The organism is Streptomyces sp. NPDC014864, assembly GCF_043081525.1.
Lineage (GTDB): Bacteria > Actinomycetota > Actinomycetes > Streptomycetales > Streptomycetaceae > Streptomyces.
On sequence record NZ_JBIBWT010000003.1, the window covers coordinates 336,325 to 390,313 of the forward strand.

Genomic DNA, 53,989 nt, shown 5'->3' on the forward strand with positions numbered 1-53,989 from the left:
TCACCGCGTCGGGCTCGTAGCCCACCGACGCCTCCGGCCAGGGCTGGGTGGCGATGGTCTGCACGACCTTGTCACGGTGGGTGTCGATCACCGAGACGTCGTTGGTGGCGGTGTTGGTGACGAACAGCGCGCCCTTCCTGGCGTACAGGGCGGTCGGGTGCAGACCGACGTCGATGGCGCCGGGGGCGGCATCGGGGTGCGCCAGGTCGATGACGCTGACGGTGCCGGTGGTGGTGGCCGCGGTCTTCGGGTCGGCCGGCACCTGGGTGCCGTAGGAGTTGAGGGTGGTGTCGCCGGGCTCCGCCGGACGCCCGCCCTCGTTGCTGACGTAGAGCTTGGTGCCGACCTCGACCATGTCACGCGGGGCGTTGCCCACGGCCCAGCTCCGCTCGACGGCCCCGCTGGCGGCGTCGATGGCGACCACCCGGTTCTGGCCGTTGACCGCGGAGTACACGGTGGAACCGTCGGGGGAGAACACCGGCTCGCCCACCAGCGCGTGCCGGGGACCGTCGGCCGGGATCCGGATGAACGCCGGGTCGGTGACGCTGCCGTCGGCCTTCACGGCGAACCTGGTGTAGCCGTCGGTCTGGCCCAGCCACAGCTGCGAACCGTCGGGGGAGTACGTCGGGCCCTCCTGGCCCACGCTGTTGCCGCTGATGCGCGGGCTGGACGCCGCGGAGGAGCCGACGAGCTGCTGCACCTTCCAGTTCTTCAGGTCGACGACGGCCAGGGCGCTCCCGCCGTCGGTGAGCGAGGCGGCGAGATGGGTGCCGTCCGGGCTGACCGAGGACGACATGATCTTGCCGTTGTCGACGACGAGGCGGTCGCCGTACGGGGCGATGTACTGGTCGCTGGAGACGACCTGGCCCTGGTCGGTGATCTGGCCGACCTGGTCGGTGCCGAACTGGTGCGTCTGGGCGAAGGCGGCGCCGGCGGCGACGACGCCGAGAGCGGTGATGCCCGCCGTCACCAGGGGTATCCGGCGGCCGACGCGTCTGCCCAGGAAGCGGAGGTGGCCCTCCTCGGCACGTCGTCGGCGGCGTGTTACCTGCATGGAGTCATCCCTTCGGGGTGGGGAGCAGGTCGACGTTGCCGTCGAACTGCCAGAGCGGGTTCGGTGCGTCGCCCGCCGGGGTGCGCACCAGGAAGTAGCCGTTCACTTCCTTCGGCCCGTCGCCGTCGGCCACGAACCGCCCGTCTGCGGTGACGTCGAGCTGGTAGACGGCCGTCCCCACGGCCTCGACGCCGGGGAGATGCCAGGAGACGACGCAGCGCCAGTCGTTGCCGGGCCCGTCGGGGGAGATCCGGCCGACGCCCTTGGTGCAGGCCGCCGTCGCCCGCAGCCGCGCCTCGGTGACGTCGGGGCGGTTGAGCTGTTTCGTCTGCAGGCGGTAGAGGTGGGCGAACGCCGTGGCGACCGACCGCTGCACCTTGTCCTGGCCGATGCCGGAGCCCATGGACGGGGTCGCCAGGGCGATGACCGTGACCGTGAGGGCGAGCAGCACGGCCGGCGGGAGGAGCCCGAAGACGATTGCGCGGCGCCCCGCGCCGTCGTGGGCCGGGTTGGTGAAGTCGCGTCGCAGAAAGAGCAGATGAGCGAGGGCGGTCGCGAGCACGGCCCACACCAGGCTGACTACGATGCCGATGAGCAGCGGACCGGCCTGGACGGGGTCGGTGAAGAGGCCGTTCCAGGCGACGAAGGCGTAGTCGGGCAGGGAGAGGCGGACGGCGACGGGCAGCGGCAGCATCTGGGCGATCTGCATCGCGAGCGCGACCAGTGCGGGCAGCAGCAGTCCCATGGGGGACCGGCCCAGCGCGACCGATCCGAGTAGCCCGATCGCGGCGAGGGCCAGGGTCGGGGCGAGCACACAGACCCAGGCCGTCAGAACCTTCACGGCGGCGTCGCCCGGCGACAGCAGCTCGCCGTCGAGTCCGGCCAGCGGCCGGTCGCCGACCGTCAGGAGCCCGCCGACCGTGCTGGAACAGCCCAGCCCGGCCACGAGCAGCAGGACGACGGTGAGACCGGCCAGCGTCTTCGCCGCGAAGATCCGCCGCGGCGAGCGGACCGCCACCAGCAGGTGGCGCCAGGTGCCGAGCCGGTCCTCGGACGCGAACACGTCGCCGGCGACGATCGAGGTGATCAGCGGGAGCGCCCAGGTGCCGGAGAAACCGAGCAGCACCAGCGGTCCGGCCCACCCGGTGGCGTGCATCCAGCGGCCGAAGAGGGTGTCGGTGGGGAGCGTGCTCTGCCGGCTCACCGCGGCGACGAAGAGCCCCGGCGCGGTCCAGCCGGCAAGGACCAGCAGGCGGATCCGCCACTGCGAGACCAACTTGACCAGCTCGAAGCGGTAGGCGCGCGCCACCGGCACGCGAACGCGGGGTGCTTCGGCGGCAACAGCCCGGTCATCGAGGGTGGTCGTCGCGGTCATCGGTCGGCCTCCTGGGACTCGGTGAGGGCGAGGAACGCGGCCTCCAGCGGCGACACCACCGGGGCGAGCTCGCGCACCGCGATGCCCGCGTGCACGAGCCGCACCACCAGTTCGTCGAGAGCGGGCACCGGCGCGCGCACCACCAGCCCCTCGCCGTCGTGCCGCGGGGCGGCGTCCTCGACGACACGGATCCCGGCCGTGTCGAGAGCCGTCCACCGGGCGGCCCGCGCGTCGGAGGTGACCAGCCGGTAGTCGAGTTCGCGGTTCTCGGCGGCCAGCTTGCTCAGGGGGCCGGAGAAGACGACCCGGCCGGTGGCGATGACCGTGACCTCCGCGCACAGTGCCGCGAGGTCGTCCATGCGGTGACTCGAGAGCACCACGGCGGCCCCGTCTGCCGCGAGCCGGGTGAGGACACCGTGCACATGTCTCTTGCCCGCCGGATCAAGGCCGTTGGAAGGTTCGTCGAGCACGAGCAGCCGGGGCCTGGTGAGCAGGGCGGCGGCGAGCCCGAGCCGCTGCCGCATGCCGAGGGAGAAGCTGCGGACCCGGTCGTCGGCGACACCGGTGAGCCCGACCTCGCCGAGTACGTCGTCGATGTCCGCCGTCCGCGCACCGTGGCCGCGGAGAGCGGCCAGCGCGGCCAGGTTCTGCCGGGCGGTGAGCGAGGGGTACGGGCCGGGCCCGTCCACGAAGCCGGCGACCCCGTCGGGGGCGGCGAGGGCCCGCCCGACCGGGGTCCCCAGGATCTCCAAGTGACCGCCGTCGGCGACGGCCAGACCCAGCAGGAGGCCCAACAGCGTCGTCTTGCCGGCGCCGTTCGGTCCGACCAGGCCGTGGATCTGCCCCTGCGCCACCTCCAGATCGATGCCGTCGAGTGCGACGACCTCGCCGAAACACTTCGTGATCCCACGCGCCCGGAGTGCTGGGAGTGCGTCCATGAGCCCCTTCTTTCGCAACCTCAGCGACCTTAGGGACGGCACACGACGCGGCCGGGGACGGTTGGTTGAACACCCGTGAAACGACAGGCGACCGCATCCGCCGCGCCGCGAGACGAACCCGAAAAAGGCCGCGGCCTTTCCTCATCTGTACTCAACTGCGAGCAATAAGCCAGCAGTTGCGTGCACACCAGTGGAACCGTCACAGCTCCGCGGCGGAGGGGGCGCCGGATTTGCTGCGGCCCGATGCCGACGCGCGGCGGGCCCAGGGCTCTGCGGTGGGGAGAAGGAGGCGCCGTGTGGCCGGGCCAGGCCCTGATAGCGGCTCATGGCGACCGGGATGTGGAGCGACACGCTGGCGAGGAGCGGGTGAGGGTGTGTCAGGAGCTCCACCCATAGGGACTAATGGTATGTCAATCTGCCTAATACTCTTGGCCTTTGCCGTCCGCTTCGCCGTCGGTGAGACGGCCCATAGGTGCGATAAATAACCCGTTTGGCAGCCAGTGAGACGATTATCGGCTTTGCCTTAAATGACATGAGTGGCCGTGATGGTTACGTTCATCCTGTGCCGGCTGAGGAGTCGGCATTCCTGAGACAGGAGAAACGAGATGAAGACCTCCCGTTCCACTGTTGTCACCGCCGCTGTCGCGAGTGCCGCCGCTCTGGTCGCGTCGGGCATCACCTACGCGTCGGCTGCTTCGGTTCCGGCGGTCCAGGTCCAGGCGGCTCCGGCCGCTCCCGCGGCGGCTCCGCTCGACGGTGGCGCCCCGAACAGGGGCAACGACGACTACGACGAGGGCCGCATCCACATCAACGAGCGCTCGTACTCCTCCCACTCGGGTGACTGCATCACCGTGATCAGCGGCCTCGGTGCCAAGACCCTGAACATCTGGAACGACAGCCGCAAGACCGTCGAGGTCTTCCGCGGGGTGGTCTGCGACAACGGCGCTCCCGTCGCCACGGTCGGCCCGCACAGCTCCAGCGACGGTGTGCGCGTGTGGCGCACCAAGGGCGTCTGGGTCAAGAACGGCGTCGTCGGCAGCTTCCGCGTGGTCGACCACGACTGGAAGGACTGACCCCGCAGCGGTCAGGTGACGAGGAAGCCCCGGCCCGCCGGAATCGGGCCGGGGCTTCTTCCTGCACTATGGTCCCGCACTCCCCGTGCGCGGCCGCCGAGGGCGATCAGTCAGCGGTGAACATGGCGGCGTACGGGTCGGGTTCCCAGTGAGCGGATCCAGTCCGGCCACACGTCGACGGAGCTTGTGCGGACCGACACCGCTGATCCTCCTGATCGCGTCGCGCGGGAAGGGGTGCGCCCGCTGGTCACCGACCTGACCGGTCCTCTCCGTCGCGCTGATCGTCGAGGCGGGCAGTCAGATCCGGCCAGTGCTCGGACCACCGCGCCAGATCGTCCGCGGTCAACGACCACCGCGAACGCAGGGCTTCGTCCGGCAGGAAGTGGACGCAGGTCCCCGTGGTCCCGTCGGCCTCGACGGGCTGCAGATCGGACACCGGGACGCCGTGCTCGTAGCGCCGGCTCCAGGATCCGTTGAGACGGCGGTTGGTATGCGTCAGCCACTCGCTGAGCGCTGCGACGACGGACATGCCGCGACGCGGATGTCCGTCCGGAAGCCGCTCCGCCTCCGGGAGGTCGAAGAAGCGAAGATCCTTCGTGGCCATGACCGGCTTCTTCACCACCCGGCCATGCTCGTCGACCCGAGTGTCGGTGCCCCGTCCGTCATCCTTCACCGACACCGAGCCGTCGGTATGCAACGTGACCACACACCGTCCCCCGCCCCGGCTCGCTGCCTCGTCAGCGGCGTAGGCGACGATCTCAAGAACAAGGTGTTCCGGCCCGCCCGGAGCGAACTCTGCGGATCCCTGGCGGATCCGAGCGAGATGGCCCGCGTCCACGATGCCGGCCCAATCGTGCGTGGTGTTGACCCAGGAGGCCCTCGATCCATCCATCCCACAAGTATCCGCCGGGCTCTCGTCGATGAACCGCGCTGCGGTCAAGGACGGGCCGGCCGCCCCCTGGAGACCGTCGTCCGGCCGTCGCCCCGCCTGCACGCACGCGGGGCGACGGAGTCGCACCGACGCTACGGGGCAGGCGTCCTCCCCCGTTGCGCCTCGTCGATCAGAGCGGCGAAGGCGCTGAGGACGCAGCGCAGGCCGAAGGTGTAGGCGTGGTCGGGGTCGTAGGCACTGCCGTGTGCGGCGCCGGCCGCTGCGCCGACGCGGACGGCGGTGGGATAGGAGTCCGGGTCCAGGACGCGTGCCAGCAGGGGGGCGTTCAAGTCCCACCACTGCTGGTCGTTCATGACGCTGTCGTCCTGGGCGGCGCGGGCGCATGCCTGCACGAAGGTGAGCAGATGGGTCAGGCAGGCGTCCATCTCGACGTCGCTCAGGCCGAGGCCGTCGAGCGCGCGAAGTTCGTGCTCGTACTTCGCCATCTGCCCCGGCCCGAGCGGGGGCCTGGCGGTGGAGACGGTGGCGGCCCACGGGTGGCGTTCGAAGAGGGCCCTGTTCTCGTCGGCGACGGCGATGACGCGCTCGCGCCAGGGCCGGCCGCCGGTGTCGGTGCGGGGCATCCGGGCGTAGGCGGCGTCGAGCATGAGGTCGAGGAGTTCGGCCTTGCCGGGGACATAGGTGTACAGGGTCATCGGCACCACGCCGAGTTCCTTGGCGACCTGGCGCATGGTCAGCGCGTCCAGGCCCTCGGCGTCGGCGATGGCGCCGGCGGTTTCGACCACCGCGTCGATGCTCAGCGCGCGTCGCGGTCCGCGGCGGCGGTCGGGGGAGGAGCCGCGCCACAGCAGGTGCAGGGTCCGGGCCGGGTCGCCCGCGCTCGTTCGTTCGGTCGGCACGGGACAATTCTCTCGCACCCTATCTCTGTACTTTGTACAATGTACGCCGTACAGAGAAAAGGGAATCCATCGGTGCAGGGCAGAGGAGCCTCCGTGAAGATCACCAGCAGTGCCGTGTCACTGAACGTCGACGACGTCCCCGCGTCCTCCGCCTTCCTCGTCGAGCACTTCGGCTTCAGCGAGGTGATGGCCGCCGACGGCTTCGCGTCCCTGACGCGCGACGACGCCGGCATGAACGTCGTCTTCCTGCGGCGCGGGCTGGAGACACTCCCGGCGGACCAGCGCCAGGAGCACGCCGCGGGTCTGATCCTCGCCTTCGTGGTCGAGGACCTGGAAGGCGAGCTGGCCCGCCTGCGCTCCGAAGGCGTGGCGATCACCATGCCCCTGACCGACGAGGCCTGGGGCGAGCGGGCCTTCCAGGTGCGCGACCCCAACGGTGTGATCGTGCAACTGGTCGACTGGAACGCGCCCAGCAGCAGCTGAGACCCCCCGGCGCGCCGGTGCCGTCCCGCCCCCTCGGCTGCACACCGGTACTGCGCTTCGCAAACGCCCCCGACGGCGCCCTCAGCCGTCCCGCGCACCCTCCGCTGCGGCTGCGCGGCCTCGACCCGGCGGCCCGCTACCGGGACGACGACACCGGCGCCGAATGGTCCGGGGCCACCCTGACCGGCTACGGCCTGCCGGTTCCGCCCCTGCCGGACGGCGACTGCGCGAGCGCCCTGGTCGGACTGCGCCGGGTGGATTGACTCGGCTCCGCACGCGCACAACCTGGCCGCCATACGCATTGGTGCCTTCACCTCCGAGCACGCGTGTCGGCCGGAGTGCACCGGCCTTCCCGGGAGATCCTGAGAAGCATGAAGGCCATCACGCTCGACAAGTACGGTTCACCCGACGACCTGCGACTCACCGACGTGCCCCACCCGAAGGTTGCGCCCGCGGAGGTGCTGATCCGGGTGAAGGCGGCCGGGGTCAACCCGGTCGACTGGAAGCTCGCCGCCGGATATCTCGACCCGATCATGGAGGTCCGTTTCCCCCTGATCTCCGGCTGGGACGTCGCGGGCGTGGTCGAAGGCGTGGGACTCGACGCCGGCGAGTTCGCCGTGGGGGACGAGGTCTTCGGCTACGTACGCAAGGACTGGGCGCAGAACGGAACGTACGCGGAACTCGTCTCGGCTCCCGTCCGCACCCTGGCCAGGAAGCCCGCGGCCCTGACCTGGGAGCAGTCCGCCGGGGTACCGCTCGCCGGGCTCACCGCCTACCAGACCATCAAGAGGGTCGGCCTCCGCGCGGGGGAGACGCTCCTCGTGCACGCCGCCGCGGGCGGTGTCGGCTCCCAGGCCGTGCAGATCGCCGTCGCGCTCGGGGCCCGCGTGATCGGCACCGCGAGCGAACGCAACCACGCGTTCCTCCGCGAGCTCGGCGCTGAACCGGTCACCTACGGCGACGGCCTGGCCGACCGGGTCCGGCAACTGGCGCCCGAGGGTGTCGACGCGGCCCTCGACTTCGTCGGTGAAGGCGCGGTGGACGTGTCACAACAGCTGCTCAAGAACCGCGAGCGGGTCGCGTCGATCATCGAGGCGGAGGTCGAGGAGAAGGGAGGACACTACGTGTGGGTCCGGCCGAACGCGGCCGACCTCGCGGACCTCGCCGAGCTGGCCGACGCGCGGAAACTCACGGTGCATGTCGAACACGCCCTGCCGCTGGCGGAGGCGGCCGAGGCATGGCGTCTGAGCCAGGCGGGCCACACCCGCGGGAAGATCGTCCTGACGATCTGAGCCGCGAACGCCGCGCACCGGGGCGGAGCGGGCTGCGTCCGGCCGGCCGTGGGCAGCAGGACACGGCCCGCCGTACCGGCCTGGTAAGACCACCACTCGAGGTGCACCGGCTCCCCACTTCAGCCGAGGGTGGACCCGCAGCTCAGGCTGACCACGATCCCCGTGACGGCGGTCTTGTTCTCCAGCAGCATGCGTCAGCCTCCAGGCTCATGGTCGATCGCGATCACACGCGCGAGGGCACCCTACGAGCAGGCACTGACACCGAGGCATTCCTCGCCGTCCTCAAGTGGCCCAAGGGGCCACATGGTTAGAGTGGGGCCGTGCCCGAGCTGAAGCGGCTGCACGCCGGCCATGCCCCGGCGGTCCTGGCGTTCGAGCTGGCGAACCGTGCCTACTTCGCCGCCTCGGTGCCCGACCGCGGCGACGACTTCTTCGACCGGTTCACCGACCGGTACAGCGCCCTGCTGGCTGAGCAGGAGGCCGGCATCTGTGCCTTCCATGTGCTCGTTGACGACGACGGCTCGGTGCTGGGCAGGTTCAACCTGGTGAACATCGAGGAGGACACCGCGGAGCTCGGCTACCGGGTGGCGCAGCACGTCACCGGCCGCGGCGTGGCGAGCGCGACCGTCCGCGAGCTGTGCCGGCTGTCGGCGCAGCGGTACGGGCTGCGCACGCTCAAGGCGGCCGCCGCCCGCGAGAATGCCGCGTCCCAGAGGGTGCTGACCAAGGCCGGGTTCGTCCTGATCGGCCCGGCGGACCCTGCTGAACTCGGCGGCAAGCCCGGCGACTGGTATCGGCGCGATCTGGTGACCGGTCGCCGGCGTTCGAGCTGACGAGTCCACGCGCAACCCCGCACCGCACCGGGCCACTTCGGCGTCACGCTGCAACGTATCGGTGGCCGAACGGGGTTGATACCGGGGGATCACTCGGGTTTCCTGTTCCGATGCCTGATCTTCGTATCCAGCAGCCGGGCGACGACGCCGCGCTCAGGGACTGGCGACACGTCCACAACGTGATCATTTCCACCCACCCTCTTTCCCTGGACGAGGTGCGGGACCGCGCCGCGCGCAACCACCTCGAAGTCGCCTACCTCGGCGACGTGCTCGTGGGCTGCAGCACGGTGCGGCCGCCGGCTGACGACACGTTGACGGCCACAGTGATCGCCCGTGTGCTCCCGCCTCACCGTGGACGGGGCTTCGGTGAGGAGCTCTATGCACGAGGGCTGCACCGGGCGCGACAGCTCGGCGCCAAGGTGATCGAGACGGTGGTCCTGTCCTCCAACGACGACGGACTGCGATTCGCGCTGAAGCACGGATTCGTCGAATCCGAGAGATATCTGTTGCCCGGTGACACTGTCCCCTGGATCGACCTGCGGCTTTCCTGACGCAGGCCCACCCTCGGGCTCGGTGCCTACGCGGCCGACCAGCCACGCCGCCCACGGCGGCATCAAGGCCGGCCCGATGCCACGGCCGGTGCCTAGGCGCGACGCCTCTGGACGGCCGGGCGCCCCTGTGATCGTATTCCGGGCATGACTTCCTTGATCCGTCATCTCACCGTCGACTCCGACAATCCCTATGCGCTGGCGGGTTTTTGGGCCCAGGTCCTGGACGGCTCACTCGCCGATGACGACTTTCCGGGGGATCCGGAAGCCATGGTCACGGCCGCTGCGGCCGTCTTGCTGTTCGTGAAGGTGCCCGACCGCAAGACGGTGAAGAACCGCGTGCATTTCGACCTCCAGCCGCAGGACCGCACCCGGGACGAGGAGGTCGAGCGTCTGCTGTCGCTCGGTGCCACACTTCAGGGCGACCACCGAAGGCCTGACGGCACCGGGTGGGTCACGCTGCACGACCCCGAGGGCAACGAGTTCTGCGTGGAACGCAGCGCGGCGGAGCGGGCGAACACGTGATGCCCTGCCGCTCGGTCGTGCCGATCATCCATGGAGCACCTGGTACTCCAGCCAAAGACGTGAGCACATGGGCGTCAATGCGACGGTCGTGTCAGATCAGTGGCCTGACCCAGCGACTCCATTCCTCATCGACGTGGTAACCGGCAGCGCGCCAGGCATGCTGGCCGAGTTCGTTGTGGTCCAGGACCATCGCATCGGCCCGGCGGCCGCCGAGCGCCACGAAACGTTCGTGCGCGCCGGCGAGCAGGGCGGCCGCGATCCCCTGGCGGCGCTGGTCCGGGTCGACGGCCAGCCGGTACAGATGGCAGCGCCAGCCGTCGTAGCCGGCGATGACCGTACCGACGATCGCTCCGTCCCGTTCGGCTACCAGCACAGCCTCCGGGTCACGGTCGAGCAGTCGGGTGACGCCGTCCTCGTCGTCGGTGATGCTGGTGCCCTCGGCCGACCGGGCCCAGAAGGCGAGCAGGGCGGGAGCCTCGGCGCTGCTCGCGGTACGTATCTTGATCTGGCTCATCGCGACTGTCTACCAAGAGCGGCACCATCGGAGCGGGCAATTTCGGGTGCCGGACGCCGAGTCGGCACCTCCTCGCCCTCGTCCGCGCCGGATCCCGCTTCGAACGAGGACACCTCGTCGAACGCCCCGAAGCTCACGCGGCCTGACACACCTCAACCGTTCCTGTGTCCGTCCCGACGGTTGGTGTTCGGCAACATGCCGGAGTCCGGAGGGGCAGTCATGGCCGAGGACGCGGTCGACCTGATCCGCCTGGAGGGGGACGGCAATGACTGTGCGTGGTCTGACGACGCACACCAACGCCCGGACTTGGTCCGGGAGACCTGGCCCATGACCGAAGACTGAACCGTAGCCAATGATCAGGTTCGTCAGCGTCGTTGGGTCGGGGGCTCGCCACGAGCGATCATGCAGTAGTGGTGTCCAGAGCGGGTGGGGGCTGTGAGCGGCATATCGAAGGTTTCTGTACGGCGGCGCAGACGCGTCGGCATGGTGTGGCTGGTCGTCTCCGCCGCGCTGGTGGGCGTGGTCGCGACGCTGGGCGCGGTGGCCGGGAACACCGAGCGGGTCACCGGGATGTGGGTCAGCGCCGTGATCGACAAGGACGGCAGTGCCCGTATCACCGAGGTGATCGACTACGACTTCGGGGTCGGCGTCAACGCACGGCACGGTATCTACCGTGACATCCCCGGGCTCGGCTACGAGGACGAATCCAGGCCCCGCGTCACCATGGACGGCGGCACGGTGCCGTACGAGGTCACCATCCCCGACGACCGTGACCTGTGGACCGAGGACATCCTGAGCTTGCGCGTGGGCGACCCCCACGACACGGTCACCGGCGTCCACCGCTACTCCGTCCAGTACACGCTCCAGAACGTCGCCCGCGGTGGCAAGCTCGCCTGGGACGCTATCGGCACGGGCTGGAACGTCGATGTCGCCAACGTCCGGGTTCACGTAGTGACGCCGTACGATCTCGCCGGCGCGCGCTGTGTCCAGGGCACCAGGCGTTCCCGGCAGCGCTGCGCGCTCACGGAGCCCGAGCCGGGCCACCTCGTCGTCGACCTCGGCGAGCTCGAAGCGGGCAAGGGCGCCACCCTGTACGCGACCCGCACCGGCGGCACGCTCACCGACAAGGCGGCCACCCCCGTACCGCCCTCGGGCCCGGCGACCGGCAACGACGTGGGCGTCGGCACGCTGGTGCCCGGCCTGCTGGCCGCCGGAATCGCCCTGCTCGCCGCGTTGGTGACAGGACGGGTGATGCGCTTCATGGGGCGCGAACGGGGCACGGCGGACGGCGGGGACGGCAGGGGCAAGCGCGTCGACGTCGAGAAGCTCGGGCGGTCCCTGACGCCGGTCTCGGCCCCTCCGGCCGAACTCACCCCGGCGCAGGGCGGCATCCTGCTCGCCGAATCCGTCCTCCCCCAGCACCAGGTGGCCTGGCTGATGACCACCGCCCTCGACGGCCACCTCGACATCGACGACAATCAGCACCACCCGACGCTGACCCGCCGTACACCCGCCGACGGCGGGGAAGTCGACCCGACGGTCAAGGACGTACTCGACCACGTGTTCCCTGGCCGCGACAGCGTGACGCTGGGCTTGTACGACCCGTGGTTCCAGGAGGGCTGGAACACTCTTCGGAGTCGCTTGGAGGCCTGGCGGCGCGGATCCGGACTGTGGGATCCGGCCGGCACCGAGCGCTGCTTTTGGGCGCAAGTGGGCGGGTGCGTCGCCGCGCTGGTGGGTGTGATCGCCGTCGTCGTCGGGGCCGTACTGAGTGACAACGACGTCGGCCCCGCGTGGTGGATGGTCCTGGCGCCCGGCGCGGTCGCTGCGGGTGGCGGCCTGGCAGGTGCGATCCGCGGCTGGGAGCTGGAGATCCGCTCCCCTCGCGGTACGGCCCTGTGGACCCAGGTGGAGGCGTTCCGGCGCTACCTGTCCGACTCAGCTCCCCATCAGGTGGACGAGGTCGCCGCTGTCGGAAGGGTGGACCTGTACACGGCGTGGGCCGTGGCCCTCGGCGTGAACGACCGCTGGTCGCAGGCGATGTCCGACTCGACGGCCACCCCGACCGCCGGCCGCTCCGCCCGCCGCACGTCCCTCTTCGGCCCGGCCATCGCCGTCGCCCTGGTCAGCTCAGCGGCGGCGTCCGCGAGCTCCCCCTCCTCCGGCGGTGGCAGTTCCGGCGGCGGCAACTCCGGTGGCGGTGGAGTCGGCGGCGGCGCGGGAGGCGGTGGCGGCGGCTCGTGGTGAGCGCCGGGCCGCGGTCCGATGAGCGATGGGCCGGTCCGGGCCGACTCCGGCGTCCACGAACAGGCGAGCACGTCGGTGCTCAACGACGAGGAGCACGCGCGGCGCCACGCGGACCGCAAGATCAAGGATCGGCTCCGCCAAGGCTTCACCGAGGCCGACCCGCCCCGCCACCCGGCGGAAGACGACGGCGAGACACCGGTCCTGGACGTCCTCACCACGGCCAGAGGCCCCTGCGCCCCCGAACCCCGGTACTTGCCGGTCGAAGGCTTCGACCAGGCCTATCGCTGTGGTCTTTCGGTCCGCCGACCTCGAGGCGCTCATGGAGGCGCTGCCGCAGGCGTCCCCGCGGAGCTGGGTGGAGGTGCGGAACTTCCGGGGCGACGTCGAACGCCTCGAACCCGGCACGTCCCCCACCTTCGCCGAGGTGCTGTCCTTCCTGGTCGACTGACACACCAGAGGATCTCGCGTCGAACGACGCCGGGGGAGGGGCAACGCGTTGTCCGCGCGCTTTGCCGGTCCCTCCGGCGGCCGCCGGAAAACTCGGCTGCGGGTGACACGGGCGCGCTCGTAAGCTTTCCGTTCGCGGGGCCGGCGGGGCGCCCTGTGGCAGTGATCAGTCAGCTGATCGGAGATGCACAGGGACATGACTTCCCGACTTTTCGCACTGTGCTTCGATGCGAGTCAACCGCGGCGGCTCGCGCAGTTCTGGTCCGGGGTCCTGGGGTGGGAGACGGTCGACGATCCGCACGACGGCGTCACACTCCTGCCCAGCGACGACACCGGATTCCGCATCCGTTTTTCCCCGACCCGGGAACCGAAGGCCGGCCCGAACCGGATGCACTTCGATCTGACGAGTACGTCCCTGGAGGATCAGCAGCAGACCGTGGCCAGGGCGCTGCGGCTCGGCGCACGGCACATCGACATCGGCCAACGCCCTGAAGAGGGGCACGTGGTGCTCGCCGACCCCGAGGGCAACGAGTTCTGCGTCATCGAGCCGGGCAACAACTTCCTTGCCGACTGCGGCTTCCTCGGAGCCCTGGCCTGCGACGGTTCGCAGGAAGTCGGGTACTTCTGGAGCAAGGCGCTGGGGTGGCCCCTGGTCTGGGACCAGGACCAGGAGACCGCGATCCGCTCGCCGCACGGCGGTCCTAAGATCACATGGGGTGGTCCGCCGGTGGCGCCCAAGACGGGCAAGAACCGGCTGCACTTCGACCTCGTTCCGCCCGCCCCCGGTGAGCGGCAGGCAGAGATCGAGCGTCTGCTCTCCCTCGGAGCGACCCGAATCGACGCCGGGCAGGACAACGCCGGCCAGGACCCGGCCGGCCGGGTCGCGATGGCCGACCCCGACGGCAACGAGTTCTGTCTGCTGACGCCCGCGTAGCGCGGCGACAGGCCACCTGTGGTCGGCCGGGGGCCTGTCGCGGGACCAGCCGGTGGCTGGTCAGTGGCTCGCCGCCGGTTCGCCACTGAGTTTGCCGTGGAGCCGGGCGCTGGGGTCGAGGCCGGTGATCTCGACGGTCTTGCCGCGCTGGGCGTCGGCGAGTGACGACAACGCGGCAGATGTGCGTGCCAGACGCCGCGACCCCGGCAAGATCCGAAAGAGAGGGCTAGCCGCCGGGGCGGGTGGTGGACCGGTAGGAGTCCCAGTCGGCGCGGCCGCCGGCGCCCAGGACGGCGACGTCGGCCGCCAGTTCGCCGCGCGCGTGGGTTCTGAGTTCGCGTCGGGCCGTGTGGGCGACGAGGGTGGGGAAGAGGGGCCGCAGCGGCTGGCACCAGCGCAGCCAGGGGGGTGCGTAGATGTGGTGGGCGCGGTGGGCGATGCCCCGGGTGAGCCACTCGGCGACCTGGTCGGGGGAGTGCACGCGCCGTGCGAAGCGGGGCTGGTTGCGGCGCAGGGCCTTGAGGACGGGGTGGTCGTCGATACCGGCGACCATGTCGGTGCCGGTCCAGTGGAGGTACGCGATACCGACGGTGACCCCGTCGGGTGCGACCTCGCCGCGCACCGCCTGGGCGAAGGATTCGGCGCCGGCTTTGGAGGCGCAGTAGGCGCTCATCATGGGGGCGGAGCCGAAGGCGGCGGTAGAGGCGATCTGGAGGAAGTAGCCGCGGGTGCGGGCCAGTTGCGGCAGGAAGGCTCTGGCGGTGTTGGCGGATCCGGTGAGGTTGACGTCGATGACCCGCTGCCACAGGTCGGCCGGGGTGTGGGTGAAGGGGCCGCCGGCGGCGATGCCCGCATTGGCCACGACCACGCTCGCCGGGCCCAGTTCTTCCTCGACCCGCCGGGCGGCGTTCTCCATCGCTTGACGGTCGGTGACGTCGGCTTCGATGCAGACGCTCCGGTTCGGCAGCAGGGCGGCCGCCCGGCAGAGGGTCTCCTCCTCCCGCCCGAGCAGTGCGACGAGCATGCCGGCATCGGACAGGCGCCGCGCCAGGCCTTCACCGACCCCGCGTGCGGCGCCGGTGACGACCGCGACCCGTCCGCTCAGCAGTGCGCCGGGGGCGGGGCGGCGTGCGCCGGTTCTGTGGGGGTCGCGCATGTCCGTCCTCACTGCTCAGCGGCCGCCGATGACGACCATGAGTCCGTTATGTCCGGAACAAGGTTATGTCCGGGCTGTCTGGTCCGCTCCGGAGGGGGAGGGACGGGAATGCCGGAGGTGATCGCGAGGGGGCCGCGGACCCGGCACCTCGAGCGGCTACCGCGCCCGCCTGTCAGCACTCCAGCCGCGCCGTTCACCACGCCGGGCATCGTGTCGTGTCGTGGGAGCCGTGCTGGCGTGACCGGTCAGCGCCCTCCGCGGGCGTTGAGCCGGGCGGCCTGGCGCGTCAGGTGGTCGCGTTCGGCGAGGTTGGGCGCCTTCCGGGCGGCCTCGGCGTACAGGCGTGCCGCCGTCACGAGGTCGCCGTCGCGTTCGTGGAGGTAGGCGGCCGCCGCGGTGTGGCGGGGCAGCGAGGGGTCCAGCGGTGCGAGCTCCGCCAGCCCGGCACGCGGTCCGTCGGCCTCGCCGACGGCGACCGCGCGGTTGAGCCGGACCACCGGGCTGTCGGTCAGGCCCGCGAGTTCGTCGTACCACTCGACGATCTGGACCCGGTCGGTCTCCTCGGCGGTGGGGGCGTCGGCGTGGAGCGCCGCGATGGCGGCCTGGGCCTGGAACTCGCCGAGCCGGTCCCGGGCGAGGGCCGCCTGCAGGATCGCGACGCCCTCGGCGATCGATTCCGTGTCCCACCGGCCGCGGTCCTGCCCGGCGAGCGGCACCAGGCTGCCGTCGGGCGCGGTACGCGCCGCCCGCCGGGCGTGGTGGAGCAGCATGAGCGCGAGCAGCCCCGCCACTTCGGGGTGGTCGATCACGGCCGCCAGCTGCCGGGTGAGCCGGATGGCCTCGGCGGCGAGGTCGACGTCGCCCGAGTAGCCCTCGTTGAAGACGAGGTAGAGGACGCGCAGCACGGTGGCGACGTCGCCGGGCTGGTCGAACCGGACCCTGGAGACGGTGCGCTTGGCCCGGCTGATGCGCTGCGCCATGGTCGCCTCGGGCACCAGGTAGGCCTCGGCGATCTGCCGGGTGGTCAGCCCGCCCACGGCGCGCAGCGTCAGCGCGACCGCGGACGACGGCGTCAGCGACGGGTGGGCGCACAGGAAGTAGAGCTGGAGCGTGTCGTCCACCGTGGACGCGGGGCCGGGCGCCGGCTCCTGGTCGACGAGGTCCTCACGCCGGCGGCGGGCGGCCTCCGCCCGGGTCGCGTCGAGGAAGCGGCGCCACGCGACGGTGACCAGCCAGCCCTTCGCATCCCGCGGGGGATCGGCCGGCCAGACGCGGATCGCTTCGACGAGCGCGTCCTGCACGGCGTCCTCGGCCGCCGCGAAGTCGGCTCCGCGGCGGACGAGGACGGCGAGCACGCTGGGCGTGAGGCTCCTCAGCAGGGCCTCGTTCACTGGTGAGGGCACTCCGTGATGGTGGGGGGCGCGGCGAGGAAGGGGCGCAGCTCGAGCCACTCGTGGATCGGCTTGCCGCCCGCCCCCGGTGCGGCCGACAGCTCCCCGGCCAGCTCGACGGCCCGCTCGTAGCTGTCGACGTCGATCACCATCCAGCCGGCGATGAGGTCCTTGGTCTCGGCGAACGGACCGTCGGTGACCGGCGGGCGCCCCTCACCGTCGTACCGGACGAACGTCCCCTCGGGGGCGAGCGCCTGGCCGTCGACGAACTCACCGGTCTTCTCGAGCCGCGCCGCGAAGTCGTTCATGTACCGCATGTGCGCCGAGATCTCCTGCGGCGTCCACTGGTCCATCGGCACGTCGTTGACCGCCGCCGGAGCGCCGCGGTAGTGCTTGAGCAGCAGGTACTTCGCCATCGTGCTTCTCCTCGGTGCTGGTGCGACCCATTGTGGCCGCCTTCACCCCAGGGACGGAGCCGGCCACGGGTTCTCGACATCGCCGCCCGATTTTTTTCCCGGACGCCCGTGATTTTTTCCGGACGCCCTTGGAGAGGCGTGGTGAGCCCGTCCCGGGGTCCCGGTTCCGCGGCGCGGCGCCGGGGTGGAACGGCACGGGGACCTCCAGGGCCCCGGGGCCGACGCGCGAGCGCTGTGTCAGGCCCGTAGCCGGAGGGGTGCTCTCCGCGCCAGCCGATCGGGTGCCCCGGCCTTGCCGTGGGAGTGTTTCCCGGCGGCGGGGTACTCGCCACGCGCCCGCCGGGCAAGGCATGGGGAGGACACGGCAGCACGCTGTCACGAGGAGGACGTTCCGTGAGTCCTGAGCCACACCACCCCGCGCGCTCCGAGGGACACGCGCACCACGCCGCGGACATGACGTGAGGGGACCGGGTCGGCCCCGGGCCACGGGTCCGGCCGAGGGCCGCCGTCCCGGTGAGCGGCTCGCGGACGCGGCCGACGCCCGGCTGCCCGTCCACGACGGGGCAGGCCGGCTGCTGCGCAAGTCCTTTCCGGACCACTGGTCGTTCCTGCTGGGCGAACTCGCCCTGTACAGCCTGATCGTGCTGGTGCTGACCGGCGTGTGGCTGACGTTCTTCTTCAAGCCCGAGATGCGGGAACTGGTCTACGAGGGCTCCTACGGCCCCCTGCGCGGGACGCTCGTGTCCGGCGCCTTCGACTCGACCCTCCGCATCAGCTTCGACGTGCGCGGCGGCCTGCTGATCCGGCAGACCCACCACTGGGCCGCCCTGGTCTTCGTCTCCGCGATCGGCCTGCACCTGCTGCGGATCTTCTTCACCGGCGCCTTCCGCAGGCCGCGGGAGATGAACTGGGTCATCGGCGTCACGCTCTTCGCGATCGCCCTGGCCGAGGGCTTCGCCGGCTACTCCCTGCCGGACGACCTGCTCTCCGGCACCGGCCTGCGGATCGCCCAGGGGATCATGCTGTCGATCCCGGTGATCGGGACGTACGTGAGCATGTTCGTGTTCGGCTCCGAGTTTCCCGGCGAGGACATCGTGCCCCGGCTGTACAGCCTGCACATCCTGCTGCTGCCGGGCGCGCTGATCGCCCTGGTCACCGTGCACCTGATTCTGGTCTTCCACCTGAAGCACACCCAGTGGCGCGGTCCGGGCCGTACGAACGCCAACGTCGTCGGCAAGCCCCTGTACCCGCGGTTCATGGCCTCCTCCGCCGGGCTGTCCTTCACCGTCTCCGGGCTGCTGGTGCTGCTCGCCGGGCTCGTGCAGATCAACCCGGTGTGGACGTACGGCCCCTACCGGCCGGACCAGGTGTCCACCGGCTCCCAGCCGGACTGGTACGTCGGTTTCCTGGAAGGAGCGCTGCGCCTCGTCCCACCCTGGGAGACGAACGTCGCCGGGCACACCCTCATGTGGAACGTCCTGCTGCCCGCCGTCGTCCTGCCCGCGCTGCTCTTCGCCGTTCTGTACGCCTACCCCTTCGTCGAGCAGCGGCTGACCGGGGAGTGGCGGCAGGAGCAGCACCTCTGCGACCGGCCCCGCGAACGGCCGGTGCGTACCGGCCTCGGCGCCGCGGGCGTCACCTTCTTCGGAGTGCTGCTGCTGGCCGGCGGAAACGACATCGTGGCCATGACCTTCCGGATCTCGGTGAACGCCTTGACCTGGATCTTCCGGGTCGCACTGATCGTGGCCCCCGTCGTCGCCTTCTTCGTCGCCCGCGCGCTGTGTCGTGCCCTGCTGCACGCGGAACAGCAGCGGCTGGTCGAGGGCGAGGAGACCGGCGAGGTACGGCAGACCCTCACCGGGGGCTACGAGAGCGGCCACCGGCCGGTGACGTCGTTCCGTCCGGGCGCCCCGCGCGCTCCGCTCAGTCCTCCTGACCGGCCCCCCGGCTCGCGTACTGGAACACCATCCCGGCCACACCACGAGCCAGAACGCCGAAGCCGATGAGGAACAGCCACAGCCCGAACACCACGCCGACCGCCGCGAGGGCGAACCCGAAAGCGGTGACCACCGGCCAGGGGCTGCGCGGCGGGAAGAACTCCAGCGGTCCGGCGGAGTCCACCACCTCGGCCTCCGTACGGTCCTGGGGGCGGGGGCCGCGGCGCACGTACTGCGTCGCGCAGAAGAACGACACCAGCGCCGCCATCCCGAACGCGACGATCAGCGCGGCCGTGCCGGCGGGCTCGGCGTCCGACCACACACCGTAGAGCGCGGCGGCGGTGCCGAAGAAGACGGCCACGCCGCCGAAGAGCAGTGCCTCTACCTTCACCGTTGCGCCTCCTTCTCCGGCCGCACGATCTCCGGATGGTGCAGGTCGAACGCCGGGGACTCCGACCGTACCCGGGGCAGCGCCACGAAGTTGTGCCGCGGAGGCGGGCAGGCGGTGGCCCACTCCAGGCCGCGCCCGTACCCCCAGGGGTCGTCCTCCTCGACCCGCTGCCCCTTGTGGGCCGTACGCCACACGTTGTAGAGGAACGGCAGCGTGGAGACGCCGAGCAGGAAAGCGCCCGCCGAGGAGAGGGTGTTGAGCAAGGTGAAACCGTCGGCGGGCAGGTAGTCGGCGTAGCGGCGGGGCATCCCCGCCTCACCGAGCCAGTGCTGGACGAGGAACGTCAGCTGGAAGCCCGGGAAGAGCAGCCAGAAGTGCAGCTTGCCGAGTCGCTCGTCGAGCATCCTTCCGGTGAACTTGGGCCACCAGAAGTAGAACCCGGCGAACATGGCGAAGACCACGGTGCCGAACAGCACGTAGTGCAGGTGCGCCACGATGAAGTACGAGTCGGTGAGATGGAAGTCGAGCGGCGGCGACGCGATCAGCACCCCGCTGAGTCCACCCAGCAGGAACGACACCAGGAAGCCGATCGACCACAGCATCGGGGTCTCGAACGAGAGCGAGCCCCGGTGCATCGTCCCGATCCAAGCGAAGAACTTGATCCCGGTCGGCACCGCGATCAGGAACGACATGAGGGAGAAGAACGGAAGCAGCACCGCCCCCGTGGCGAACATGTGGTGCGCCCATACGACCGCGGAGAGCATGGTGATGCTGGTCGTGGCCCCGATCATCGGCAGGTAGCCGAACAGCGGCTTGCGGGAGAACACCGGCAGGATCTCGGTGACGATGCCGAAGAACGGCAACGCGACGATGTACACCTCGGGATGCCCGAAGAACCAGAACAGGTGCTGCCAGAGCAGGGCGCCGCCGTTGTGTGCGTCGAAGACGTGCGAGCCGAACTTCCGGTCGCACTCCAGGGCAAGGAGTGCCGCCGTGAGCACCGGGAACGCGGGCAGCACCAGGATGGACGTGAACAGCACGTTCCACGTGAACATCGGCATCCGGAACATGGTCATGCCCGGGGCGCGCAGACACAGGATCGTCGCGATGAAGTTGACCGCGCCCAGCGTGGTCGACACACCGGTGACCGCCAGCCCCATGACCCACAGGTCACCGCCCGCGCCGGGGGAGTAGTACGCGCTGTTGAGCGGCGCGTAGGCGAACCAGCCGAACGCGGCGGCACCCCCCGGGACCAGGAAGCCGGAGACCACCGTCAGGCCGCCGAAGAGATACATCCAGTACGACAGCGCGTTCAGCCTGGGGAACGCCACGTCCGGGGCGCCGATCTGCAAGGGCATCACGGCGTTCGCGAACCCGGCGAACATCGGGGTCGCGAACAGCAGCATCATGATCGTGCCGTGGATGGTGACGAACTGGTTGTAGGTGTGGGCGTTCATGAACTGCAGGCCCGGACGCGCCAGTTCGGCTCGCATACCCAGGGCCAGCAGCCCCGCGAGGAGGAAGAAGCAGAACGCCGTCACCATGTACAGCCGGCCGATCACCTTGTGGTCGGTGGTGGTGGCCCAGGACAGCAGTCTGCGCCCCAGCGGCGTCGGAGCGGCGGGAGGCGCGGGCTCGTGGAGGCGCTCCGACAGTTCGCTCATGATCCTCCTCAGCCGTGCCGAGTGCGGGAATCGCCTCGCGGGTGCCCTCGTCGGCGCGGGGGAAAACCGCCGGCTCCTGGCGGGCGGCGCCCACCGGGACGACGGAAACCGGCGCGACGGACAGGTGCGTTCACTCTCCGGCGACGCTACCGGTGATGCGGCGGATGCCACGTCCGCCACGCCTCGCCGCCCGAGCGTCCGGCGCCGAGTGGCGGGCACTCGGGCGCAAGCGCGACCTGCCCGGACACCGGCGCGGCGCCCACCCGGCCCGTTCACGACCGTGCTCTGAGTCCGCGAGGGCAGGAAGCACGCGTGAGGAGTCGTCGATGGGTACCCATACGCGAGGCGAACCGCCACGCGAAGCCGCCCCACCACCCCGGGCCTTCGAGAGAGGAGACGACATGCCAGGCGAAGAGGACCGCAAAAAAAAGGACGGGACCGTGCTCGACGAGGTGTTCCGCGAGATCTCGGAGACCGATGAACGCGACACCGCCAGGAAGCCCCGGGAAGACGGGCACGAGGGCGAGGCCGCGGACGCGATCACACCCAACACCGGAGCCCAGCAGGAATCCGAGGGCGACTGATCAAGAACGAAGGAGCCGAAACGGCTTTCGATTCTCATGAGGAGGCTGTGCCATGCCGGCGGGATCGAGCAAGAAGAGGGAACGTCAGTACGAGCACGTCAAGGAAAGTGCTCGAAGCCGCGGTGAGTCGACGAAGCGGGCCGAGGAGATCGCCGCGCGGACGGTGAACAAGGAGAGGGCACGTTCCGGGGAAGCGCGGCAGAAGAGCAGCGTTTCCACGGGCGACCGGAAGTCCGCCTCCCAGCGAGGCGGTGAGCGTTCACATTCGGGCGCACAGGGACCTACGCGCGATCAGCTGTATGCCGAGGCCCGAAAGAAGAACGTGCGGGGACGTTCGTCCATGTCGAAGCAGCAGCTCAAGGAAGCGCTGGGCCGCTGACAGGCCGATCACGGCGGGCTTCTGCCCGAGCGGTGGCCCAGGCGGCTCAGTGCCGGGTGGTGCGGAACGCCGAGCGGACGCGGCGGTGTCGGCCGCCGAGGAAGGAAGCGCCGAAAACCCCCTTCCGCCTCGGTACCTTGCCGGGCTCGCCGCGACCATCGCCGTGGGCGTCGTGCTTCCCTACGCGGAGGAACTGAGGCGCTGCGTGCGCGCGGCCCGCCGGGGGTGACCTCCGCCGCCGACGACCCGGGCACGACGCCTTCTGCCGGAGCGGGCCCGAAGGCGCGACAAGGCTCGGTGCTTCACACCGGTCCGGCGCTGATCGCCGGACTCACCGGCCTGGTGTTTGAGGCCTGCGGCCCAGGGGCAGTCGGGAGTTCGTGCTTCGGACTGGAGGCGCGCGCCCAGCGGGAATCCCCGACTGCCGGCTCCCTCCAGTGGTCCGGGCACGCTCTCCGTTGAGGTGATCTGTGACAGGGCCTTTCGGCCCGAAGCGCCGTGAGACCCCGGCGCCGCCCGAACGCGAGGAGACCGCCCGATGCTGATGCCCCCGCCCACCACCCTGCGCCGGCTGGTCAAGGAATACGAGACGCTCTCCGTCCGGGAGAGCCTCACCACAACCGGCGCACCGAGCGCCCGCCTGCGGGACCTCGCCTACACCTTGTGCGTGTCCACCGGCACCCGCGAGGTCACCGACGCTCTGCGGGCCGCCCGCGCGTACCTCGACCGCACAGCGGCGGATCCGGCGGCCGGGTCCGGACAGGCCGGGCTCGTCGCGGACCAGTCGGCAACCCCCTGCGCCCCGCCCGCCACCTGACCCCTCGCGCAGTCCGTTCGGACGCGCAGGGGCGCGGATCGGCGGCGGTTGCCGTGTGACCGCTGCCGATCCGCGCCGGGCTTCCCGTGCGGCGCCTTCAGTCCTCCAACCGGACCTCGACGACGCCCTGTTCGATCCGTACCTCGAAGGCAGGCTGCGGCGCGGTCGCGGGGCCCTGCACGTTCCACCCGTCGGTGAGCCGGAAGACGCTGCCGTGCCAGGGGCAGCGTATGCAGCCGTCGGTGAGGTCTCCCTCCGAAAGGGGGCCGCCCAGATGGCTGCACCGCTCGGCCAGGACGTGCACGCGATCCTCGTTCTCGCGCACGACCACCACGGGTACGTCGTCCACGTGGCGGCGTATCGGCTTCCCGACCGGAATGTCGGCCAGATCCGCGAGCCGGTGCCATCCGGACGCCACCGCTTGGGGCACGTATTCGGCATGGTTGGCGCCGGCCGCCTGCCGGTAGGCCAGGTGGCCGCCGAGTGCGCCGCCGAGTCCCACCGCCGCGAGTCCGGCGAAGCCGAGGGCCTTGCCCGCCCCGTCCCGACCGCGAAGGCGGGTGACGAGGGAGGCGGTGAAAAGGGAGACGGCCGCGTTGTTGGCCAGGGCATGGACCAGCCCGACGCGCTGCTGCCGGCTGTGAAGCTCGGCCCAGTCGACCCAGCCCGACACCGCGGCGGGAAGCGCTGCGGCGAGCCCGACCCCGATGAGTACGCGCGGTCCCCGGCGCGCCCCCGGCAGCAGATCGAGCACGCCCGCGGACAACCACGTACCGACGGGCACCTGTACCAGCAGCGGATGCAGGGGGTGCCCGAGCCATCGCCCGTGCAGCGCGTCGCGCCCGGCACCCAGCGGCACGGATCGCACCGCGGTGCGCAGGGCGTCGACCACACGGTCGGCCCCACTCCATCGCTCCAGGCGATCCACCGCCGACAGGACAGCTTCGGAACCTGGCTGCTTCATCCGGTCCTCCCGAGTCGTCTCGCGCCGAGCAGGAGACGAGTAGCCCCGCCCACCCTCGGGAAACTCCGGGAGGCGATGCGGCTGCTGGATCACAGACCGTTTGGAGTGCCTCCCAGGGGCACTCGGAGACCACGGTCATGAAGGTCACGAATCGGAGAGCACGGTCATGAGGTCGGCCGCCCGGACCTGCGGAGGCGGCCGACCTGCCGCGTCCGAACGGCGAGAGCCGCCGGAATGCGCCGGAACGCCGATCGAGACCGGCACGAGCCGCTCCCTGCGGGCGGCGCAGGCCGCGTCGCCCGCAAAGGGCGCATCGCCGCGGACTCACCGAAGGAGGAATCATGCGTCTGTCATTTCTGCAACAGCTTTTTGATCGCGACGGCCCCTGGGCAACCGTGTACTTCCATGCAGCGCACGAGGACGAAGCAGGGGCCAAGCGGCACGAGCTGTCCGTCGGGGAGGCCTGCCGGACGCTGGAGGAAGAGGGCGCCGACGCCGCGACCGTGCGGGCGGTGCGGGAGACCCTGATGGAGGCGTCTCCCGCCGAAGACCCCGCGGGCCGCGTCTATTTCGCCACGGAGGGCGAGGTGGTGCTGAGCCACGCCCTCTCGCGGCCGCCGCAACGCCCGATCTCCGTCTGGGCCCCGCTGCCGCGTCTGACACCGCTGCTGGAACTGTCCGACCGCGACCCGCTGTGCCTGGTGGCGTACATCGACCGCACCGGTGCCGACTTCGAGCTGCGCTCCGAGGCCGTGTCCCGCCACGCCGGCGAGGTCGCCGGGCGGCGGCATCCCGTGCACCGCACGGCATCCGACCAGTGGAGCGAGCGGCACTTCCAGCTCAAGGTCGAGAACACCTGGCAGCACAACGCCGGTGCCATCGCGGAAGCACTCGCCTCGGCCTACCAGGAGAGCGGCGCCGATCTGGTGGTGCTGGTGGGCGACGCGCGTGAACGACGCGCCGTGCACGAAAAGCTCCCCGCGCCGGTCCGCCGTGTCGCGGTCGAGACCGCCCACGGCGGTCGCGCCCCCGGCTCGTCCTCCGCCGCGCTGGAGGAGGACATCGCCGAGGCCCGGCTGCAGTACGTGGACCGCCGTGCCCAGGAGGCGCTCGACCGCTTCCGCAGCGGCCGGAGCGGCGGCCAGTCACCCGTGGGCGCGGTGGAAGGCGTGCCGGCCCTGGTCGAAGCCGCCCGGGAACACCGCATCGACACGCTGCTGATCCGACCCGACGGTCCGGACCTGGCAAGTGAGACCTGGATCGGAGGCCGGCCGGACCAGTTGGCCGTGCGCCGTACCAACGCCAGGACCCTGGGCGAGAGCGACCCCTGGCCCGCACGCGCGGACGACGCGCTCCTGAGGTCCGCCGCCACCACAGGGGCCGACGTCATGGTCGTCCCCTCCGACGAGGCGGACGACCACCACCTGCCGACAGGGGGCCTCGGAGCCCTGCTCCGGTGGACCTACGAGCCGAGCGCGGTCTGACGAACAGCACACACCCCCACGACGAGAGACACCTCATGAGCGAGCATCCGACACACAAGCACCCCCAGCCGGACTTCCCGGCCCAGGAGCAGGAGCACCCCGGCTGGACCAGCCCCATGGACCCTCCTCCCGACCACGGTGAAGAGACGTACGAGGGCAGCGGGCTGCTCGACGACCGCAAGGCTGTGGTGACCGGCGGCGACTCGGGCATCGGCCGCGCCGTGTGCCTCGCCTTCGCCCGCGAGGGCGCCGACGTCCTGTTCACCCACCTTCCGGAGGAGGGCGAGGACGCCCAGGTGACCGCGCGGCTCGTGGAGGAGGCGGGCCGCAAGGCGGTCGCCGTCCCCTGCGACATCCGCGAGGAAGAACAGTGCAAACGGCTGGTCGAACGCGCCGTTGCCGAGTTCGGGCGGATCGACGTCCTCGTCAACAACGCCGCCTACCAGATGGCCCAGCCCGACGGCATCCAGGCGATCACCACGGAACAGTTCGACCGGGTCGTCCGGACCAACCTCTACGGCATGTTCTGGCTGAGCAAGAAGGCCCTGCCGCACATCCCGGCCGGCGGCTCGATCATCAACACCACGTCCGTGCAGGCGTACAAGCCGAGTCCCCACCTTCTCGACTACGCCACCACCAAAGGCGCGATCGTCACCTTCACCCAGGGACTGGCCCAGATGGTGGCGGCCGACGGGATCCGGGTCAACGCGGTGGCTCCCGGGCCCGTGTGGACTCCGCTGATCCCGGCGACGCTGCCGGACACCCAGGAGTTCGGCAAGCAGGCCCCCTTGGGCCGGCCCGCCCAGCCCGCCGAAATGGCACCGGCCTACGTCTTCCTCGCCTCGGAGCGGGCCAGTTTCATCACCGCGGAGATCCTGAACGCCACCGGCGGCACCCCGCTGCCCTGACCGCTCGCGGCCGGACAGCCCACCGCGCACCGTCAGCACGGCGGCAGGCGGCACGGCGGCACGGCGCGCGTCGTCGGCGTGCGTCGTCTGCCGGGCCGCCGCTGCCTTTCCCGCGCATGGGCACCGGGTCGCTCCGCACGGCAGCCGCCCGCACCGCCGCGCCCTCGCCCTCGCCTTGGCAGGGCACCAGGGCTGTGAAAGGCTCGCTCCATGGCATGTCTGTCTCCCGTCTGCACACCAATCTCGAGCGAGTGAGCCCGGCTGCCTGCTGGGGAGTCCCTCGGACTCCAGGCTCCCGTTCGGGAGTGAGGACCAGCCATGACGACCACCGAGCGCGCCCACGACCGCGACGAACCCAGTGACCCCACCCTGTACCGCACTCCGGCGGACGCCGTCGCCGCGCCCCCGGAGAGCCTCGCCTACGTCGTCGGCTTCGACCCGGCCGCACAGCGCCCGGACGCGCTGTTCACCGTCGGCACGGACCCCGAATCCCCCGCATACGGCCGTGTGATCTCCCACGCGGACCTGCCCGACCGGGGCAACGAACTGCACCACTTCGGCTGGAACGCCTGCTCGAGCGCGCTGGCCCACGCCGGCCACCAGCACGCCGCACGGCGCTACCTCATCGTCCCGGGACTGCGCTCCTCCCGGCTGCACGTCTTCGACACCGGCCCCGATCCGGCCCGCCCCCACCTGATCAAGGTGATCGCGCCGGAGGAGCTGGCCGCCAAGGCCGGATACTCGCGTCCCCACACACTCCACTGCGGTCCGGACGGGATGTTCCTTTCCTGCCTGGGCGGCGCGGACGGTGCGGACGGGCCGGGCGGCGTGGCCCTGCTGGACCACGAGAGCTTCGACGTCCTGCGTCCTTGGGAGAGCGACCACGGACCGCAGCGGCTGTCGTACGACGTCTGGTGGCATCTGCGGCAGAACATCGCCGTCACCAGCGAGTGGGGGACCCCCTCGATGATCGAGGACGGACTGGTCCCCGAACTGCTGCTGGGGCGCCAGTACGGCCACGCACTGCACTTCTGGGAGCTGGACTCCGGCCGGCACCTGCAGCGCGTCGACCTGGGGGACGAGAACCAGATGGTGCTGGAACTGCGCCCCGCGCACGACCCCGAGGCGACGTGGGGCTTCACGAACACCGTGGTCGATGTCGAGGACCTGTCGGCGTCGGTGTGGCTCTGGAACCGGGAGGGCGAGGACTTCGTCGTCCGCAAGGTGATCACCGTCCCCGCCGAGCCCGCGGAGGCGGAGGACCTGCCCCCGGCGCTGCGGCCGTTCGGCGCCGTGCCTCCCTTGATCACCGACATCGATCTAACGGTGGACGACCAGTGGCTGTACGTGTCCGCATGGGGGACGGGGGACCTGCTCCAGTACGACGTGAGCGACCCGTTCCATCCCCGGCAGACCGCCTCCGTGCGTCTCGGCGGCATCGCCGACCGGCAGCCGCACCCGGCCGAGCCGGACGTCCCGCTGACCGGCGGAGCGCAGATGGTCGAGCTCAGCCGCGACGGCCGGCGCGTCTACCTGACGAACTCCTTGTACGCCGCCTGGGACGCGCAGTTCTATCCCGAGGGCATCGACCCGTGGATGGCCAGACTCGACGCCGACACCACGCACGGGGGGCTTCGGGTCGACAGCCGCTTCTTCCCGCACGGCCCGGACTTCCTCGGCCTGCGTGTGCACCAGACGCGCCTGCAGGGCGGCGACGCCTCCTCGGACTCGTACTGCTACCGCCGCTGACGCAGTCCGGGCGCCCGGGTCACCGCACGCCGGCCCGCCACCCTCGCAGGGAGCGGACATGCTCTCCGTGCTCCCCGCAGCAGGACCGCACACTCCCGGGGCAGGGTGGCAGATGCCCTCGACCCACACGCTGGTGGCGGTGGTCCTGGTGGCCGCGGCCACGGCGGTGGGCGCCTGGCTGGCGCGGCGCGGATCCGGCCGGTCGGCGCTGCTGCCGGCCGCCGCGTCGGGGATCTTGCTGATCACCGCGGTTTTCGATCTTCTGCCCGACGCGTGGGACGAGGCCCATGAGGCCGGCCTGCCGCAGTGGTCGGTGCCGCTCGCCGCGCTCCTCTCGTACGGGGTGATGAGCGCCTTGGTCCGGGCCGGCTGCCCGTGCGCACCGGGTCGCGCGGGCGGCATCGGTGCGGTGTCGGCGCTCGCCGCGCACCGCTTTCTGGAGGGGGCGACCCTGGCACTGACCGCCTCGGTCGCCGTGGTCACGGCACTCCTGGTGCACGCGGCCGGCGAGGGTCTGGCGCTGACCGCTCTGCTCGCGGTGCGACCGGGGCGACGCGTCACTCCCTGGATCGGGCTGGCCTGCCTGAGCCCGGTCGCGGGAGCCCTCGTCACCGGCGCTCTGTCCATTCCGGACGTCCTCATGCCGCTGCTGCTCGCCTGCGTCGGCGGCGTACTCGCGCAGGCGGCATGGGTGGCGTTCCGACTCGCCCACCGGCTACGGCCCGCGGCCCGCGGCCCCTCGTGGCGGCCCTGGCAGCCACGGCCGTGACTCTCGCGGCCGCCCTCGTCACCCCGTCTTCGTTGCCCGGCCGGTCGACCGACGCCGCGCGCGGTGGTGCGAGTCGAGCCCGTGGTTCGCCCCGGTCCTCCCAACGACGGTGCCAGCACTCCCTGTTGTGAAGACCCGGTGAACTATGTGAATGTAGTACGCACACTTCGTGGCGGAGCTGCGGCACGAGCATGGCTGCCGCGCTTAGGGCGGAGCCCTTCTCGGCCGACGCCCCGGTCCGCGCCGCCACCATGCCCTGGGGGGACACATGAGCAACCCGTACACGATGCCGCCGCTGCCGTCCCGGCCCGCTCCCAGATGGGCGCGGAAGCGTTACGTCCTGCCGGCGATGGGACTCGCCTTCTTCCTCGGGATCGGCGCCGGGGCGGGCGACCAGGGGAACGGGACCCATGCGAAAGCGGTGGCCGACAAGGTCCGGCCGGCCGCGACGGTCACCGCGACAGCCACGGCAACGGCAACGGCGACCGCGACGCCCGCGCCCGCGCCGACGGTGACGGCCACAAAGACGGTCAGGGTGAAGGTGACCGTCACCGCGAGGGCCGCCGCAGGCTCGGGAAGCAGCGGCGGGTCCTCGGGCAGCACCGGCCTCAGCACCGGCAGTGGCGGCCCCAGCTCCTCCGGAGGGTCCGACGGCGCCGCGAGCGGCGCCACCGCGCGGTGCAACGACGGCACCTACTCCTATGCGGCCCACCACCAGGGCGCCTGCTCGCACCACGGAGGCGTGGCCGTCTTCTACCGGTAAGCCACAGCGTCAGAGGTCGCATCGTTCTGTCCACAGCTGCGCGGTGCGGCTGGACCGCTTGATCACCCGGTCCTCCTCCGCGGGCGCCTGCCAGACCTGGATCAGCAGGGCCTCGACCGGGTCGCCGTCCTCACGCGGATCGCCGTCGTCCCGGTTGCGGGCCCACACCCGAATCCGGTAGCCGCCGGGACCGGGCAGCACCAGCTGCTGCGTGAGGTCCTCCCCGTCCCCGGTCGTGCCGAAGTCCAGCATCGGGGACCGCCAGTCGACGGACACTTCGGCGATGTCCTGCCAGGCTTCCGGACCGGTGAGCGGGGGAGGTCCGTCCCACAGCTGGGCGGTGACATGGATGGCGGTGACCTCCTGCCCGCAGACGATGCGAACCGCCTCCCCGGAGGGGTCGGCGGCGACCAGGCCGCCGGCCCATTGTTCGGGCTGGTAGTCGGTGCACAGGTCGGCGCCCAGGAGGTCCACGGTGGCGGCGTCGATGTGGACCTGGCTGGACGTCTCAGGACTGGCCGGCACGGTGTTTTCGTGATGCACGTGCACTTGGTCTTCGTGACCATGGTCCGGCACCAGGTGTTCACGGATGCCCGTCTGACGCGCATGGAGGAGATCACGCGGGCGGTGTGCGCGGACTTCGAGTGCGAACTGAGCGAGTTCAGCGGTGAGGACAATCACGTCCTACTGCCCGACTGGCTTGTGGTGGTGCGTTGTTGACACATCCTCCCTATGCGGAAGCCGGTCCTGCATTTTGGCGACGCGTCCTCGGCACCGGAACGCAGGGGTGAGGCGCGGGTGGAGCGTTAGGGTCTGGCTTGGCTGGGGAGTCCGAGGCGTGCTTGGGGGCGGAATGACGGATCTCGGACGGCGGGGGGTGGTCTCGCTGGGCGCGGCGGTGGTGCTCGCGGCGTGCACGTCGACGACGAAGGGCGCGGGCGGTGGCGGCGAGGTCCGTACGGATGTGAAGCCTTTGGAGCGGCGTTTCCCCGCGTTCGGCCCGCTGTCCCGCGCACACTGGCTCGGCACCGCGCTCGGCACGGATTCCAGGGGGTCCGTTCCGGGACCCACCGACGTCCGGGTCGTGGGAACCGCCCGGCTGCGAGCCGGTGCCGTGGCCGCCCTCACGGCCGCACGGCACCGGAGTTTTCAGCCGGGGACGCCGAGCCGGGTTCCCGGCGAACTCGTCGAGTTCGTGCCCGCCGGCGCCAGGTGGGTTCGCTGCGACGCCTTCGACCGTGACATGACGGGCGGGAGGTATTCGGGTGCGTTCCTTCTCGATCCGGGCACGGACACGGTCTACTTCGACGCGATCAATCCACGAGTGTCCGCCGGTTCCGGACCGTGATCGGAGGGTGGGCCTGTCCGCGGAGCCGAGGCGGAGGCGTCCGGAGCCGTGACGGCGCTCCGGGGGGAGGGAAGGAGCGTATCGGGACAGGTGCGGGTATAGGTGTTCTCGTGAAGATGATCAGTGAGTACGCGCGCCCCGGCGGGCGCGGTGCGTGGACGGTCGGCGCGGCTGCCGCCGTCGCGGCGACCGCCGTGGCGGGAGCTCGGGCGGTCGACGCCGACAGCGGCTGGTACCGGGCGTTGGACAAGCCGGCGTGGCAGCCGCCGTCCTGGGCGTTCGGCGTCGTGTGGACGCCGCTGTACGCGACGATCGCCTGGTCCGCCGGGCGGGCGTTGAGCCGGGCCCGCGGCCGCGAACGAACGGCACTGGCGGCCGGCCTGGCGGTCAACCTGGGACTGAACGCCGTCTGGAACCATCTCTTCTTCGGCCGCCGCAGCCCGAGGGCAGGCCTGCTCGGCACCGTCGCGCTGGATCTGAGCAACGCTCAGCTGATGCGGCAGGTGGCCCGCACCGACCGTCCGGCCGCCGCGGCACTGGCCCCGTACACCGCCTGGTGTCTGTTCGCCACCGCCCTGAACGGCTCGCTGGTCCGGCGCAATCGGGGCCGCCGCCGCGGGGCAGTCCCGCTGAGGGGCAGGCCGTAGAACGGCTGCCCGTCAGCGCTCCGAATCCGGCTCGGCGGCGCCGTCCGACGTCGTTGCGGGTTTCGTGTGGAGGATCTCGCGGGCCTGGTCCGCCGCGCGGGCGAGGCTCTCGGAGACGAAGTCCAGGAAGCGGGCGGTGTTCTCGAGGCGGGTGCCGGCCGGGGTGGCGGCGCCGAGGATGCCGACGCCCTGTCGTGCGGTTTCGGCGACCTGGGCGGTGGACCGGGCGCTGGCCATCATCGCCTGGTACATGACGTCGGCGTCGACGACGTAGCGCTCGCGGCGGCGTTCGTCGCGTTCCCGGCGAACGAGGTCCTGGCTCTCCAGGAACGCGATGGCCTTGGAGACGGACGCCGGGCTGACCTGGAGGCGCTGGACGAGTTCGGACGCGGTGAGGCTGCCCGCGTCGCTGATGGTGAGGCAGGCCATGACCCGCGCCATCATCTGGGGCGTTCCCGACTGCATGAAGACGGTGGTGAGCGTCTCTTCGTACGCGCGCACGGCTTCGGGATCGCGACCGTAGGCCTGCGGGGGTCTCTGCGGTCCTCGGGGCGCGGTCCGCCTGCGCCGGTGGGCGCGGCGTTCGGTGGCGCGGTGCGCGAGGTCGGAGCGGTAGGCGGTGGGGCCGCCGTTGCGCATGACCTCGCGGGTGATCGTCGACGTCGGACGGTCGAGGCGTCTGGCGATCTCCGCGTAGGCGAGGCCGTCGGCCAGTCCCAGCGCGATCCGCTGGCGTTCCTGCTGGGTGAGTCTGCCTCCGGGCATCGCGGCCTCCTTCATGTTCCGTGGTGCTCCCCAGGATAGCGTTCACCGCCATCTCATTGCAATGATCGGGATCCAGATCGTTGCGTTATCTTGCACTCCACTGCAACGATTCATGAGTGTTGAGCTGCAAGGATAGACTATAGATGCAACGCACTGGTTGTCGGATTCGTAAACGCAACGTAGCGTTTCCATCTTCAGAAAACAGAACGAAGGAGCGCACGATGCAGAGGTTCGACACCCCCGCCCCCGTCGCCGCCGTCATCGGCATCCCCGCCGGACGCATCCGGCTCATCGCCGCCGACCGGGCCGACACCACGGTCGAGGTCCTGCCCGCAGACGCCTCCACGAGCCGTGACGTGAAGGCGGCGGAGCAGATCGAGGTCGCCTACGCCGACGGCGTTGTGCGGATCGAGGCCCCGGAGGGGCCGAACAGCCGGCTCTTCGGCCCCTCCGGATCCGTCGAGGTGACCGTCCAACTGCCCGCCGGCTCCCGCGTCGAGGCGAAGGCAGCCGGCTCCGAGCTCCGCGCCGTCGGCCGCCTCGGGGACGTCACCTTCGACGGTGCTCACCGTCAGATCAAGATCGACGAAGCCGCCGGTCTCCACCTCACCGCCCTCGACGGCGACGTCGAGATCGGCCGACTCGGCGGCCCCTCGGAGATCAGCACCGCACGGGGCGACATCCGCATCGCCGAGGCCGGGCGCGGCACGGTCGTGCTGCGCACCCAGTCCGGCGACATCTCGGTCGGTGCCGCCCCCGGGGTCTCCGCCTCCCTGGACGCCGGCACCGGCCACGGCCGCATCAGCAACGCCCTCAAGAACGACGGCAAGACCGAACTCGACATCCGCGCCGCCACCTCACACGGCGACATCACCGCCCGCAGCCTGTAGATCCGCAGTCGGTAAGAAGGGGCACTTCTCATGACCCACCTGGCCATCGCGGCGAACGGGTTGCGCAAGTCCTACGGCGACAAGGTCGTGCTCGACGGCGTCGACCTGGCCGTCGAGGAAGGAACCGTCTTCTCCCTGCTCGGCCCGAACGGCGCCGGCAAGACCACCGCCGTCAAGATCCTCTCCACCCTCATCGGCCCCGACCCCGCCAGCGGCCGGATCCGCGTCGGCGGCCACGACCTCGCCACCGACGCGCAGGCCGTGCGCGCCGCGATCGGCGTCACCGGACAGTTCTCCGCCGTCGACGGCCTGATCACCGGCGAGGAGAACATGCTCCTCATGGCGGACCTGCACCACCTCTCCAAGCGAGAGGGGCGGCAGGTCACCGCCGAACTGCTGGAGCGCTTCGACCTCACAGAGGCCGCGAAGAAGCCCGCCTCCACCTACTCCGGCGGCATGAAGCGCCGCCTCGACATCGCCATGACCCTGGTCGGAGCCCCGCGGATCATCTTCCTGGACGAGCCGACCACCGGCCTCGACCCCCGCTCCCGCCACACCATGTGGCAGATCATCCGCGAGCTCGTCACCGACGGCGTCACCGTCTTCCTCACCACCCAGTACCTGGAGGAGGCCGACGAGCTCGCCGACCGTATCGCCGTACTCGACGACGGCAGGATCGCCGCCCAGGGCACCGCCGAGGAGCTGAAGCAGCTCGTCCCCGGCGGGCACGTCCGGCTGCGCTTCACCGACCCGGCCGCGTACCGCAGTGCCGTCTCGGCCCTGGGCGAGGCCTCCCGGGACGACGAAGCCCTCGCGCTGCGGATCCCGGGCGACGGCCGCCCGCGCGAGCTGCGCTCCCTCCTCGACCGGCTGGACTCGGCCGGTATCGCGGCGGACGAGCTGACCGTGCACACCCCTGACCTCGACGACGTCTTCTTCGCCCTGACCGGCGGTGCCGGCGTCCCCCACCAGCCCAAGGAGACACTGCGATGAGCACCCGGCCTGCTCCCACCCGCCCGGCCCGGATCTCCCTCGCCGTACGCGACTCGTCCACGATGCTGCGCCGCAATCTCCTGCACGCCAGACGCTACCCGTCGCTCACGCTGAACCTGCTGCTCACCCCGATCATGCTGTTGCTGCTCTTCGTCTACATCTTCGGCGACACCATGAGCGCGGGCATCGGCAGCGGGGGCCCGGACCGCGCCAAGTACATCGCCTACATCGTCCCGGGACTGCTGCTGATGACCATCGGCAGCACCACGATCGGCACCGCGGTCTCGGTTTCCAACGACATGACCGAGGGCATCGTCGCCCGCTTCCGCACCATGGCCGTCCACCGCGGCTCCGTGATCGTCGGACACGTCGTCGGCAGCGTGCTGCAGTCGATCATCAGCGTGGTCCTCGTCGGCGCCGTCGCCGTGACCATCGGCTTCCGCTCCACCGACGCCACCGTCCTGGAGTGGCTCGCGGCGTTCGGACTGCTCGTACTGTTCGCCACGGCGCTCACCTGGATCGCGGTCGGCATGGGCCTCGTCAGCCCGAACGCCGAGGCTGCCAGCAACAACGCCATGCCGTTGATCCTGCTGCCACTGCTCTCCAGTGCCTTCGTCCCGCTGCACTCCATGCCCGGCTGGTTCCAGCCCATCGCCCGGTACCAGCCCTTCACCCCCGCCATCGAGACCCTGCGCGGCCTGCTGCTCGGCACCGGGATCGGCGACAACGGCCGGCTCGCCGTCGCCTGGTGCCTGGGCCTCGCGGTGCTCGGCTACTTCTGGTCGACCGCGAAGTTCAACGAAGACCCGAAGTAACCGCCATGACAACGCGGGCCACCCCCGCGGCGCGTCCCACCCGAGGGCGGCGTACACCGACACCCCGTCGGAGTACGCCGCCCCGTTCGTGCTGCGATGAGCGTGCGAGGAGGCCGCGCCACCGTCAGGCCCCGGTCACCCTGTCCTGCTACGACTGTGGCTCTCCGGGCGGTGTGTGTCAGGTGGGACTGCCGAGGTTCTGGGTCCCCAGAACGGTGAGGAGGGCCAGACGTTCGGCGTCATCCGTGCCTGGTTCGGCGGTGTAGACCATGATCCGCAGGTCGCTGCCCGACACGGTCAGGATGTCGCAGTCCAGCGTCACCGCCCCGACCCGGGGGTGGTCGATGGTCTTGCGCGAGGCCTCGTGGCGGCCGGCGGCGCTCGTGTCCCACAGCTCGGCGAACCGCCCGCTGCCCGCGTGCAGTTCGGCGATCAGCCGTTGCAGCCACCGGTCGGCAGGGTAGCGTTCGGCGGCCGCGCGCAGGTCTGCGACGAGCGCGGCCTCGTGATCGCGCTGCGCCTGCGGCGTGCGCCGGGCCCCGCTTCCCGGGCCGAGGAAATGGCGCCACACACCGTTGCGTTCGTTGCCGCGCCGACCGGACGGATCGCCCATCAGGGCCGCGTAGGGAGCGTTCGCCATGAGCAGGGTCCAGGAGGCGTCGAAGACCGCCACGGGCGTCCCCGTCAACCGGTCCAGCAGCCGCTGGACGCTCGGGGTGATGTACGCCGGCACCGTCTCCGGGCCCGGCGGCGCGAGCCCGGCCAGCCGGAACAGGTGCGCACGCTCCTCCTGCGACAGCCGCAGCGCCCGGGCCAGCGCCTCGACGATCTGGCTCGAGGGGCTGGTGGCACGGCCCTGCTCGAGCCGGGTGACGTAGTCGACGGAGATCCCGGCCAGCAGGGCCAGCTCCTCGCGGCGCAGCCCGGCCGCACGCCGCCGGCCGCCCGCCGGCAGACCTGCCGTCTCGGGCGTGACCCGGTCGCGCCAGCGGCGCACCGCCTTGCCGAACTCCGCCGTCGCCATGCGACCAGTGTGGCCCGCCCGCCGCCTGTCTTCCTGGTACCGCTGGTCCCAGGAAGACGGGACGCCTGGCCGGCCGGGCGGGCGGGACGGATCGTGAAGGCATGACCACCACACTCATCACCGGAGCGAACAAGGGTCTCGGCCACGAGACCGCCCGCCGCCTGCTCGCCGCGGGCCACACCGTCTGCATCGGCAGCAGGGACGCGGACCGGGGCCGCCGCGCGGCCGAACAACTGGGCAGCATGGCGCGGGCCGTGCAGCTCGACGTCACCGACGACGCGTCCGTCGCGGCCGCGGTAAAGGCGATGGAGGCCGACGGCGGCCTCGATGTACTGATCAACAACGCCGGCATCGAAGCGCGCGGCCCGCACAACGAGGTGACCGGGGCGGCGGACGTCACCGCCGCCATGATGCGGGAGGTCTTCGAGACCAACGTGTTCGGCACGGTACGCGTCACCCACGCCTTCCTGCCGCTGCTGCGGCGATCCGCGTCGCCGGTCGTGGTCAACGTCAGCAGCGGACTGGCGTCGCTCGCGCACATGGCCGACCCGGACCACCCGGCCGCCGCCTACCCAGGAGTCGCCTACCCGGCCTCGAAGACCGCGGTCAACATGATCACCCTGCAGTACGCGAAGGCGTTCCCCGCCATGCGCGTCAACGCCGTGGAACCCGGCTTCACCAAGACGGACCTGAACGGCAACACCGGGATCCAGACGGTCGAGGAGGGCGCCGAGATCATCGTCCGCATGGCCCAACTGGGCCCGGACGGCCCCACCGGAGGGTACTTCGACGCGGCGGGACCGTTGCCCTGGTGAGCGTCACAACCGTCGGTGCCCAGCCACTGTGACTCGGCACTTGACGTGGCGTCACCGCAACGCGACGGCCGGCCTCCTGAAGGCACGCGGTTCGTGCCGGAGCGAGGCGCTGTCCAGGACGTTTCCGGCGCCCTGATCACACCAGCCACACCGTGACCACTATTGGGCAGGCAGCGCTGCCCGCATCGTCTTGGCGGTGGCGACCGGGTCGTAGTCGTCGGGCACGCCCGGGACCAGGATGATGTCGCCTTCGATGTGCCGTGAGCGCAGCGGTGCGATCGCCTGGTAGGCGGGGGACTCCCACCAGGCCCGTGCCTCGGCGATCCCGGGGAAGGAGATCACCACGACGTGCCCGGGCCAGCTGCCTTCCTTGACCTCATGCTGCGTGGCGTGCACGAGGAAATGGCCGCCGTACGGCTCGAAGGTGGCGGTGATGCGCTCGATGTACTCCGCGATCTCCGGGTGCGGAGCGGCCTCCTGCAGATGCGCGATGGCGTAGGCGGGCATGGTGTCCTCTCGGCCGACGGGGCTGCGTACGCCTGCGATCGTGGCAGGCGGCCGTGCCGCGGTCGATGACCTGAGAAGTAAGCGCCCCTCCGGAACCGTGTTGCCTGGCGTGGCCGTTTCGACTCCTGACCCGGTGGCACAGCGCGCGCATACGCCCATCGACTGCAAAACAAGGGAAGATACGGGCTATCAGCCCCAGGACCCGGAGCACCTGATCCTACGATGTCCGTAATATGCCGCCGCATCGGATATGGACCTTCATGGATGAGGAGAACCGCCCCCCGGACCGAGCCTCCGCGAGTGGGGGCGGGCCGGACGGCGGACGCTGGGAAGCAACGGCTGCCGTCGTCGCGGGCGGCGGAGCGCTGACGATCTGGGAGCCGGCTTTCACGCTCGGCGCCTACCACGTCGTCTTCTACTACCAGGTGCTCACCCTCTGGGCGGTGTCGACCGGTGTGCTGATCAGCGCCCTGCTGCTCCGTGAACGCCTGCCGCGGCATGGATGGGTGTACCTGGCCTGTCTGGCGATGCCCAGCGGCTGGCTGGCCCTCGCCGCCATCGTGCCCCGCGACGGCGGCCTGTCGCGAGAGGTGCTGTTTCTGGCCGGCGGCATCCTCAGCATCATCGGCGCACCGCTGCTGACCTGGTTACTCCTCCAGATCCTGCTGTTCGGGGGATCCGAGCTCTCCGCGCGTCAGCAGAGAAGAGTCGTCGGTGCGATCGTGGCTGTCGGAGTACTCGCCTTCACGCTCGGCAGGCTCAACCACGTTTTCCTGACCTGCGGGGATTTCGACATCAGCGGAAACAGCGTCCCCCGTGGATGCAGGCCGGGAAGCGCCTCCCCGTTCGGCTGAGACCGTGGTCCGCCTTCAGCCGGCTGACGGGCTCGGGCCATCCGCTTGCTCTCCCCGCCCCCCGGGCGCGATGTTCGCGGCGTAGTCCAGGGCGACGGCCTTCGCTGATCGTCGTCTCGCACGGGGCCGTGGGTGCGGGCAGCAGTATGGGGTGGCTGGCCTTCACGCCGGACCCGTTCTGGCACAGTGCGACGAAGCAGGAAGCCGCGGAAGCCCGCCCGGTGCCCGTGCCGCGTAGCGGCACAGCAGCGAGCGAGCGGGCCAGAATCTCCCCTGCACCAGGGCGAGCAAGTCATGAGTTCCATGACCTGAACACAGCCCCGCTGCGGCAGATCACCGAGCGACGGCCCGTGCCCGACACGTCCGGACCGGAGGAGAGTGGCCCATGAAGATCCATCTGACCAGCGTTTTCGTCGACGACCAAGCCAAGGCCGAGCAGTTCTACACCGAGATCCTCGGCTTCATGAAGAAGCACGACGTTCCGCTGGGTGAGGAGGCTCGGTGGCTGACCGTCGTCTCACCCGACGAGCCCGACGGCACGGAGCTTCTCCTGGAACCCGCCGGCCACCCGGCCGTCAAGCCGTACCGTGACGCGCTCGTGCGGGACGGCATCCCGCTCGCCCAGTTCGCCGTCGAGGACGTGAAGGCGGAGTACGAGCGCCTGCGCGCCCTCGGCGTCCGTTTCACCCAGGAGCCCGTGGAGATGGGCCCCGTCACCACCGCGGTGCTCGAGGACACGTGCGGCAACCTGATCCAGATCGCGACCAAGCCGCGGTAAGCCGTTGCCCGCGTGCGCGGCCCGGCCGCCGCGGCGACCGGGCCAGCGCCCTGCTCGCCAATCTGCGATTCAGCCGCACGGCGCGCGCCTGACGGTCACGCCGACATGGCCTGCTCGCCGCCCTCGCCGCCTCCTGCGTCCTTCGCGCAGGCGGCGGCGAGGTCGTCGAGGGACAGGTGCAGCGCATGGGCCAAGGGGGGCCCGTCGAATTCGACCTCGCCCATGCCCCCGAAGAGGTCAGCGGGCACTGTCCGGGTGTCAATCAGGACTTGCTGCGCGAGTGCCGGATCCTCGTGCTGGCGATGATCACAGCGTGGCGCTGGGATCGAGGCGACCAACTCCCCAACGGGCGCCGGCTGGGCCCAGAGTGGCTCGGCCGGATCCGAGCAGCACTCGATCGCAACGGCTTCGATACCCGTGCCGGATCCGCCTGATCTGCCTGATCGCGGACCTTCGAGGTAGTGGCGGGCCGGTTGTTGATGTCGGGATCCACCGCGATCTCAGCCTTGCCGGTGGTGGGTGAGATCCAGTCGCACATGTCGACAGCTCGAAGGCCGATTCGGACTGTCGCATTACGGACCGAGAGCTTGCACGGCAAGGTAAGGCCTGGTTGCGGAAGGGGAGCAAAGCTGTGGATGATCACACAGCAGTCCGACACCGAGGGGGCGACATGCGATTTGCCGAGGGTCCCAGCGTGCACTGTGATGTGCACATAGAGGCAGACCCGCCGCGGGTCTGGGAGCTGGTGACCGACATTCGCCTGCCCGCCCGGCTCAGCCCGGAGTTGCAACGCGTGGCGTGGCTCGACGGCGCGGACCGTCCCCTGCCGGGTGCGCGTTTCGAGGGCTTCAACCATCACCAGCAGCTCGGCGAGTGGCGCACCGTCTCCCATGTGGTCGAGCTCGACGAGCAACGGGTCTTCGCCTGGGCAGTGACGGACGCGGACGGCCGGTACGGCGAACCGACGCTGGACCCGGCGAAGTCCCTGGCGTCCTGGCGCTACGAACTTCAGGCCGAAGGCGGGGGTACCCGGTTGCGGCAGTCGGCCCTCGTCGGGCCGGGCCGCAGCGGGGTCACTCTGGCCATCGAGCGCTGGCCGGACCGGGAGGAGGAGATCATCGCCTTGCGGATGAAGGAACTGCGCGCGGGGATCGAGGCCACCCTTCGCGGCATCAAGGCGCTTGCGGAGAGCGGCCGCGCATGACCTGCCGCGGGAGCGCCCCAGCCGGTGGATACCCCCGTCGTCCTTCAGGCCGCCGCCACGTCAGCCTCTCCCACTCTTAGCCCCTGGTGCACGGGAGGCGCTGCCACATTGGTCGAGACGTTTCGGGGTCCCGGACTGCGCCGCTGGACCAGCCATGTCGTGGACAACATGCCGATGGGGCACGATGGGCACAGGCCCAGCAGCGCACGTGCACTGCGGCGTCTTGGAGCGGGCGGTGCCTGGCGGAGTGCCCGCATTCGTGAAGTCGGCCCGGCAGGGACCTGCGGTGAGCGGCTGTGGGGTCCGGGGTCCCTGCCAGGCGGTCGGCCAGGTCAGCTGTTGATCATGTCGCGGGTTTGTGCGTACACCGTTGCGTCGGTGAGCAGGCCGGTGTGGCTGAGGCAGGCGGTCTTGGTGTTGGACGCCCCGGACAGAGACACGGAACTGTCCGGGTTGATCACCGTGTCGCACGGCGACCACCAGGTCGCGTAACGGGGCGTGCCAGGGGTTTCGTCGTTCGCGTTGAGGGCGTTCAGGAAATCGGATCCGATGCGCATTTCGGTGCAGGAGGTGTCGAAGCAGGTGTTCGCGCTGTCGGTCCCGTGGTTCGGGCCGCCCAGCGACACCCAGGCGTCGACCTTGGACGTCCCGCCGAGGTTCTTCAGGTAGTAGCGCGAGGAGAGCCCGCCCATGGAGTGGCTGACGATGTCCACCTTGGAGGCACCGGTGGCGGTGAGGAGCTTGTCGACCTCTGAGGCGAGTTGCTGGGCCGTGGTGGCGTTCGACTGGTGCCAGTCATACGTCCATTGGTCCAGGTAGGAGGACGGCCAGCCGTCGGTCTGGAAGTGGCCGGCCATGGTGTTCCAGTTGCTGCCGTCACCGGTGTAGCCGTGCACGAACAGGATGGGATTGCTGGAAGAGCCGAAGGTGGAGGCGCTTGACGCCTCCGCGGGGATCGCAGCCTGCACGGCGAGGAGGGCACCGGCCGCGGCGACGGCCGAGATCACGACGGATCTCTTCATGGGGAGTCTCCCAGGGTGGGGTTTGGAAGGTACTTGGGGTGCGTCAGACGGGGAGGGAAAGGACCGCGCCGGGGTGTTCCCCGGTTCAGTTCACGGCAGGGATGTCTGCAGGCGGGTGGGGGCGTGTCGCAGGCACGACTCGCCCCTTCATGCGGAGGGCACCGGTGTCGTTCGAGGGGTGGCGCGATCGTACTGACCGGTAGGTATGGATCGTCAAGATCCGTGCGGCGAGTATTTGTTCGTCGCGTTCCATGGCATCTGCCCGGCACTTGCCGCTGGGGGTGATGTCCGGCGCCGGTCTGTCACCGGCCCAGCCGAAAGAGCCGAGTGCGCCCTCGGAGAGTCGTCACCGTCCGCGACCGTGCTTCATCCGCCGCCCTGCGCGAAGGGACAGGAACGGGAGCGGCGGATGCGGGTGGTTCGGGACGGAGGCCCGCCGGTAGTCCCCGGGAGGCGCCCCCGGAGAACCGATGTGCGGCGCGAGGGCCAGGCCGTCCGGCACCGTTGCCGATCGGGCCGGGGGCTGGTCGCGTGGCCCCCCCCGGGCACTGGCAACCGGGAGCGGCGGTTACCGGAGTGAGTCGGCCGCCGACCGTTTCGACCAATGCGAACCGGAGCTGCCTACACGATGCGCCGTCAAGCTCTGTTGGCTGCGGGCGACTTGATCTCCCGCTTGAGGATCTTTCCCGTGGGCCCCTTGGGCAGCGCCTCGACGATCCACACCTGACGGGGGTACTTGTACGCGGCGACCTGCGTCCTGACGAATTCCTTCAGTCCGTCCGGGGCCGCCTCGGCGCCGGGCTTGAGCGCGACGACGGCGACGACCTCCTCGCCGTGGGTCGGATGCGGCACTCCGATCACCGCCGCCTCGGCGACGGCGGGGTGCTCGTACAGCACCTCTTCGATCTCGCGCGGGTAGACGTTGAAGCCACCGCGGATGATCATCTCCTTCTTGCGGTCCACGATCCGGAAGTGGCCGTCGGGATCCTTCACCCCAATGTCGCCGGTGCGCAGCCAGCCGTCGACGACGGCCTCGGCGGTGGCGTCGGGGCGGCGCCAGTAGCCCTTCATGACGTTGTGGCCGCGGACCGCGACCTCTCCCGGCTCGCCGTCCGGCAGGTCGGTGCCGTCCTTGTCGATGACGCGCATCTCGACGCCGTCGATCGGCGTGCCGATGGTGCCGGGCCGGCGCGGGCGGCCGGGATGGTTGAAGCAGGCCACCGGGGACGTCTCGGACAGCCCATAGCCTTCCAGGATCACGCAGCCGAAGGCCTTCTCGAAGCCGCGCAGCACCTCCACCGGGAGGGCGGCCCCACCGGAGACGCATATCCGGAGTGAGCCGACGTCGTGGCTCTCGCGTTCGGGAGCCGCCAGCAGCATGGCGTACATGGTGGGCACGCCCACGAAGACGGTGACCCTGTCCCGTTCGATGATCTCGAGTGCCCTGCCCGGGGTGAAACGGGGCAGCAGAGTCAGACAGGCCCCGGCTGCCACCGCGCAGTTCAGACCCACCAGTTGGCCGAAGGTGTGGAACAACGGGAGCCCGCCGAAGACCACGTCCTGCTCGGTCGATTCCAGCAGGGTGCGTCGGGTGGTGTCGGTGTTGGCCCGCAGGTTGGCGTGGGTGAGTTCGGCACCCTTGGGGCGGCCGGTGGTGCCCGAGGTATAGAGGATGACGGCCGTGTCCGAGGGCTCGCGAGACACCACGCCCGGGAGCGGCTCACCGTCCACCAGCAGCCGGCCCATACCGTCGGCGGGGACCTCGATGCACGGCGTGCCCGCGGCGAGCGCGCCCTTGGCCGGCTCCTGGGCGAGGGCGGCGTCGGCCAGCAGCAGTGAGGCTTCGCTGTCGGCGAGGTAGTACTCCACCTCGCGCGCCTTGAGCAGCGGGTTCATCGGCACCACGACCGCGCCGGCCCGCAGGATGCCGTAGTAGAGCACGGCGAAAGCGGGCGTGTTGGGCAGCATCAGCCCGACCCGGTCTCCCGCCCGCACGCCTGCTCCGTGGAGCAGACGAGCCGCGCGTGCGCTCATCTCCTCCAGTTCGGCGTAGTCGAGCACCGCGTCGTCGAGGCGGACCGCCGGACGCCTCGGGAAGCGGGCGGCAGAGTCTGCCAGGAGTGTTGCCAGGTTGGCGTTGGGGCTGCTCACGCACGTCTCCTTCGACGCTGCCCGGGCGAGAGCGGCAGGGGGACCGACCACCCGAAAGAATTCCAACCAATCGATTGGTTGCTTTCGTGCTGTTCCGCAGTACGATCGGCCCTCAGCGCCACGGTGTCAACCAATCGATTGGTTGCCATCGCGTCGCCGGTGTCATGGCGCGAGGAGGAATCTGTGGACGTGCCGGTCTGGGAGCCGCGGCGGGTGGCCGTCGTGGACATCGCCCTGCCCCAGGGGGTCACCCCCGCCGGCACGCGCGGGCGGATCCTGCACGAGGCACTCGGCCTGTACGCGGAGTCGGGGTTCCACGGCACGTCGATCCGCAAGATCGCCGACAAGGTCGGCATCAACTCCGCCACGCTGTACGCCCACTACCCCTCCAAGGGGCACGTGCTCGCGGAACTGGTGCGCATCGGCCACGAGGAGTGGCACACCCGCCTGTCCGAAGCCGTCGCCTCCGTGCCCGCCGCACAAGGAACGGCCGCCCAGCTCACCGCGCTGGTCCGAGCCCACGTGCTCGTGCACACCGACTTCCCGCTTCTGGCAGTCGTGACGAACTCCGAACTGCACGCACTCTCAGCAGAGTTGGCTGCACCGTCGCTGGAGCTGCGCCGTATCTGCCGGGGGTTGCTTCTCAACATCCTCGAACGCGGTATCAAAGAGGGTGACTTCCACGTCCCCGATCTTCCGCTCGCCGCGACTGCGATCGGAAGCATGGGCATGCAGGTCGCCCACTGGTTCGGACCCGACCAGCCCTACCCCCGCGAGCAGGTGGCCGACTCCTACGCGCAGTTCGCGTTGCGCCTCGCGGGCGCGACCGCCCCCTGACCCCCGCACTGCCCGGGACACGCCCGTAACGACGAGTCGCCCAACCCGCCCGCCGACCTTGCCCCGCCGACAAAGGAGCACACCCTTGGACCCCGTCGTCCACACCAGTCAGGGATCGGTTCGCGGCCGGCGAGAGGAAGGCGGCATCGCCTCCTTCAAAGGCATCCCCCATGCCGCGCCCCCCGTCGGACCTCTGCGCTTCCGGCCGCCGCAACCCGCCACGCCGTGGAACGGCATACGTGACGCCGGCGGCTACGGCCCCACCGCGCCCAAGGCCCCCTACGCCGCACCGTTCGACCAGCTCATCCCGGAAGTGGACAAGCCCGGCGACGACTACCTGAACCTGAACATCTGGACCCCGGACACCACCGGATCCCGGCCGGTCATGGTCTTCATCCACGGCGGAGCCTTCGCCAACGGCTCCGGCTCGGTCCCCGGCTACGACGGCACCCGCTTCGCACGCGACGGTGTCGTCCTGGTCACCCTCAACTACCGGCTCGGCGCGGACGGCTTCCTCTACCTGGGCGACGGCATCTCCAACCTCGGCCTGCTGGACCAGATCTCCGCCCTGGAGTGGGTCCGCGACAACATCGCCGCCTTCGGTGGCGACCCCGGCACGGTCACCGTCTTCGGCGAGTCCGCGGGCGCGATGAGTATCGGCGCGCTCCTGGCCGCCCCGCGCGCCACCGGCCTCTTTCGCCGCGCCATCCTGCAGAGCGGCGCGGCGCACCACACCCTGGCCCCCGCCACCGCACAGCTCATCGGCAAGCGGCTGGCCGAGGTGCTCGACGTCCCGCCCACCCGAGCGGCCATCGCCGAGGCGCCTGCACAGGCCCTGCTCCAGGCCCAGCAGCAGCTGCGCGCCGCCATCTCCGCCGAGCCCGACCCGGCCCGCTGGGGTGAGGCCGCCCTCAACCTGATGCCCTTCGAACCCGTGGTCGACGGGGACATCATCCCCACCCCGCCCATCGACGCGATCACCGCCGGGGCGGGAGCCGACGTGGACGTGCTCGTCGGCACCAACACCGACGAGTTCCGGCTCTTCCTCGTCCCCCCCGGCGCACTTGACCTGATCCCGGAACAGGCACTGCACGCTTCCGCGGCGGCCTACGGCCTCGAACCGGACAGCCACGCCCTCCTCTCCGTCTACCGCGCTGAGCACCCCGACGCCGGTCCCGGCGACCTCCTGGCCGCGATCGCCACCGACTGGTTCTACCGCATCCCTGCCATCCGCCTCGCCGAGGCCCACGCCCGCCACGCGGCAGGGGCGACGCATCTCTACGAGTTCGCCTGGCAGCCGCCCACCTACAACGGCCGGCTCGGCGCCTGCCACGCCATCGAGCTCCCCTTCGTCTTCGACAACCTCCACAACCTCCACGACCAGGGCTTCACCGGCCTCATCGGCACCGAGCCCCCGCAGCAGCTGGCCGACACCATGCACGCCGCCTGGACCGCCTTCGCTACCACCGGCGACCCCGGCTGGCCCGGGTACGAACCCCACCACCGCACGACCATGCATTTCGACACCACGTCCCAGGTCGTCCACGACCCGCACAGCGAACGGCGCGAACTCTGGCAGGGCCGTCGCTGAACGCCGTCGCCGATCACCAACCTGCGACCGAGCTCCTCCGCTCCGTGATCGCAACAAAGTGGCGCTGCATCAACTGATCAGCCCGGTTGCGGTCGAAGTGCTCATCAGTGGGGCGAGGAGGCTCGAAATCCAGGGCCTCTCGTCTCACACGTCACAGCAGCGCTGTCGGTCCTCCTCACGAGGCACCCGCTCTCCTGTCCAGGCAGCCACATGGTTCGCCCCACGCCCCGGCCCCCACCTCGGCCGAGCGGCCGGGCTCGGACGCCGGGGGGCGGTCGCGCTCGGGCTGCACCCGTGCACGGCACAAGCCCCCGGCCGGATGGCACCGGTCGGGGGCTTGTGCCGCTCCGGTGCCTGTTCTCACCGGTGTGGGCGGTGCGCCATGGAGCATGCTCAGGATCAGTTCCAGATGCCGGTGATGTCGGAGGCACTGGCCGCGGCCCCTGCGTGGGTGGTCAGCCCGGCCATGTCCTCGAGAGTGCGCAGCGTGTCGTAATGGTTGTAGTGCGTCGAGGTGGAGCTGCCCGGCGCGACGTGTGCGCCGTAGAACACGGTGGCGACGTGGTTGCTGTGCGAGCTGTCGTCCTCGTCGAAGGTGACGGCCAGGATGCTGTTGTGCGACCGAGCCCAGGTGGCGTAGGCGCCGAGGTTGTTCTTCAGCCAGTCGTCACCGGTCTTGATGGAGCAGTCGTGCATGTCGTTGCACAGGTTCGGGATGACGAAGGAGACCTTGGGCAGGGTCGTGTAGTCCGTCGGGAACTGCGAGAAGGTGTGCGCCGTGTTCAGGGGGACGTTGTTGAAGGCGAACCAGGGGTTGTGCTTGCGGGCGTACTTGGTGGCGGAGTTGGTGCACACGGTGGAGCCCTCGGAGGGAAGACCTTCGTTGTAGCTGCTCCAGGTCCGACCGGCGGCGATGAGCTCCGAGCCGAGGTTCGCGGCGCCGCTGAACTGCGGGGTGTAGCAGTTGTCGGTGGTGATGCCCTGGTTGCCGCCGGAGTACAGATCCAGGTAGTTCGGCTGGCTCGGGTGAGTGATGGCGTAGGAGTTGGTGAGGTTGCCGCCCCCGGACTTCAGCGTGTTGTTGAGATAGGGGGCGCTCGCACTGCCGATGATCTGTTCGTAGGCGTGGTTCTCGAACACCACGACGATCACGTGGTCGGGGGTGGGGAGAGCAGCGGCCTGGGCAGCCGGGGCAGCGGCCCACGTGCCGATGAGGGAGGTGGGGAGGAAGGCGGCGAGGGTGAGCGCCCGGCGCGAGCGCTTGATGCGGGAGAGCATGGACATGGTGGACCTCCTGTGTGAGCGGTGAGCGGGGAGGTTGTCCACTGATCAGGCCCTGTCTGATCAGGCGGTAGCAGCGTAGAGGCGCGCTCCGGGTGGCCCCAGGTGTCTGCGGGTGAAGGCCCATCAAACTGTGCGTGCGTAAGGTGAGTTGCTTCTCCCCTCGAGTTCACCTGCCGGAGCATTGCATCCGCAGAGTCGGTTCAGACCCTGCTTCACAGTGAGGGCGGTGACGATCGTTACGGGCAGGCCGCCCAGCCCTGTGGTGATGAGGTCGGCCATGGCACAGGAGAGACGGACTTGCCGTGGCGGGTGTGATCACGTCGTCGGCGCCGTACTGGATAACCCCGTTAGTCGACGTCCGGCCGCTCTACTCATGGCCCGCCTCACAAAGGCAGCCAATTGGGCCACCCCGCGGGCGTGCCGCCCGGTTCGCACTTGCTGTCCGGGTGGCCGGGCGACACGTACCACATTGCGAGCTGCGGCCAGAGCAGCAGCGCACTGGCAAGCATCGTCAACACCAGCGGCCACAAGAGGCGTCCGCGACCCGTCAACTTGCGCATCACAGCCCACAGCACGGTGGACACGGTCGCCACGCCGGTCGACGCGACCACCCATGCAACGAGCTGGTAGGAGCCGTTGGTGCCGATGTCGCAGTTCGCCCAGGTGCTGATCAACACGAACGAGGCCACGTACCCGGACCCCAGAAAGATCACCCAACCGATCAGCCAGGCGGCCACGCTGTACTCGACTTTCCTTCCCACGGAGGAGCGCCGCTCCGTTGTCTTCACGCATTTGCCTTCCGCCGGGAATGGTGCGCCATAGGGGCGGCCGACCATCACTCGCCCGTGCATGCGGCGAGTGATGCTACAAGGGCGCCGGCCACAGGGAGATGATCTCGGCGTGACTCGTGTGATCACGGCCTCGGAGCCCTCTCGGACAGCCCCGTTCAGCGCGAGCGGGTACGTCGCGGACGGAAACCGTCCGGGGCCATGAGCGGCGGCTGCGTGCTCTGCGGCCAGTGGGGGCGCGCTGTGTTCCGGGTGCGGGCTGATCACCGCCGGTCACGAGGCCGCCTGTCTGCGGCTTCGGTCGTTCGCGAAGTACGGGAGCCTGCCGATCCGGGGTTGATGACCAAGTCACGGCACAGTCACTTTACGTAACGGTGTGACAGATCTGATGTCCCGTCCGATGTGTGAGTTGTGGGGAAGGTGAGAACAGTGATGCAGGTGATGCGAATCATGCGGCGGATATGTGACGACCTGTCCCTGCTGCAACAGAACAGCAGGCGTTCCTTACGTAGGGACGCACAAGTACCACGTACAGCCCAACTGCACCCGTGGAGGTTCCGAGTGCGACCGTTCACCCTTAAGTACGCCTTGCCGAAAGCGTTTCCGGCCGTGGTCACGCCGTATCGTTTCGACGAGTCACGTCAGTTGAACGTGCTTCCCGATGGCCGTCCGGCCGTCAGTGACCCGGACCTGCTGCTGGCTGTCGGCACGACCACGTCCACCGCCGGCTCCCAGACGCACTTCGACGATTGACGCTCCGTAATCGAATGACCGTACTGATCCTCACGTCCGAGGAGGACGTGACCGCCGACATGGTGGTGGCCGAGCTGCACCGGATGGGAACGCCCGTCGTGCGGCTGGATCCTGCCGACCTTCCCGACAAGGCAGTGCTGTCCGCTCACTACGCCCACGGCGACTTCGACGGGCACCTGTCTGTGAACGGACATGTGCTCAGCATGAGAGGCCTGCGCTCCGTATGGGTGCGCAGGCCCGGCGAACCGGCGGCGCACGCGAGGCACCCCTCGCCGTGGCTGACCGCCGAGGCCCGTCAGGCGCTGTTCGGAATGCTCTTCTCCGCCGTCACGCGGTGGATGAACCATCCGCGCAACGCCGACCGGGCCCGCCTGAAGCCCTGGCAGTTGAAGATGGCTCACCTCAGTGGCTTCGCGGTACCGCCGACCGTCTTCACCACGGCGCCACGCCTGGCACGGCAGTTCGCGGAGGAGCACCAGGACGTGGTGGTGAAGTCCGCCTCCGGGCCGCCTCCCGGTGAGCCCGGCGTGGCCCTGCCCACCACCCTGATAGGCCCCGACGCGGACTTCTCGGCCGTCGCGGCCGGCCCCGCGTTGCTGCAGCGGTACATACCCAAGCGCGCCGACATCCGTCTGACCTGTGTCGGCAATCGGCTGTTCGCCGCGCGGAAGACGGCCGAGCCGGGCCAGATCGACGGGCGCTACGGCGACACCGCGCACACCTGGGAGGCGATTCCGGTACCCGAACGCATCGGCCGGTCGGTGCACGAGTACCTTGCCCGTGCCGGACTGGCTTACGCCGCCTTCGACTTCGCCGTGGACGAGGAGGGCGCCTGGTGGTTCCTGGAGTGCAATCAGGGTGGCCAGTTCGGCTTCGTCGAGCTGGAGACCGGACAGCCGGTGTCGGAGGCGGTCGCCCTCTGGCTGTCGCAGCGCACAGCGGCCGGCCGTAGACCAGAGATCCACCTGTGAGGCGACCACGGCGTGGGGGTCGCCCCGACTCCAGGCAGTGCAGCGTCCGGTCCCCCCGGTACTGCTCAGGACGAGGCGGCCCCTGCCGGGCAAGAGGCCGTGAGCGAGGGTTTGCTCACCCACGTCCGCCCTCGCTCACATGCAATTGATCTTGCTCCCCGGCTTCCCGCACGACTGCAAGCGGCTTGGAGGACCGTCCCCGGACGCCGAAGAGGCAGCCGAAGGCTGCACAGGACCGGCCGTCATAGACATGCTCCAGAGCAATCGCCGGATGCCGGGCGGAAGAACAGCAGGGACGACCCAGGACAGGACTCGTCCTGCTCGTACCAGCATTTTTCCACTTCCGCCCGGCGTGCCCCCTGCCGGAGCAGGCCCGTCGAGACCGGCCATCCCGGGCCGTGCCACCGACCGGGCCGGGACCGGACAAGGCCATCGGATGTGGGTTGATCGATAAGGTGATGATTCCCCTTGCCGCATCGTGAATACTGGCCGGACTGCCGTCACGCTGGGGGGAACATGACCGTCACCAAGTATTTGCGCCCCGTCCTCTCCGCCGTGCTCCTGACCTCTGTAACCGCCTGCGCGGCGTCGTCCGTCCGGGACGTTTCGGCGAGCACCACGACCAGCCCGGAGGCCGCGGAGACGCGTCGTTCGGCAGCCCGTGAGCCGGTCGCCGCCGTCATGCCCGATGTCATCGGCGGCAACGCCGGGCGCGTGTACGAGCAGATGAGCTCCGACGTCGACCTGATCTTCAAGGACGCGAGCGGACAGGGTCGTCCGGTGCACGACCCGGACGCGTGGAAGATCTGCGACTCACAGCCGGGCCCGAACCAGCAGATCATCGATTTCCCGGTGGTCTTCGAGGTGGTGAGAGTGTCGGAGAGCTGCAAGGACGACATCTCCAAATGATGCGTCCGCGAACTCCACCGACCACCAGGTCGAGCCGACCCTTGAGGGTGTCGTTCACCGACTCGATCAACTGCCCACCCGTGGCCTGAAGTACTTCGGGCTCGTCCAGCTTCGGTCCGCCAGCGCCCACAGGATCGGCATGCCGACCGGGGTGCACACCAGGTATAGGCGCGGACCCAAGAACCGGGAATGGGAGGCGCAGTACCCGTATGTGGAGGCTGAGCAGAGCCTGGGCGACTGCGAGGGGTAGTCAGTTCCGAGTCGGTCGACTGCGGTGGCCTGCCCATCCATCGGCCTGTCCGGCTCGTCGTCGATCTTCACGTACAGTGCGGTCAGCAGGGTGTGCAGGTCGTTCGTCACACAATGATCTTGAACAGTCCGCCCGTGATCCCGACGCCATTCAGGCGGTTCTGCCACTCGAACCGTCCGCTCTTCCGAACTCCCGAGCGGACAGGCCGAAGACGAGACCGCCGACGAGAAACCAGGGATTCCACAACACCAGCGTCCACAGCCGCTGCGCCGGACTTACGTTTGCCTCCTGACCGGCTGTGCCGGCCAGCAACAACATCTCAACCGCGATGCCGCGCACCAGCAGTACAGCGCAAACAGACCAGCCCAGACCCTTGACCACCCCTCCGGCCCGGCCACGGGGCCGCGGCCGGCCGAGAAGCCATCCCAGCACACCGCCGACAAGGCACAGGACCCCCACACCCCACAAGCCCACCGCCACGAACCACGCCGGGCGTTCCTCGGCCAGGGGCCCCGCCGAGACACTCAGACCCCAGTTGCCGCCCAGCGCCCAGTAGAAATGAAGCGTGGCGAAAGCGACCGCCCAGGTGCACGCGATGCGCCCCCACACCCCCGCCGGTGTCCTGCCCTGCCGATCTTCATGCATAGGGAGGAGCATGCCACTGCCGTGGCACGCCACCGCGAGAATGATACGGATGAAGGGAACGCCGTCTCGGCCTCGCAGTTGCGGGCCAGAGGAGGTCGCCAGGGGGCTTCTCAGGGTTGCTGCGCACCCCCGCGCGGCTGGCGAACGGCCTCGCGGTCGGGCGGGATGACGATGCGGGCCGTGCCACCGGCCAGGTCGATACGCGTGTGCGGCGGGGCGCCGTCGCCCTGGTCGTCGCGGCGGTTCGCCTCACGTTGCTGCTGCTCGGTCTCGATCGATTTGTTGCCGTTGAATACCAGGTCGAATTCGTTGAACGCGGATCCTGTCAAGGGGCGGTGCTCAGGACCGCGGCCGCGGTGGAGGACGCTGCGCCGCTTGAATCGTCGCATCATCAACTCGCCCGCGCCGCAGACGAACAAGAGAAAGGCCAGCGCCGGAAGCGCGGCGCCCCACATAGCCGGCATGCGGGAGAAACGCGGCGCCTGTTCCGGAAGTTCCCGTGCTCCAGTTCGAGCCCCCAGCGCACCCGCCATTCAGCTGGCCGTCGCAGGCGATCGAACACAAGGTCGCCGGGTAGCGGGAGGTGATCAGCCCGCCTGATCGCACGCAACCAACCCGGCGACGTCGGCTGTCACCCCCGGGATACTGGTCGCCCATGAATGAAGTCAAAGTCGTCGTCGCCCATTCCGAGCGCGCGACCCTGCGCGTCGGCGACGTGTTCCTGAAGGTGGACGCCGATCAGGCGCGCATCGACGTCGAGGTCGAGGCGATGTCCCTCGCGCCGGTCCCGACCCCGGAGGTCCTGTGGCGCAAGCCGCCCGTGCTCGCGGTCGCCGCGCTCCCGGGGACGACGCTCGGGCGCCTCGGCGGACCGTCGACCGGATCACCGGCGGCGTGGGCCGCGGCGGGCGCCGCCATCCGGAAGCTACATGACGCCCCGCTGCCGCCCCGACCTGGCCGGGCCGGCCGGAACATCGTCGCGCTGGCGGCGGAACTCGACGACGAGTGCGAGTTGCTCGTGACGAACGACGTCCTGCCCGCCGACCTCGTCATCCGCAACCGCCAGGTCGCCGAGGCCGCGCTCCGTCCGTGGACTCCGGCGTTCACGCACGGCGACCTGCAGATCGCGCACGTCTTCGTCGACGACGACGAGGTCACCGGCATCATCGACTGGTCCGAGGCGGGCCAGGGTGATGCCCTGTACGACCTCGCCACCTTCACGCTCGGACACGAGGAGCACCTCGACGACGTCGTCGCCGGCTATGACACCGATGTCGACCTCGACGTGATCCACGCGTGGTGGTCGTTGCGTAGCCTGCTGATAGTTCGCTGGCTGATCGAGCACGGCTTCGACCCCTTCGCGCCTGGCTGTGAGGTCGACGTGCTGAGATCCCGGATGTGAGACTCTCGACAAAGTGCGGTGCGCAGTCGTCGCCAGCAGATGATGGCGCGGCCGAGGGTGACGAACGCGTGATGAATGTCGTCGCGGATCTCCCAGCGGATGCGCGGGCGGCGGGAACCAGTGCAGCAGCGCGAATGCTCCTTCCACGACCCAGCGGTACACGCCCAGGCCGAGCTGTGCCCCATCCCGGAACCGGGCACCGGCAACGCTCACTCCGGCCGATCACGAAATCCACGCCGCGGCGGAGGTCACGGCCGCGCTTCAGGACGGCGCCTTCCAGGTGCTGGACCTGCCGCCCGTCGATCAGGCGGCGACCATCGTCCACCGCGGCGCGATGGACGCCGTGCTTCCCAGGGCTCAGGCCCTGGCTCGCTGGATCGACGTCAATGGATACCAGTCCGCCGGATACCCGAGGGAGATCAACCTGGAGTGCCCGGACGACCGTGACGAGGGGGTGACCGAACTGCAGGCCCCGATGGCCAAACCCTGATGCTCCAGGACATCTGCCCGGACGGGGCTATCGCGGTCTGAGCGTCACGGTCGGGCAGCCGGCATCCGGATCGGTGCGACCATGCCGGTGACGATGACGTCGCAGATCTCCGCCTTACGTCCGCCCAGGTATGCGAGTTGCCCTTCCGCGGGTTCTGGCCCATGACGCCGATCACGGCCTCGGCGCCTGTCCCGTCGGACCGGCGTAGGGCCGCGCCCGTCGGCTGCCTGCTGCGTGCCATAAAGCCGCCGGGGTTCGAATCCGATTGCCCGCTTCACGGCAGGCAGCGCATCCTGCCGGGATGCGCTTCTCCATCAACATCCCCAACTTCGGCGACTTCGCCGACCCCCGTAACGTCGCGACCGTAGCGGCTGCCGCCGAACAGGCAGGCTGGGACGGGCTCTTCCTCTGGGACCACGTCCTGCACCGACAGCACCAGGGGCGGCCGTTCGGGGACCCCTGGATGCTACTGACCGCCGCCGCGCTGGCGACCTCCCGGATCCGACTGGGCACCCTCCTGACGCCGGTCCCTCGTTACCGCCCCCAGCAACTCGCCCGGCAAGTGGCCACCTTGGACCACCTCAGCGGGGGCCGGGTGATCTTCGCCGCGGGCCTGGGCGGGCCGGTCGAGGACGAATACCGCAGCTTCGGCGACACGGCCGCGCCGCGCATCCTCGCCGAGCGGCTGGACGAGGGACTGGAGTTGCTGGGGCGATTCTGGTCCGGCGAGCCGGTGGACCATCACGGCCGGCACTACGAGGTCCGAGACGTGACGCTGGTGCCCGCGACCGTGCAGCGGCCCGGTCCGCCGGTGTGGATCGGTGGGTTCT

60 protein-coding genes and 3 pseudogenes (2 of these 63 running past the window's edge) are annotated in these 53,989 nt (G+C 70.3%); 38 read left to right on the forward strand and 25 right to left on the reverse strand.

The genetic code is table 11. From position 1 onward, the window contains the following. The 3 genes in view from ACF1A5_RS08010 to ACF1A5_RS08020 are tightly spaced (at most 4 nt apart) and all read right to left on the reverse strand, a layout consistent with a single transcriptional unit that may run on beyond the window. Positions 1-1,054: the 5' portion of an alkaline phosphatase family protein gene (locus tag ACF1A5_RS08010; RefSeq protein ID WP_392191985.1), read on the reverse strand. The gene continues 1,703 nt to the left of window position 1, outside the view; only the first 1,054 of its 2,757 coding nucleotides appear in the window; it begins with the start codon at positions 1,052-1,054; its stop codon lies off the left edge, out of view. Positions 1,055-1,058: 4 nt separating this feature from the next. Beyond that, positions 1,059-2,429, reverse strand: a complete 1,371-nt coding sequence (locus ACF1A5_RS08015) for an ABC transporter permease (RefSeq protein ID WP_392191986.1) — start codon at positions 2,427-2,429, stop codon at positions 1,059-1,061. Further along, positions 2,426-3,367, reverse strand: a complete 942-nt coding sequence (locus ACF1A5_RS08020; RefSeq protein ID WP_392191987.1) for an ABC transporter ATP-binding protein — start codon at positions 3,365-3,367, stop codon at positions 2,426-2,428. The genes ACF1A5_RS08015 and ACF1A5_RS08020 overlap by 4 nt, the downstream gene beginning before the upstream one ends. Positions 3,368-3,972: 605 nt before the next feature. On the opposite strand from ACF1A5_RS08020, the gene ACF1A5_RS08025 reads away from it, so the two are divergent. Beyond that, on the forward strand, positions 3,973-4,440 hold the full coding sequence (locus tag ACF1A5_RS08025) for a hypothetical protein (protein WP_392191988.1): 468 nt from the start codon (positions 3,973-3,975) through the stop codon (positions 4,438-4,440). Positions 4,441-4,687: 247 nt separating this feature from the next. On the opposite strand, the gene ACF1A5_RS08030 is transcribed toward ACF1A5_RS08025, so the two are convergent. Then, the gene (locus ACF1A5_RS08030; protein WP_392191989.1) at positions 4,688-5,380 is read right to left on the reverse strand and encodes an ATP-binding protein; all 693 of its coding nucleotides are present in this window, start codon (positions 5,378-5,380) and stop codon (positions 4,688-4,690) included. Positions 5,381-5,463: 83 nt separating this feature from the next. Then, positions 5,464-6,231, reverse strand: coding sequence for a TetR/AcrR family transcriptional regulator (locus ACF1A5_RS08035; protein ID WP_392191990.1), 768 nt, complete (start codon positions 6,229-6,231; stop codon positions 5,464-5,466). A gap of 93 nt (positions 6,232-6,324) precedes the next feature. Here ACF1A5_RS08035 and ACF1A5_RS08040 point away from each other — a divergent pair, with 93 nt between their 5' ends. The 6 genes from ACF1A5_RS08040 (at position 6,325) to ACF1A5_RS08065 (ending at position 9,912) form a co-directional block, all read left to right on the forward strand. Continuing rightward, entirely contained in the window at positions 6,325-6,714 is a 390-nt protein-coding gene (locus tag ACF1A5_RS08040; RefSeq protein WP_392191991.1) for a VOC family protein, read from the forward strand. 17 nt (positions 6,715-6,731) lie between these two features. Next, on the forward strand, positions 6,732-6,977 hold the full coding sequence (locus tag ACF1A5_RS08045) for a GH36 C-terminal domain-containing protein (protein ID WP_392191992.1): 246 nt from the start codon (positions 6,732-6,734) through the stop codon (positions 6,975-6,977). Positions 6,978-7,085: 108 nt separating this feature from the next. Next, entirely contained in the window at positions 7,086-8,006 is a 921-nt protein-coding gene (locus tag ACF1A5_RS08050; RefSeq protein ID WP_392191993.1) for an NADP-dependent oxidoreductase, read from the forward strand. A 320-nt stretch (positions 8,007-8,326) separates the two neighbouring features. Further along, on the forward strand, positions 8,327-8,839 hold the full coding sequence (locus ACF1A5_RS08055; protein ID WP_392191994.1) for a GNAT family N-acetyltransferase: 513 nt from the start codon (positions 8,327-8,329) through the stop codon (positions 8,837-8,839). 110 nt (positions 8,840-8,949) lie between these two features. Further along, positions 8,950-9,390: a GNAT family N-acetyltransferase gene (locus tag ACF1A5_RS08060; protein WP_392191995.1), complete on the forward strand. Its 441-nt coding sequence runs from the start codon at positions 8,950-8,952 to the stop codon at positions 9,388-9,390. A 144-nt stretch (positions 9,391-9,534) separates the two neighbouring features. Then, complete coding sequence (locus ACF1A5_RS08065; protein WP_392191996.1) at positions 9,535-9,912, forward strand: VOC family protein; 378 nt, start codon at positions 9,535-9,537, stop codon at positions 9,910-9,912. 91 nt (positions 9,913-10,003) lie between these two features. Here the strand turns inward: ACF1A5_RS08065 and ACF1A5_RS08070 are convergent, their stop codons facing one another. After that, a complete protein-coding gene (locus ACF1A5_RS08070) occupies positions 10,004-10,426 on the reverse strand; it encodes a GNAT family N-acetyltransferase (RefSeq protein ID WP_392191997.1) in 423 nt (140 codons plus the stop codon). 435 nt (positions 10,427-10,861) lie between these two features. Between ACF1A5_RS08070 and ACF1A5_RS08075 the strand changes: the two genes are divergently transcribed. The 3 genes from ACF1A5_RS08075 to ACF1A5_RS08085 all read left to right on the forward strand — a co-directional run bounded on the left by ACF1A5_RS08075 (position 10,862) and on the right by ACF1A5_RS08085 (position 14,054). Continuing rightward, positions 10,862-12,673, forward strand: a complete 1,812-nt coding sequence (locus ACF1A5_RS08075; protein WP_392191998.1) for a DUF2207 family protein — start codon at positions 10,862-10,864, stop codon at positions 12,671-12,673. 286 nt (positions 12,674-12,959) lie between these two features. Beyond that, positions 12,960-13,121 carry a hypothetical protein gene (locus ACF1A5_RS08080; RefSeq protein WP_392191999.1) on the forward strand — a complete coding sequence of 54 codons (162 nt, stop codon included), beginning with the start codon at positions 12,960-12,962 and terminating at the stop codon, positions 13,119-13,121. Between the two features lie 195 nt (positions 13,122-13,316). Beyond that, on the forward strand, positions 13,317-14,054 hold the full coding sequence (locus ACF1A5_RS08085) for a VOC family protein (protein ID WP_392192000.1): 738 nt from the start codon (positions 13,317-13,319) through the stop codon (positions 14,052-14,054). A gap of 226 nt (positions 14,055-14,280) precedes the next feature. On the opposite strand, the gene ACF1A5_RS08090 is transcribed toward ACF1A5_RS08085, so the two are convergent. The 3 genes from ACF1A5_RS08090 to ACF1A5_RS08100 form a co-directional block, all read right to left on the reverse strand. Beyond that, a complete protein-coding gene (locus ACF1A5_RS08090; protein ID WP_392192001.1) occupies positions 14,281-15,210 on the reverse strand; it encodes an SDR family oxidoreductase in 930 nt (309 codons plus the stop codon). Between the two features lie 245 nt (positions 15,211-15,455). Beyond that, on the reverse strand, positions 15,456-16,601 hold the full coding sequence (locus ACF1A5_RS08095; RefSeq protein WP_392192104.1) for an RNA polymerase sigma factor: 1,146 nt from the start codon (positions 16,599-16,601) through the stop codon (positions 15,456-15,458). Beyond that, positions 16,598-17,017, reverse strand: coding sequence for a YciI family protein (locus tag ACF1A5_RS08100; protein ID WP_356183513.1), 420 nt, complete (start codon positions 17,015-17,017; stop codon positions 16,598-16,600). The genes ACF1A5_RS08095 and ACF1A5_RS08100 overlap by 4 nt, the downstream gene beginning before the upstream one ends. Positions 17,018-17,475: 458 nt before the next feature. On the opposite strand from ACF1A5_RS08100, the gene ACF1A5_RS08105 reads away from it, so the two are divergent. Next, positions 17,476-19,023 (forward strand): cytochrome bc complex cytochrome b subunit, encoded by a 1,548-nt coding sequence (locus ACF1A5_RS08105; RefSeq protein ID WP_392192002.1) that lies wholly within the window; start codon positions 17,476-17,478, stop codon positions 19,021-19,023. Here ACF1A5_RS08105 and ACF1A5_RS08110 read toward each other — a convergent pair. Continuing rightward, entirely contained in the window at positions 18,941-19,345 is a 405-nt protein-coding gene (locus tag ACF1A5_RS08110) for a cytochrome c oxidase subunit 4 (protein WP_392192003.1), read from the reverse strand. The genes ACF1A5_RS08105 and ACF1A5_RS08110 overlap by 83 nt on opposite strands. Further along, entirely contained in the window at positions 19,342-21,009 is a 1,668-nt protein-coding gene (gene ctaD / locus ACF1A5_RS08115) for a cytochrome c oxidase subunit I (protein WP_392192004.1), read from the reverse strand. The genes ACF1A5_RS08110 and ctaD overlap by 4 nt, the downstream gene beginning before the upstream one ends. A 401-nt stretch (positions 21,010-21,410) precedes the next feature. Between ctaD and ACF1A5_RS08120 the strand changes: the two genes are divergently transcribed. From ACF1A5_RS08120 to ACF1A5_RS08130, 3 genes are all read left to right on the forward strand, one after another. Beyond that, on the forward strand, positions 21,411-21,593 hold the full coding sequence (locus ACF1A5_RS08120) for a hypothetical protein (RefSeq protein ID WP_392192005.1): 183 nt from the start codon (positions 21,411-21,413) through the stop codon (positions 21,591-21,593). 52 nt (positions 21,594-21,645) lie between these two features. Continuing rightward, positions 21,646-21,972 carry a plasmid stabilization protein gene (locus tag ACF1A5_RS08125; protein WP_392192006.1) on the forward strand — a complete coding sequence of 109 codons (327 nt, stop codon included), beginning with the start codon at positions 21,646-21,648 and terminating at the stop codon, positions 21,970-21,972. Positions 21,973-22,510: 538 nt separating this feature from the next. Beyond that, entirely contained in the window at positions 22,511-22,789 is a 279-nt protein-coding gene (locus ACF1A5_RS08130) for a DUF5133 domain-containing protein (protein WP_392192007.1), read from the forward strand. A gap of 97 nt (positions 22,790-22,886) precedes the next feature. Here the strand turns inward: ACF1A5_RS08130 and ACF1A5_RS08135 are convergent, their stop codons facing one another. Further along, positions 22,887-23,753 (reverse strand): Rieske 2Fe-2S domain-containing protein, encoded by an 867-nt coding sequence (locus ACF1A5_RS08135; RefSeq protein ID WP_392192105.1) that lies wholly within the window; start codon positions 23,751-23,753, stop codon positions 22,887-22,889. A 341-nt stretch (positions 23,754-24,094) separates the two neighbouring features. Between ACF1A5_RS08135 and ACF1A5_RS08140 the strand changes: the two genes are divergently transcribed. The 5 genes from ACF1A5_RS08140 (at position 24,095) to ACF1A5_RS08160 (ending at position 29,426) form a co-directional block, all read left to right on the forward strand. Then, positions 24,095-25,237, forward strand: a complete 1,143-nt coding sequence (locus ACF1A5_RS08140) for a Vms1/Ankzf1 family peptidyl-tRNA hydrolase (protein WP_392192008.1) — start codon at positions 24,095-24,097, stop codon at positions 25,235-25,237. A 35-nt stretch (positions 25,238-25,272) separates the two neighbouring features. After that, positions 25,273-26,145, forward strand: a complete 873-nt coding sequence (locus ACF1A5_RS08145) for an SDR family oxidoreductase (RefSeq protein WP_392192009.1) — start codon at positions 25,273-25,275, stop codon at positions 26,143-26,145. A 318-nt stretch (positions 26,146-26,463) separates the two neighbouring features. After that, entirely contained in the window at positions 26,464-27,894 is a 1,431-nt protein-coding gene (locus ACF1A5_RS08150) for a selenium-binding protein SBP56-related protein (RefSeq protein WP_392192010.1), read from the forward strand. Positions 27,895-28,006: 112 nt separating this feature from the next. Continuing rightward, positions 28,007-28,663: a hypothetical protein gene (locus ACF1A5_RS08155; protein WP_392192011.1), complete on the forward strand. Its 657-nt coding sequence runs from the start codon at positions 28,007-28,009 to the stop codon at positions 28,661-28,663. A 268-nt stretch (positions 28,664-28,931) separates the two neighbouring features. Then, positions 28,932-29,426, forward strand: coding sequence for a DUF3761 domain-containing protein (locus ACF1A5_RS08160; RefSeq protein ID WP_392192012.1), 495 nt, complete (start codon positions 28,932-28,934; stop codon positions 29,424-29,426). Between the two features lie 9 nt (positions 29,427-29,435). On the opposite strand, the gene ACF1A5_RS08165 is transcribed toward ACF1A5_RS08160, so the two are convergent. Next, positions 29,436-29,951 carry a hypothetical protein gene (locus tag ACF1A5_RS08165; RefSeq protein WP_392192013.1) on the reverse strand — a complete coding sequence of 172 codons (516 nt, stop codon included), beginning with the start codon at positions 29,949-29,951 and terminating at the stop codon, positions 29,436-29,438. A gap of 12 nt (positions 29,952-29,963) precedes the next feature. Here ACF1A5_RS08165 and ACF1A5_RS08170 point away from each other — a divergent pair, with 12 nt between their 5' ends. The 3 genes from ACF1A5_RS08170 (at position 29,964) to ACF1A5_RS08180 (ending at position 31,421) form a co-directional block, all read left to right on the forward strand. Continuing rightward, a complete protein-coding gene (locus ACF1A5_RS08170) occupies positions 29,964-30,146 on the forward strand; it encodes a transposase (RefSeq protein WP_392192014.1) in 183 nt (60 codons plus the stop codon). A gap of 133 nt (positions 30,147-30,279) precedes the next feature. Then, positions 30,280-30,774, forward strand: coding sequence for a hypothetical protein (locus ACF1A5_RS08175; protein WP_392192015.1), 495 nt, complete (start codon positions 30,280-30,282; stop codon positions 30,772-30,774). A 116-nt stretch (positions 30,775-30,890) separates the two neighbouring features. Continuing rightward, a complete protein-coding gene (locus ACF1A5_RS08180) occupies positions 30,891-31,421 on the forward strand; it encodes a TspO/MBR family protein (RefSeq protein WP_392192106.1) in 531 nt (176 codons plus the stop codon). A gap of 12 nt (positions 31,422-31,433) precedes the next feature. Here the strand turns inward: ACF1A5_RS08180 and ACF1A5_RS08185 are convergent, their stop codons facing one another. Continuing rightward, entirely contained in the window at positions 31,434-32,186 is a 753-nt protein-coding gene (locus tag ACF1A5_RS08185; RefSeq protein ID WP_392192016.1) for a helix-turn-helix domain-containing protein, read from the reverse strand. 221 nt (positions 32,187-32,407) lie between these two features. Between ACF1A5_RS08185 and ACF1A5_RS08190 the strand changes: the two genes are divergently transcribed. The 3 genes from ACF1A5_RS08190 to ACF1A5_RS08200 are packed head-to-tail and all read left to right on the forward strand — an operon-like array spanning position 32,408 to position 34,884. Beyond that, positions 32,408-33,076, forward strand: a complete 669-nt coding sequence (locus tag ACF1A5_RS08190; protein WP_392192017.1) for a DUF4097 family beta strand repeat-containing protein — start codon at positions 32,408-32,410, stop codon at positions 33,074-33,076. A 30-nt stretch (positions 33,077-33,106) separates the two neighbouring features. Further along, positions 33,107-34,069, forward strand: coding sequence for an ATP-binding cassette domain-containing protein (locus tag ACF1A5_RS08195; protein WP_392192018.1), 963 nt, complete (start codon positions 33,107-33,109; stop codon positions 34,067-34,069). Further along, a complete protein-coding gene (locus ACF1A5_RS08200) occupies positions 34,066-34,884 on the forward strand; it encodes an ABC transporter permease (RefSeq protein WP_392192019.1) in 819 nt (272 codons plus the stop codon). Before ACF1A5_RS08195 ends, ACF1A5_RS08200 begins: the two co-directional genes overlap by 4 nt. A gap of 178 nt (positions 34,885-35,062) precedes the next feature. Here ACF1A5_RS08200 and ACF1A5_RS08205 read toward each other — a convergent pair whose 3' ends face one another. Continuing rightward, the gene (locus ACF1A5_RS08205) at positions 35,063-35,908 is read right to left on the reverse strand and encodes a helix-turn-helix transcriptional regulator (protein WP_392192020.1); all 846 of its coding nucleotides are present in this window, start codon (positions 35,906-35,908) and stop codon (positions 35,063-35,065) included. A 101-nt stretch (positions 35,909-36,009) separates the two neighbouring features. On the opposite strand from ACF1A5_RS08205, the gene ACF1A5_RS08210 reads away from it, so the two are divergent. Then, the gene (locus ACF1A5_RS08210; protein ID WP_392192021.1) at positions 36,010-36,723 is read left to right on the forward strand and encodes an SDR family NAD(P)-dependent oxidoreductase; all 714 of its coding nucleotides are present in this window, start codon (positions 36,010-36,012) and stop codon (positions 36,721-36,723) included. A 159-nt stretch (positions 36,724-36,882) separates the two neighbouring features. On the opposite strand, the gene ACF1A5_RS08215 is transcribed toward ACF1A5_RS08210, so the two are convergent. Next, entirely contained in the window at positions 36,883-37,230 is a 348-nt protein-coding gene (locus ACF1A5_RS08215; protein WP_392192022.1) for a DUF1330 domain-containing protein, read from the reverse strand. A gap of 260 nt (positions 37,231-37,490) precedes the next feature. Between ACF1A5_RS08215 and ACF1A5_RS08220 the strand changes: the two genes are divergently transcribed. Continuing rightward, complete coding sequence (locus tag ACF1A5_RS08220; protein WP_392192023.1) at positions 37,491-38,084, forward strand: hypothetical protein; 594 nt, start codon at positions 37,491-37,493, stop codon at positions 38,082-38,084. Positions 38,085-38,469: 385 nt separating this feature from the next. Beyond that, positions 38,470-38,862: a VOC family protein gene (locus ACF1A5_RS08225; protein ID WP_392192024.1), complete on the forward strand. Its 393-nt coding sequence runs from the start codon at positions 38,470-38,472 to the stop codon at positions 38,860-38,862. Positions 38,863-38,957: 95 nt separating this feature from the next. On the opposite strand, the gene ACF1A5_RS08230 is transcribed toward ACF1A5_RS08225, so the two are convergent. After that, positions 38,958-39,110: a hypothetical protein gene (locus ACF1A5_RS08230; RefSeq protein ID WP_392192112.1), complete on the reverse strand. Its 153-nt coding sequence runs from the start codon at positions 39,108-39,110 to the stop codon at positions 38,958-38,960. Between ACF1A5_RS08230 and ACF1A5_RS08235 the strand changes: the two are divergent. Together ACF1A5_RS08235 and ACF1A5_RS08240 are read left to right on the forward strand one after the other, a co-directional pair. After that, positions 39,060-39,296, forward strand: a pseudogene (locus tag ACF1A5_RS08235) (aminoglycoside phosphotransferase family protein); the annotation flags it as partial. The gene ACF1A5_RS08230 and the pseudogene ACF1A5_RS08235 sit on opposite strands and share 51 nt — an antisense overlap. Positions 39,297-39,532: 236 nt before the next feature. Then, a complete protein-coding gene (locus ACF1A5_RS08240; RefSeq protein WP_392192025.1) occupies positions 39,533-40,066 on the forward strand; it encodes an SRPBCC family protein in 534 nt (177 codons plus the stop codon). A 332-nt stretch (positions 40,067-40,398) separates the two neighbouring features. On the opposite strand, the gene ACF1A5_RS08245 is transcribed toward ACF1A5_RS08240, so the two are convergent. Continuing rightward, complete coding sequence (locus tag ACF1A5_RS08245) at positions 40,399-41,088, reverse strand: esterase/lipase family protein (RefSeq protein WP_392192026.1); 690 nt, start codon at positions 41,086-41,088, stop codon at positions 40,399-40,401. 636 nt (positions 41,089-41,724) lie between these two features. Then, a complete protein-coding gene (locus ACF1A5_RS08250) occupies positions 41,725-43,239 on the reverse strand; it encodes a long-chain fatty acid--CoA ligase (protein ID WP_392192027.1) in 1,515 nt (504 codons plus the stop codon). Positions 43,240-43,422: 183 nt separating this feature from the next. Between ACF1A5_RS08250 and ACF1A5_RS08255 the strand changes: the two genes are divergently transcribed. Beyond that, complete coding sequence (locus tag ACF1A5_RS08255) at positions 43,423-44,076, forward strand: TetR/AcrR family transcriptional regulator (protein ID WP_392192028.1); 654 nt, start codon at positions 43,423-43,425, stop codon at positions 44,074-44,076. 85 nt (positions 44,077-44,161) lie between these two features. Next, on the forward strand, positions 44,162-45,667 hold the full coding sequence (locus tag ACF1A5_RS08260; protein WP_392192029.1) for a carboxylesterase/lipase family protein: 1,506 nt from the start codon (positions 44,162-44,164) through the stop codon (positions 45,665-45,667). Positions 45,668-46,066: 399 nt separating this feature from the next. On the opposite strand, the gene ACF1A5_RS08265 is transcribed toward ACF1A5_RS08260, so the two are convergent. After that, positions 46,067-46,951, reverse strand: coding sequence for an alkaline phosphatase family protein (locus ACF1A5_RS08265; protein WP_392192030.1), 885 nt, complete (start codon positions 46,949-46,951; stop codon positions 46,067-46,069). A 383-nt stretch (positions 46,952-47,334) separates the two neighbouring features. After that, the gene (locus tag ACF1A5_RS08270; protein WP_392192031.1) at positions 47,335-47,688 is read right to left on the reverse strand and encodes a hypothetical protein; all 354 of its coding nucleotides are present in this window, start codon (positions 47,686-47,688) and stop codon (positions 47,335-47,337) included. 612 nt (positions 47,689-48,300) lie between these two features. On the opposite strand from ACF1A5_RS08270, the gene tgmA reads away from it, so the two are divergent. The 3 genes from tgmA (at position 48,301) to ACF1A5_RS08285 (ending at position 50,372) form a co-directional block, all read left to right on the forward strand. Beyond that, positions 48,301-48,492 carry a putative ATP-grasp-modified RiPP gene (gene tgmA, locus ACF1A5_RS08275; RefSeq protein WP_392192032.1) on the forward strand — a complete coding sequence of 64 codons (192 nt, stop codon included), beginning with the start codon at positions 48,301-48,303 and terminating at the stop codon, positions 48,490-48,492. A gap of 14 nt (positions 48,493-48,506) precedes the next feature. Continuing rightward, a complete protein-coding gene (gene tgmB / locus ACF1A5_RS08280) occupies positions 48,507-49,463 on the forward strand; it encodes an ATP-grasp ribosomal peptide maturase (RefSeq protein WP_392192033.1) in 957 nt (318 codons plus the stop codon). Positions 49,464-49,979: 516 nt separating this feature from the next. Next, positions 49,980-50,372, forward strand: coding sequence for a hypothetical protein (locus ACF1A5_RS08285; RefSeq protein WP_392192034.1), 393 nt, complete (start codon positions 49,980-49,982; stop codon positions 50,370-50,372). A 114-nt stretch (positions 50,373-50,486) separates the two neighbouring features. Here ACF1A5_RS08285 and ACF1A5_RS08290 read toward each other — a convergent pair. The 3 genes and pseudogenes from ACF1A5_RS08290 to ACF1A5_RS08300 all read right to left on the reverse strand — a co-directional run. Then, positions 50,487-50,585 (reverse strand): annotated as a pseudogene (locus ACF1A5_RS08290) (IS982 family transposase); the annotation flags it as partial. Between the two features lie 187 nt (positions 50,586-50,772). Further along, positions 50,773-51,267, reverse strand: a complete 495-nt coding sequence (locus ACF1A5_RS08295) for a DUF3995 domain-containing protein (protein WP_392192035.1) — start codon at positions 51,265-51,267, stop codon at positions 50,773-50,775. A gap of 110 nt (positions 51,268-51,377) precedes the next feature. Further along, positions 51,378-51,722: a DUF6191 domain-containing protein gene (locus tag ACF1A5_RS08300; protein ID WP_392192036.1), complete on the reverse strand. Its 345-nt coding sequence runs from the start codon at positions 51,720-51,722 to the stop codon at positions 51,378-51,380. Positions 51,723-51,922: 200 nt separating this feature from the next. Here ACF1A5_RS08300 and ACF1A5_RS08305 point away from each other — a divergent pair, with 200 nt between their 5' ends. Further along, positions 51,923-52,669, forward strand: a complete 747-nt coding sequence (locus ACF1A5_RS08305; RefSeq protein WP_392192037.1) for a phosphotransferase family protein — start codon at positions 51,923-51,925, stop codon at positions 52,667-52,669. 280 nt (positions 52,670-52,949) lie between these two features. Continuing rightward, complete coding sequence (locus ACF1A5_RS08310; protein ID WP_392192038.1) at positions 52,950-53,159, forward strand: hypothetical protein; 210 nt, start codon at positions 52,950-52,952, stop codon at positions 53,157-53,159. 44 nt (positions 53,160-53,203) lie between these two features. Here ACF1A5_RS08310 and ACF1A5_RS08315 read toward each other — a convergent pair. Beyond that, positions 53,204-53,352 (reverse strand): annotated as a pseudogene (locus ACF1A5_RS08315) (MazG-like family protein); the annotation flags it as partial. A 108-nt stretch (positions 53,353-53,460) separates the two neighbouring features. Between ACF1A5_RS08315 and ACF1A5_RS08320 the strand changes: the two are divergent. After that, positions 53,461-53,989 carry the 5' portion of an LLM class flavin-dependent oxidoreductase gene (locus ACF1A5_RS08320; protein WP_392192039.1) on the forward strand. Its footprint extends 335 nt past the window's final position, so 529 of the gene's 864 nt are visible here — the first part of the coding sequence; its start codon is at positions 53,461-53,463; its stop codon lies beyond the right edge, outside the window.

Coding starts and splice junctions, on each gene's coding strand:
- ACF1A5_RS08015 (WP_392191986.1), bottom strand. CDS start 2,429: ATGACCGCGACGACCACCCTCGATGACCGGGCTGTTGCCGCCGAAGCA.
- ACF1A5_RS08170 (WP_392192014.1), top strand. CDS start 29,964: ATGCACGTGCACTTGGTCTTCGTGACCATGGTCCGGCACCAGGTGTTC.
- ACF1A5_RS08190 (WP_392192017.1), top strand. CDS start 32,408: ATGCAGAGGTTCGACACCCCCGCCCCCGTCGCCGCCGTCATCGGCATC.
- ACF1A5_RS08085 (WP_392192000.1), top strand. CDS start 13,317: ATGACTTCCCGACTTTTCGCACTGTGCTTCGATGCGAGTCAACCGCGG.
- ACF1A5_RS08100 (WP_356183513.1), bottom strand. CDS start 17,017: ATGGCGAAGTACCTGCTGCTCAAGCACTACCGCGGCGCTCCGGCGGCG.
- ACF1A5_RS08175 (WP_392192015.1), top strand. CDS start 30,280: ATGACGGATCTCGGACGGCGGGGGGTGGTCTCGCTGGGCGCGGCGGTG.
- ACF1A5_RS08125 (WP_392192006.1), top strand. CDS start 21,646: ATGCCGGCGGGATCGAGCAAGAAGAGGGAACGTCAGTACGAGCACGTC.
- ACF1A5_RS08060 (WP_392191995.1), top strand. CDS start 8,950: ATGCCTGATCTTCGTATCCAGCAGCCGGGCGACGACGCCGCGCTCAGG.
- ACF1A5_RS08265 (WP_392192030.1), bottom strand. CDS start 46,951: ATGTCCATGCTCTCCCGCATCAAGCGCTCGCGCCGGGCGCTCACCCTC.
- ACF1A5_RS08210 (WP_392192021.1), top strand. CDS start 36,010: ATGACCACCACACTCATCACCGGAGCGAACAAGGGTCTCGGCCACGAG.
- ctaD (WP_392192004.1), bottom strand. CDS start 21,009: ATGAGCGAACTGTCGGAGCGCCTCCACGAGCCCGCGCCTCCCGCCGCT.
- ACF1A5_RS08200 (WP_392192019.1), top strand. CDS start 34,066: ATGAGCACCCGGCCTGCTCCCACCCGCCCGGCCCGGATCTCCCTCGCC.
- ACF1A5_RS08145 (WP_392192009.1), top strand. CDS start 25,273: ATGAGCGAGCATCCGACACACAAGCACCCCCAGCCGGACTTCCCGGCC.
- ACF1A5_RS08025 (WP_392191988.1), top strand. CDS start 3,973: ATGAAGACCTCCCGTTCCACTGTTGTCACCGCCGCTGTCGCGAGTGCC.
- ACF1A5_RS08150 (WP_392192010.1), top strand. CDS start 26,464: ATGACGACCACCGAGCGCGCCCACGACCGCGACGAACCCAGTGACCCC.
- ACF1A5_RS08090 (WP_392192001.1), bottom strand. CDS start 15,210: ATGCGCGACCCCCACAGAACCGGCGCACGCCGCCCCGCCCCCGGCGCA.
- ACF1A5_RS08305 (WP_392192037.1), top strand. CDS start 51,923: ATGAATGAAGTCAAAGTCGTCGTCGCCCATTCCGAGCGCGCGACCCTG.
- ACF1A5_RS08120 (WP_392192005.1), top strand. CDS start 21,411: ATGCCAGGCGAAGAGGACCGCAAAAAAAAGGACGGGACCGTGCTCGAC.
- ACF1A5_RS08220 (WP_392192023.1), top strand. CDS start 37,491: ATGGATGAGGAGAACCGCCCCCCGGACCGAGCCTCCGCGAGTGGGGGC.
- ACF1A5_RS08065 (WP_392191996.1), top strand. CDS start 9,535: ATGACTTCCTTGATCCGTCATCTCACCGTCGACTCCGACAATCCCTAT.
- ACF1A5_RS08225 (WP_392192024.1), top strand. CDS start 38,470: ATGAAGATCCATCTGACCAGCGTTTTCGTCGACGACCAAGCCAAGGCC.
- ACF1A5_RS08215 (WP_392192022.1), bottom strand. CDS start 37,230: ATGCCCGCCTACGCCATCGCGCATCTGCAGGAGGCCGCTCCGCACCCG.
- ACF1A5_RS08300 (WP_392192036.1), bottom strand. CDS start 51,722: ATGTGGGGCGCCGCGCTTCCGGCGCTGGCCTTTCTCTTGTTCGTCTGC.
- tgmB (WP_392192033.1), top strand. CDS start 48,507: ATGACCGTACTGATCCTCACGTCCGAGGAGGACGTGACCGCCGACATG.
- ACF1A5_RS08180 (WP_392192106.1), top strand. CDS start 30,891: ATGATCAGTGAGTACGCGCGCCCCGGCGGGCGCGGTGCGTGGACGGTC.
- ACF1A5_RS08195 (WP_392192018.1), top strand. CDS start 33,107: ATGACCCACCTGGCCATCGCGGCGAACGGGTTGCGCAAGTCCTACGGC.
- ACF1A5_RS08205 (WP_392192020.1), bottom strand. CDS start 35,908: ATGGCGACGGCGGAGTTCGGCAAGGCGGTGCGCCGCTGGCGCGACCGG.
- ACF1A5_RS08155 (WP_392192011.1), top strand. CDS start 28,007: ATGCCCTCGACCCACACGCTGGTGGCGGTGGTCCTGGTGGCCGCGGCC.
- ACF1A5_RS08295 (WP_392192035.1), bottom strand. CDS start 51,267: ATGCATGAAGATCGGCAGGGCAGGACACCGGCGGGGGTGTGGGGGCGC.
- ACF1A5_RS08050 (WP_392191993.1), top strand. CDS start 7,086: ATGAAGGCCATCACGCTCGACAAGTACGGTTCACCCGACGACCTGCGA.
- ACF1A5_RS08135 (WP_392192105.1), bottom strand. CDS start 23,753: ATGAAGCAGCCAGGTTCCGAAGCTGTCCTGTCGGCGGTGGATCGCCTG.
- ACF1A5_RS08070 (WP_392191997.1), bottom strand. CDS start 10,426: ATGAGCCAGATCAAGATACGTACCGCGAGCAGCGCCGAGGCTCCCGCC.
- ACF1A5_RS08140 (WP_392192008.1), top strand. CDS start 24,095: ATGCGTCTGTCATTTCTGCAACAGCTTTTTGATCGCGACGGCCCCTGG.
- ACF1A5_RS08020 (WP_392191987.1), bottom strand. CDS start 3,367: ATGGACGCACTCCCAGCACTCCGGGCGCGTGGGATCACGAAGTGTTTC.
- ACF1A5_RS08285 (WP_392192034.1), top strand. CDS start 49,980: ATGACCGTCACCAAGTATTTGCGCCCCGTCCTCTCCGCCGTGCTCCTG.
- ACF1A5_RS08240 (WP_392192025.1), top strand. CDS start 39,533: ATGCGATTTGCCGAGGGTCCCAGCGTGCACTGTGATGTGCACATAGAG.
- ACF1A5_RS08245 (WP_392192026.1), bottom strand. CDS start 41,088: ATGAAGAGATCCGTCGTGATCTCGGCCGTCGCCGCGGCCGGTGCCCTC.
- ACF1A5_RS08130 (WP_392192007.1), top strand. CDS start 22,511: ATGCTGATGCCCCCGCCCACCACCCTGCGCCGGCTGGTCAAGGAATAC.
- ACF1A5_RS08185 (WP_392192016.1), bottom strand. CDS start 32,186: ATGCCCGGAGGCAGACTCACCCAGCAGGAACGCCAGCGGATCGCGCTG.
- ACF1A5_RS08160 (WP_392192012.1), top strand. CDS start 28,932: ATGAGCAACCCGTACACGATGCCGCCGCTGCCGTCCCGGCCCGCTCCC.